The following is a 43,059-nucleotide window of genomic DNA, read 5'->3' on the forward strand; positions in this document are numbered from 1 at the left end:
CTGGCTCGCGCACGACAAACCGGCGGAAGTTTCTGCTCGCCTCATAGGCCATTTCGAAGCCAACCCCGCCTGATCCATCTCATGTGCGGAAGGTTCCCCCCTCTTTGACCTAAAGGAGAGGGGGTTCTAAGCCGCCATAAATTTCCGACTTTTTGTGCGATTCGCCGTATAATGCCGCCAATTTCATTTATAGGGAGTACCCCATGCAACGAATCGTCATAGTCGGCGGTGGCGCAGGTGGACTGGAACTGGCCACACAGCTCGGGCGTAAACTCGGTCGAAAGAGAAAAGCCGAGGTTGTGTTAATTGACGCCACACCAACTCATCTTTGGAAGCCATTACTGCACGAAGTCGCTACTGGCGCACTGGATTCGGGGATCGATGAACTGAACTACCGCGCCCACGGCAAAAAACACGGTTTCCATTTTCAGATAGGACGAATGAGCGGACTTAACCGTCAGAAAAAGTCGCTCGTCCTCGAAGCAATGCTTGATGAAGACGGGAAGGAAGTACTGCCTGAGCGTACCGTTGACTACGATACCCTGGTTATTGCATTAGGCAGCGTAACGAACGACTTTGGTACGCAGGGGGCGGCACAGAACTGCATATTCCTGGATAGCAGAGATCAGGCTGAACGATTCCATAAGTTGCTGCTGAACGAGTTCCTGCGCTGCAGCAATCTGGAGGAGCCACGTCCACTGGAAGTCGCTATCGTGGGGGCTGGCGCAACCGGCGTGGAACTATCAGCGGAGTTGTATAACACAGCTGAAGTAATGGCCTCATACGGCCTTAAAAACGTCTCTCCAGAGCAGCTTAAGGTTCGCTTAATAGAAGCCGGAGACCGTATTTTACCGGCTCTTCCGCCACGGTTATCTGCAGCAGCTACCCGGGAACTTGAGTCACTCGGTGTTGAAGTCATGACCTCAACCATGATCACTGAAGTCACTGATTCAGGGTTTGTGAATAAATCGGGCGAACATATTCCAGCCGTTATCCGTGTCTGGGCAGCAGGCGTAAAAGCCCCTGAGTTCATGAAAGAACTCGGTCTCGAAACAAATCGTGCAAACCAGTTAGTCGTGAATAATAGCCTGCAGACTGAAGACGAGAGCATTTTTGCACTTGGCGATTGCTGCAGTGTTATTGATAAAGCAACAGGTAAGCCTGTGCCTCCACGTGCGCAAGCTGCGCATCAACAGTCATCTCATCTGGTAAAAGCCCTGAGTGCGCGACACAAAGGCAAAGCGATGCCTGAGTTTGTATATAAAGACAAAGGCTCTCTGGTGTCCCTGAGCCGCTATAGCACAGTTGGAAGCCTGATGGGGAACCTGACCAAAGGTTCAATGATGATTGAGGGACGCTTAGCACGCCTGGTCTACGTGTCACTCTATCGACTGCACCAGGTAGCATTACACGGGTACTGGCATACCCTGCTGCTTACCCTGGTTGGACACATCAATAAAGTTATTCGTCCTCGGTTGAAATTGCATTAACCGTTGAGAGATACGCCTCGCGGTAATCGCCGGGCGTTGAACCTGTCCAGCGCCTGAAGGCTTTGTAAAAGGCGCTCGGCTCCGTATAACCCACTTTGTAGGCCACCTCATAGAGCGGCATATCGCCCTCGCAGATGAGCTTCATCGAAAGCCCCTGACGCGCCTCGTCTAATAAGTTCTGGTAAGTTGTACCCAAAGCGCGCAATCGGCGTTGGAGATTTCGCACACTGATACCCAACTGATCAGCGACCCCCTCCTGGGATACATTTCTCCGGATCAGGCACATTTCCAGAATATCTTTTAATTCAGAATAAAGCGCCAGATGCTCGCGGAACCTCTGATCCTGACGGATCAGCTCACGTTGAACACTTTTGAAAAGCACCGGCTGAGGATCTGGTCCATCACGATTCCAGGCGACCTGACTGATCTCAAGCATGTAGAAGCCTTCAGTCTCAGCAACCTGTATTCCGGTGATATCCGCTGCTTTCGCTGCATCGGCAATTTCGCTCTGCGGAAGATGCATACAGAGGTCTTCAGGTTCAAAACTATCGCCTAACGCATCCCGGCAGACACCGGCCATGATAACCACGGCAGCAGATAACTGCAGTGGCGACACATGCCTTTCAGGATGACGCTCTACTGAAATCAATACTATGTCACTTTGGGAGGAATCAATTTCATAGCGCAGACTTCCTGTCGACAGATACACGTACGGAATCAGCGCCTCGATACCTTTACGCAACGAAGGCGCACAACGAAGCAAGCGTTGCAGTGGCATCTCACGACGCGCCATATAGATACCGAGGTCAAACGCCAGCAACTCGTCATCAAGAAAACGCGCGACAAAGTCGTATGCATCTGCAACACGATCTGTATCAACCCACCTTGGAAGTGGTAATTCCGGGTCTATCCGCAGGATAGGCCATAGTTGATTCATATCCACGCCGCGGCCGTTCCAGTAATTCAGCAGGTGCTGTACCAGTACAATATCGACCTGAGCAGTCGGCGCCATATCCTTCCCCAACATTCGAATCCTATGAACAATCAGACAGTTAACATTTGTTCTTTTTCTGCCAGCCTTGAATGTTCCGTACCTGCGCCATGTGAGTCAATAGACTGAGGCGACACTGCCCGGTTAGGCACGAATTTACGCGTATAAACTTATTTACTCGGAGCTTTCGCGCAGTAAGGTATCGACTGCAGCACTGATCTGATCGCTGCTGAAGCCGCGATATGACATAAAGCGCCAGAGCTTCAGTTTGAAATCAGGGTGATCATAACCGATAGAGCGAGCCTTTCTCCGGGCCACTTCAAGCGCCTTTTCCTGCCAGTTTTCATCGGATTCTTCAAACACAGAACAGGCTGTTTCACTATCGACGCCCTTTTCTCGCAACTCCTGCTTGAGACGCACTGGCCCAACCCCACGTGATGCACGGGAGCGAACAAACATAGAGGCGAAACGCTCGTCAGACTGCCATTTCCGTTCGGCAAGCTCGTCTAATACCTGTTCAAGATCGTCGGCAGAGGCTGCCTTTGGAGAGAGCTTCCGCCACAGTTCGCGGCGGGAGTAATCACGGCGGGAGAGCAGATCTACCGCCGCGTGTTTCAGTCCAGCATAATCAAGCGGATCAGGCTTCGGCTTCTGCATCCTCAGACTCTGGTTGTTCTGAAGGTACATTCAAAAGCTGCGCACGGATCTGACCTTCGATATCAGCAGCCATTTCAGGATGATCCTCCAGATACTGTGACGCATTCGCTTTACCCTGGCCGATCTTATCGCCCTGATAGCTGTACCAGGCACCCGATTTCTCAACAATGCCACATTTCACACCCAGGTCGATCACTTCACCCATATGGTAAATACCTTTGCCATACATGATCTGGAATTCGGCCTGCTTAAACGGCGGCGATACCTTATTCTTAACAACTTTGACGCGGGTTTCGTTACCGACGATTTCATCGCCCTGTTTCACTGAACCCGTGCGACGGATGTCCAGGCGAACAGAAGAGTAGAATTTCAAAGCGTTACCGCCAGTCGTAGTCTCAGGGCTGCCGAACATTACACCGATTTTCATACGGATCTGGTTAATGAAGATCACCAGACAGTTAGCATTCTTAACATTACCCGTGATTTTACGCAGCGCCTGAGACATCAGACGTGCCTGCAGACCAACGTGGCTGTCGCCCATCTCACCTTCAATCTCGGCTTTTGGCGTCAGAGCGGCAACCGAGTCAACAACGATGACATCAACCGCGCCAGAGCGTACCAGACTATCCGTTATTTCCAATGCCTGCTCGCCAGTATCCGGCTGTGAGACCAGCAGGCTATCGAGGTCGATACCCAGCTTTTCGGCATACAGAGGGTCTAACGCGTGTTCGGCATCGATAATAGCGACGGTTTTACCTGCTTTTTGCGCCTGAGCCATGGCAGACAGACACATAGTGGTTTTACCGGAACTCTCCGGACCGTAGATTTCTACAATACGTCCCATTGGCAGGCCGCCAATGCCAAGCGCAATATCCAGACTCAAAGAACCTGTGGAGATTGCCGGAATCGCTTCACGAGGTTGCTCACCCATTTTCATGATGGCGCCTTTACCGAACTGGCGTTCTATCTGGCCCAGGGCTGCATCCAGAGCTTTCTGTTTGTTCTGATCCATGGTCGGTTCCTTGGTCGTATTCAGTCGTTAATCAGGAATATTGTTCAGCAATCTTTGATTACTGTAGATTTAACCAGTATTTAATCACAGCGTTTTTTAAAGTCAACAAAACACTGGTTATTTGTTCAGTACTTTTCAGTCATGTGAGTTTCACTGGTCGCAGTCATTCACGAAGCCCAATAACATCTCCAGCGCTTTGGCGACAGACTGCTGGCGGACAGCATCCCGATCACCATCAAACTGAAAGAGGTTTACCCTCTGAGCGGCCTCGCTGCCACAGCCAATCCATACTGTCCCGACGGGTTTACCCGCGACGGCTCCACCTGGCCCGGCAATGCCACTGACTGCAATACTGACGTCCCCAAAGCGGGCTGCACCTGCCACCATAGCTTTTACTGTCGCTTCGCTGACTGCACCGTGTGCATTCAATATCTCTGCTGGTACACCGAGGTCACGCTGTTTAGCAGTATTCGAGTAGGTAACAAAACCGCATTCAAACCACTGACTACTCCCGGCCAGATCGGTACACGCGGCAGCAATCATGCCACCCGTGCAGGATTCTGCCGTCACAAGTTTCAGGTTGCGAGCGAGCAATTCTGTAGCCAGAGTCTGAAGAAGATCGGATATGGCGGACATGATAGTTCCTGCGTCAAAGTCTGAGGCACAGAATATCAGATGAAGCGAGAGCGGACATGCCTTACTGGCATGTCCGTTCGCGTAAACTGAAGACTATTTAATCACCCGGATTTCTACCCGGCGATTCGCTGCACGGCCCTGTGCGGTGTCGTTACTGGCGATTGGATCTTCTTCACCGTAACCTCTGGCTTCTAAGCGCATGGGGTTGATTCCCATATCAATCAGATATTGCATCACTGCATTCGCTCTGCGCTCCGATAGCCGCTGATTGTTTGCAGCGGCCCCCAGTGAGTCCGTGTAAGCACCGATCTCGATACGGGCGTCCGGGTACTCCATCAGAGTGTCTGCGACCTGTTCGAGAGTACGCGTTGCGCCACGGGTCAGCTCGGCAGAACCACTAGCAAAATAGACACCATCAAGCCGGGCATCCAGAACCGAACATCCGCGGTGATTTACAGACATACCCGAAGGCGTACCCGGACAATCATCAATATCATCAACGATACCATCATCATCGCTGTCTGCCATGATGACCACCGGTGCTTTTACCGGTTCTGGCTTTGGCAGCGGACGCGGCTTAACCACCGGTCGGCGTTGCGGAACGGGTTCGGTGGTGCCAAAGCGTTTCATTATAGAAAGGCCGACAAAATGAGCATCCCGGGTGAAAGACTGACCAGAAATGCGCGCTGCCCAACTGTCTTTAAAGCTGTACTCAATCCCTATCCCCAGCCCCAGAGCCATTGAGGCTTCTTTGCTGTAATCAACGTCAGAATCGGTTGAAATCGACGCCAGCCCAGCTTCGAGATAGGCGTTCAGGGAATTTTTTCCGTTCCAGCTGGTTTGCCAAGGATACCAGTGTAGTGCAGCGCCCAGAGCACTGTAACCGAAGTCCGACTCTTCTCCTGTATCACCATCTTCAAGAACCGCGTTGCCGAGGTCGGTGTAGTGAAGCTCTACCGAGATGTCGTCTTTCAGACGATAACCACCGAAAAGTTGAAAACCAAAGCCTGACTCATCAACGTTATCGTATACGCTATCACTGGTTCCGGGCGTCAGGCGACTGAAGCCCAACCCCAGCCCAACATACGACTCTTCTGATTCGAAGGCCTGTGATACCAAGGGTGCAAACATCACGAGCACACCAACCAGCAGAGACACTGTGGGCTTTAAAAAAGCCCGTTTGTGCCGTTCTGCTCTGCGGCGCAGCACCACCAGCGGCAGGCCGAGCAGTACCCAGAGCAAGCTCTGACTACCAAGGCCTGGCAGTGATGCATTCACTTCACCTTTGCCCGGTACGATATTCTCCACCAGCTCAGGGGCCTGTTCGGCATCCGGTACCTGCATGTAATCTGGCGTACCATCGCCATCGGAGTCCGCACACACAGCGCCGGTACCACATTCCTGACGGTCACTGATCCCATCACCGTCCGAGTCGCCCGAACCATCCGGCATGCCAGCAGCATTGTTGCTGTCCGGATCACGGTAGTCAGGAATGCCATCGTCATCGACGTCGCCAGTGCCACCTTCTTCGACGGTGAGGATGCCATCGTTGTCGTCATCAGGGTCGAGGTAATCAGGAATACCGTCATTATCGGTATCGTCATTACGAGGATTACCGTCGCCGTCTGCATCTTCAAATGCCGTCGAAACGCCATCGCCATCATCGTCCGGGTCGCGGAAGTTCGGCAAATCATCACCATCGCTGTCCCAGCAGAGAATCAGCCCCGGACACTCAACAGCATCACTGATGCCATCACGGTCCGAGTCACCGCCTGACGGGTCCAGATAATCCGGAATACCATCAAAGTCGCTATCGCCTTCATTTTCTTCTGCGGTCGGAACACCATCGCCGTCGTCATCCGGATCACGGTAGTCCGGACGTCCGTCATTGTCGGTGTCGTCGTTCAACGGATCACCGTCGCCGTTACGGTCCTCATCTACCGTTGGGATACCGTCACCGTCGTCATCCTCGGACAGATAGTCCGGGGCACCGTTGCCATCACTATCCGGGCAAGGCAGACCTGTCGGACATTCGCGTGCATCACTGACGCCATCGCGGTCGCTGTCACCACTGCCGTCCGGGGTCATGGCTTCATTGCTGTCATCCGGATCAAGGTAGTCAGGAATACCATCATTATCAGCATCCAGACCCAACTCTTCATCCGTCGGTACACCGTCGTTGTCGTCATCGCGATCCAGGTAATCCGGTTGGCCATCACCATCGGTGTCATCATTGACCGGATTACCATCAGCACCCAGATCTTCCTCAATTGAAGGAATACCGTCGCCGTCGTCGTCCTCGTCGAGATAGTCCGGAATACCATCTGCGTCTGTATCACGACACGGAACACCGTCCGGACACTCGGCACCATCAGGCACCCCATCTTCGTCTGAGTCACCCGCGGATGGATCGAGATAATCCGGAATACCATCGCCGTCACTGTCGCCAGTGCCCTCGTCTATGGTGTTGAACCCGTCGTTATCGTCATCTTCATCGCGGTAATCCGGTATGCCATCACCGTCAGTATCGCGAACTGGCCCTTCTTCAATAGTTGGACGCCCGTCGTTGTCATCGTCGTCATCCGCGTAGTCAGGTGTGCCGTCACCATCAGTGTCACGACACGGGATACCAGTCGGACACTCCGTGATATCGTTGATACCATCGCCATCCGAGTCGCCACCGGTTCCTGACGCTGTGCTGCCATCCGGGTCGAGGTAGTCCGGAATACCATCGCTATCGGCATCACCGTTACCTTCTTCGTCGGATGGGATACCGTCGCCATCATCATCGCGATCCAGATAGTCCGGGGTGCCATCGCCGTCGGTGTCATCGTTCGCCGGGTTGCCATCCGCGTTTGGATCTTCGTCAACAGTCAGACGACCATCATTATCATCATCCGGGTCGTTATAGTCCGGCTGACCATCCTGATCAGAGTCTTCACATGGTGCTCCAGCCTGACACTCGGCCAGATCTGACAGGGTGTCATTATCGCTGTCGCCCGGACCGCTGGTGTCGCTGTCGTTCGGATCGAGATACGCGGGGATTGTATCCTCATCGAAGTCAGGGCCAGCCTGAGTCGATGGATTACCGTCGCCATCGGTGTCGTCGTCTTCGCTACGAGTGTTCACACCATCGCCGTCGTCATCCGCATCGCGGAAGTCCGCAATCCCATCGTTATCAGTATCGCGATCAGAACCTTCAATACTGCTTGGTACGCCATCGTTGTCGTCATCACTATCGAGGTAGTCAGGCAGACCATCACCGTCGGTATCACGACATGGGAACCCGGTGTCACACTCAATATCGTCAAAGATGCCGTCTTCGTCAGCGTCGCCCGGCGAACCGTTCAGTTCGTCGTTCGGGTCCAGATAGGCCGGAATGCCGTCACCATCAGCATCGTCATCACGAGGGTCGCCGTTACCGTTAAGATCTTCTTCCAGCGTCGTGCGACCATCACCATCGTCGTCAGGGTCGAGGTAATCAGGAACTCCGTCGCGATCGAGGTCATCGTTGTCCGGATTACCATCACCATTGGCGTCTTCTTCCAGATTGGTCAGGCCATCGCCGTCATCATCGGTACTGTCAGGGTCGAGATAATCAGGTACGCCATCGTCGTCACCATCAGGCCCAGGATTAGTTGCCGGGTTACCGTCACCATCCAGGTCCGCATCTTCGTCGGCCGTTGGTATGCCGTCGCCATCATCATCCCCATCCATGTAATCCGGGACGCCATCGAAGTCACGATCAACACATGGAATACCCGTCGGACACTCAATACCGTCTGGAATCCCGTCGCCATCGCCGTCACCCGGTGATGTGCTTACACCGTCATTGGCGTCGAGATAAGCTGGAATGCCATCACCGTCGGCATCGGGGCCAGCATTGGTCGCCGCATTATTATCGAGGTCGGTGTTCGCATCTTCCATCGGTGTTGGAATGCCATCGCCATCGTCATCCGCGTCGAGGTAATCCGGGATATTATTTCCGTCGGTATCACGCCCCGGCGCTTCCTGAGCAGTCGGGATGCTGTCCCCATCGTCGTCTTCATCGCGGAAATCTGGAATACCGTCGAAATCCGTATCCTGACACGGCAGAGCGGTGCCACACTCGGTGTTGTCCGGAATGCCATCGCCATCCGAATCACCTACTCCGGCTTCGCCGTCATTAGGATCGAGATACGCGGGAATGCCATCATTATCCGCATCCGGCCCGGGATTCGTTGCTGCATTACCATCAAGATCCGTATCCGCATCTTCATCGCGTGTGAGGATGCCATCACCATCATCGTCATTATCGAGATAGTCTTCGACACCATTGCCATCGGAGTCCGTTTCAGCGCCTTCGCTACGGGTAGGAATCCCGTCGTTGTCGTCGTCAGAATCCATATAGTCCGGACGGCCATCGTTATCACTGTCGCGACATGGCAGGCCAGAAGAACACTCACGATTGTCGGAAATACCGTCATCGTCGGCATCGCCCGGTGCTGCGGTCAGGCTATCGTTGGGATCAAGATACGCTGGGATACCATCGTTATCGGCATCCGGCCCCGCTGTCGTTGCTGGATTCGCATCGCCATCGGTGTTGTTATCTTCGTCAGCTGTAGCAATTCCGTCGCCATCATCATCACGATCCAGGTAATCCGGGGTTGCGTCGCCATCGGTATCACGATCTGAACCTTCGCTCAGAGTCGGAATACCATCGCCATCATCATCGGAGTCGGCGAAATCAGGGATACCATCGCTGTCAGTGTCAGTGCACGGGTAACCGGAAGCGCATTCGATATCATCTGGAATACCGTCATCGTCACTGTCACCTGCTGAGCTGTCATCTGCATCATTCGGATCAAGATAGGCTGGTATGCCATCCCCGTCCTGATCGTCGTTGATGAAGTCACCGTCGTCGTTCAGATCTTCGTCGCGTGTCAGGATGCCATCGTTGTCGTCGTCTTCATCACGGAAGTCCGGCACTCCATCTGCATCGGTATCACGATCGCCGCCTTCTTCAGCAGAAGAGATGCCATCGTTGTCGTCGTCCTCATCCATGTAGTCGGGAGTGCCGTCCGCATCGCTGTCCTGACAAGGAATTCCGTCCGGACATTCAACAGTATCCGGGATGCCATCGCCGTCACTGTCGTTGGTGCCATCAGTACTGTCGTCATCACGGTCGAGATAGTCAGGGATTCCATCGCCGTCGCTGTCATCATTCGTTGGGTCGCCATCACCGTTGACGTCTTCCTCTTCCGTCGTGCGGCCATCACCATCATCGTCGTCATCAAGGTAGTCTGGTGTGCCATCGCGGTCCAGATCGTCGTTGGTTGGATCGCCATCGCCATTCCTGTCTTCATCAAGGTCGGTCAGGCCATCGCCATCACCGTCGGCAGCAAAGAACTCGATCATGACTGGTGTCAGAGCTTCTCCTGCAGCAGTGATGGATACGGTCGCAGTGCCCACCTCGAACAGTGACGTCAGTTCGACGCTGTAAACGCCATTGCCCTGATCAGTGACGGCAGAGAGCGTCCCCAGGTCTGTAGAAAATTCCGCAGGCACTTCAGTAACGACATCGCCTGCTGTATCGCGGACAGTGACCGTGATTACTGATGCAGAAGAACCATCGGCAGCAACCGACAAAGGCGTTGCAGAGGTGGATGAATTGTCAGCGCTGACCAGCACTTCAATGGTGATTTCACCACTGATCTCGCGAGTATTCCCTGCCCCATCCTCAGAGACGACGGTCACTGGATAGCTTCCGTTATCCAACGCATCGGTAACAGTAAGACTCCAGCTACCCGCAGCATCCGCGGTAGTTTCATACTCGTTACCGTTCACAGACACTTTGATCAGCGTTCCGGCCTCGGCGTCACCGGAGAGTTCCGGTGTGTAATCCACAATGGTGGTGCCATCCTGAGTCAGCGAAAGCTCAGCCGGGTCAAGAGTATCAATAGTAATGCCGAACGACTCAGACACCCCAGATAAGTTTCCTGCGGTATCCGTCGCTGTGGCCGTCAATGAATACTCACCGTCGTCCAGCGTGGTCCGCCCGTAATCAAGGCTCCACTCGCCAGAGGCGTTTGCGATAACGTTGCCAATCAGACTCTCATCGCGGTAGATATTAATCTCTGCCCCCGCCTCACTTTCACCGCTGATTACTATGCGATTATCGGACGTCAGGCCGTCGGTGCTGTCGACACCTGTGTCGTCTGAAATTCCAGTGATGGAAGGCGCTTCTGGCGTGGTCGTATCGACCTCGATCGGAACAGGCGCTGAAACAACGCCGGTATTGCCCGCCAGGTCAGTGACCTGATTTGTGATTTGATATTCGCCATCCGTCAGGGCGACGTCGGTGTAATCCAGCTGCCACAGCCCTGTGTCGTCGGCTGACACGATCCCAGCCGGTATGCCATTGATAAAGACTTCAATCTCGCTGAATGGCTCCGAAGAACCGGAAATCACCAGCTCGTTATCCGCCGTAACACGATCATTCGGTGTCGCTGTATCTTCACTGATGCCTGTGACCGTCGCAGGCACTGGCGCCGTGGTATCAATCACCAATTGCAGCGGCTGACTGTCAGTTTCGTTCCCAGCGAGGTCACGGCTTCGGGCTATGACCTGGTAGGTACCATCGGCCAATTCCAGCGGCGCACTATCAAACTGCCATTGCCCGGATTCATCCGCTTGAGTCGAGCCGAGTGAACTGCCATCCAGCAGGATTTCAACATGGCTGCCCGCTTCGGCGGTGCCCACATAGACAACCACATTATCTGAAGTGACAGCGTCGGCGGCTGACGCACCGGTATCCTCAAGAATACCGCTCAGTATCGGGGTGTCAGGCGCCTCTGTATCAATGATCAGCGTCAGCTCAGAAGACTCAACACTCTGATTTCCAGCGGTGTCTGTTGCTATTGCCGTAACCTGATGCGTTCCATCCGCCAGAGCAACATCCGAATAATCAAGCGTCCATTCGCCAGTACCATTAGCCTTGACCATACCGACCAGAGCGCCATCAATACGAATATCGAGATCGGCCCCCGCTTCTGCCGTACCATTGAGTACCAGTGTCGCGTCTGAGGTCACCTGATCGCCTGCTACGCCCGTGTCTTCTGAAACAGAAGTCACAACCGGCGCATCCGGAGCGGTCTGGTCAATGATCAGCGGGTAAACCACAGACAGTGGGCTTGTGAGTCCTGCGAGACTTTCTGCCTGCGCCGTCAGCTGATAAGTGCCTTCAGCAAGCTCTACGTCGGAGTAATCAAACGTCCAGCTGCCAGCAGCAGTAGTATTCGTGGTTCCGATAGCAGCGCCATCAAGGAAGACCGTAATTCTGCTGTCAGCTCCGCCACTACCATTGATAAGCAGAGTCGCGTCAGCTGTTATGCCATCAGCAACACCAGTGTCGTTCGAGATGCCTGTGATGGCTGGGGTCGCCGGGCCTGACGTATCAATGGTGATGGAGTAATTGCCGGACACAGCAGACTCATTGCCTGCCGCATCCACCGCCACGGCGGTGACCACATAGTTGCCATCGTCCAGAGTAGTGGCGCGGTTGTCGTATACCCAATCGCCGTTACCATCCGCTTGAACAGTAACCACCTCGTTCCCATCGATTGAGACAACTACGCTATCAAGCGCTTCTGCCGTACCGAAAATACGCAGGGTATTGTCGCTGGTGATACCGTCGCCAGGCGCCCCCGTGTCATCGGATATCGCCGAGATTACAGGTGCTGCCGAGGCTTCGGTGTCGACAGTCACTGTGTAGGCTGACGCCGTAGAAGTATTGCCCGCGGCATCTGAGACGACGGCCGTGAAAACATGCTCACCGTCGCTCAGGCTGACGGATGTGTGGTCGTACGTCCATGCGCCAGCCGGGTCGGTATCCGCGAATCCTGTATAGTTTCCGTCCACGAACACAGATATGCGTTGATTCGCCTCAGCCTGCCCTGCCAGCACCAGCTCAGCATCTTTGGTCAGCGCATCACTGTTCGAACGCCCGGTATCCTCACTGATCCCCGTGATCACAGTAGGAGCGGGCGCTACGGTATCGACGACGACAGTCAGTGAATCAGATTCAACACTGGTATTGCCCGCATTGTCAGTAGCCGTCGCGGTGATTGAGTAAGAACCGTCGTCCAGGTCTGTACCCGAGTAGTCATACGACCAGTTGCCACTGGCGTCAGCAACCACGGTGGCGATCTCGTTACCGTCAATACGAACGGATACCGAGCTTCCCGCTTCTGCAATCCCTGAGAAAATCAGTGATGGGTCGTTAGTGATCTGGTCGCTACCGGACAGGCCGGTATCTGTCGAGATTGCAGACAGAACAGGGGCAGTCGGTGCAGACTGGTCAAGCGTGTAGGTTTCAGCGTCCGCAGGGAGTGTGACGGAAGCTGCATTGCCCTCAGCATCGACAATATTCTGAGCGTCTGAGAGGGAGAGAGCCAATGTACCGTTAGCTCCCGAAATACCCGACACAGTAACATCAAACACGGTCTCGGAAACTGATGTTACAGACGCGACCGTTCCGAACGACGCAACAAAATCAGTGGCGTCGATGTTCTCAATGTATTCAGAGAAGCTGACACGGAAGGTAACGGAGCTTGAATTAGTCAGCGACTGCGCAGGCTCCTGCCTGGCGATGGCTGTCACTGATGGTGCTAGGCCATCAGATATTACGATTCTGTAGTCTTCAACCTCACCCGTTGCCAATTGCCCGGCAGGCGTTGCAGCCGTCAGCCCGAGGTTTGCGATCCGTAAGCGCATATAAGTGCGGCCTGGAACAACATCTACTGATGACCTGAGACCAGACCAGGTCAGTGATGTCGCAACCTCGTAGGAGTTATTGGAAACACTTACAACGCCAGAAGCTTCATCAGGCTGGAATACACCATCACCATCGAAGTCAATCCAACCAATGACATTCGATGCAACCCCATTAATAGAAGTTGCAGGTACGGTGATATTGTACTGCGAACCTGTCGCCGGTACCGCAGTTACCGATGAGATTGCATTATCCGAGTCGTCCGAGGCTTCGCCAAGTGAATTATCTATCCCGTCGACAAAGCCGTCGCTTTCTCCAGAAACGCCTACCGAACCGAGTCTGACGCCCTCGACAATAACGTGAGACGCGCCATCAGATGACGCCAGTGTACCGTAGGAGTCAGGAGCATCGCCAAAATCGGTGGCAGGTTCAGAACGGACACTGCCGGCGCGGAAAAGAAGCCATGAGTCGTATCGTGCGTCGCCGCGGTCAGCAAGACCAGCCGTCACAACAACCTCCTGCCCCGGGGTCACTCCGACACGACAGGATAAGCGGCGGGTAAAGCCATCCATTTCAACATCGAACGCACCCCCGGTGTTATCCAGAAAGAGCCCAGAGTTAGATATTCCGTCGTTATTATTAGGGCGGTCACTGGAGTCTGGAGATGGCAGCTGATCAGAATGAATATTGTTAATGGATACTTCATCACCACCCGGTGTTAATGCACAGTTCGAACCGTCCACCAGAATCTTAGCGACATCGTTAAAGGCGCCGACATATTCCAGGTACTCTTCTGAACCAAAGATGAAGTCCAATACCAGTACATCTTCTTGCGGGACAACTGAAAACACAAACTTGACTGGATCATAGACACGGCCACCGAAGACAGAATCTTCAATGCTACGAGTATTAAACTGTGTTTCTGTATCTGCTGCTGAATTCGGACCCAGCACATCAACAACATCACCTGAGCTTAGAATCACCCCCTGCCCAAAGTCGTCGCCAAGAAGAAATTCATACCCGCTGAATTGACCAGCCTGAGACTGATTTGAGCCGCCAGTACGGATAATATAAGACGGATTACTGATCTGAACGCCCGGCCCTGAAAGCAACTCAGCCATCGTATCAACAGTTACTTGAGAATTGCTGAGAGGGAGAACTTCTTCAGCATGAAGCGACGAGGCATACGCCAGCGCGGCGATACAACCTGCCTTAAAAAAACGGGACATCTACGGGTCCTTTCGATTGCTCAATAATTAGAATACTGCCAACATCCCTGGAATTGACGAATGCACGTAAAAGCATCTGGTCGGCGGTATTATTTTGATTTCCATAATTGTAGCTTGTCATGGCAAAGCGATGATCCGTCTTCATCTTTACAAGCTGTCATTTCAGACCATCTGATTCCGTCGTAGTAAAACGTGTGTCATCCAGACTTAAAGTCCATAACAGGCACAGATTTCTGATGACTGTCTTTATACCTGAAAACGCATTTAGTTACATTCCCATTACATGCATTTACCGCTGATTTACAGTCAATCGGACGCAGTGTGCAACCAACGTATTTCAGAATCAAAAGGCTTTCCCGTACAATCCGCCTTCATCCTCAAGCCCAAGGAACAACAGGAATGAGCAAGGCGTCTTCACATACTCCGATGATGCAGCAGTACTTCAAGATTAAGTCTGAATTTCCGGACACCTTGCTGTTTTACCGTATGGGCGATTTCTACGAGCTATTCTACGATGACGCCAAGCGTGCCGCACAGATCCTCGATATTACGCTGACCGCTCGCGGGCAAAGCGGTGGGCAGCCCATTCCAATGGCCGGTGTGCCATTTCACGCAGCAGAAAACTACATCGCCAAATTGGTTAAAAACGGGGTCTCAGTTGCTATCGCCGAACAGGTAGGCGACCCGGCCACCAGCAAGGGCCCTGTAGAACGAAAAGTCGTGCGCATACTAACGCCCGGCACACTAACCGACGAAGCCCTGCTCGATGAGCACCAGGACAACCTGCTTGTATCTGTGTGCTCTCACCAGCAACGCCACGGGATCGCCGTTCTTGAGATTTCATCCGGCCGTTTCAGTGTCTTTGAGGTGGATGGGGAAGATGCTCTGCTGGCAGAAGTTGAGCGCCTTAGACCCGCAGAATTACTGTTGCCAGAAGATCAGATTTTTCCGGATGCGATTGCCAACCGTGCCGGTGCCACACAGCAAGCACCATGGCACTATGAGTCAGATACAGCATTGCGCCTGTTGACAACTCAGTTAAAAACCCGCGATCTGCGCGGCTTTGGCTGCGAAGGGATGAAAACAGCGATCCGTGCCGCAGGCGCCCTGCTCAACTATGCGCAGGAAACACAACGCAACAGCCTGCCCCACATTCGCTCCTTAACGGTAGAGCAACCTGACGACGCCATCATCATTGATCCTGCCAGCCGCCGTAATCTGGAAATCGACATCAACCAGAAAGGCGACGGCCTCTACACGCTCGCGTGGGTGCTCGACAAAACCGCGACAGCCATGGGCAGCCGTCTGTTACGCCGCTGGCTGAACCGCCCGCTGCGCGACCATTCTATTCTGAGGCTGCGCCAGAACCTGATCGCACAATGCCTGCAACAATACGCGCATGAAGACCTGCACCTGCATCTGAAGCAGGTCGGTGATATTGAGCGTATTCTCTCTCGTGTGGCTCTGGGCTCCGCCCGCCCCCGTGACCTTGCGCGGCTGCGTGATGCCCTTGCGGTTATTCCCGACATCCGCCAGCGCCTGTCCGAGCTGGAAGCTCCTCTGGGGGCAGATATCTGTGAGCGGGCGCCCGAATTTCCAGAATGGGTCAGCCGCTTACAAGCGGCGATTATCGACAACCCTCCGGTCGTCATTCGTGACGGGGGCGTGATCGCAGAAGGCTACGACGCCGAACTCAATGAGTTGCGTTCCCTCAGTGAAAACGCAGGCGACTACCTGGTAAAACTGGAAGAGCGTGAGCGTGAGCGGACGGGTATCAGTACCCTCAAGGTTGGCTACAATCGCGTACACGGTTACTACATTGAGATCAGCAAGGCTCAGTCCGAATCAGCACCAACTGAGTATATCCGCCGCCAGACACTCAAAAACGCCGAGCGGTTTATCACCCCAGAACTGAAAGAGTTCGAAGACAAAGCACTGAGCGCCAAAGCACGCGCACTGAGCAGAGAAAAAATGCTCTACGATGCCCTGCTGACGGATCTGGCCGAAGACCTGATTCCACTGCAAGTAGCGGCAGCAGCCTTGTCCGAACTGGATGTACTCACCTGCCTCGCTGAGCGTGCAGAAACGCTGCGCTTCAATGCACCTGAACTGGTTGATGAGAGTGTCGTCGATATCCGTCAGGGCCGTCATCCGGTGGTCGAATCACTGATCACCGACCCGTTTGTCGCCAACGATACCTGCCTGGATGTCGAACGCCGCATGCAAATCATTACCGGCCCGAACATGGGCGGTAAATCGACCTATATGCGCCAGGTGGCTCTCATCACTTTACTGGCACACATCGGCTCTTACGTACCGGCTGAGTTCTGCAAGCTCGGACCCATCGACCGTATTTTCACCCGTATGGGCTCGGCCGACGATGTCGCCGGTGGTCGCTCAACCTTTATGGTGGAAATGACTGAAACCGCCAACATCCTGCATAACGCGACGCGTGACAGTCTGGTATTGATGGATGAAGTCGGGCGCGGTACCTCAACCTTTGATGGCCTGTCGCTGGCCTGGGCGGCGGCTGCACACCTCGCCGAAAATACCGAAGCCTTTACGCTGTTCGCGACGCATTACTTCGAAATGACCGCTCTGCCAGAGCAATACAACAATGCGATTAATGTTCACCTGAAAGCCACCGAGCATGATGAGCGCATCATTTTTCTGCACAGCGTCGAAGAAGGCCCGGCCAACCAGAGTTACGGTTTGCAGGTTGCGCAGCTAGCGGGGGTTCCTCCCGCCGTGATCACCAATGCCCGTCACCAACTGTCGCAACTTGAGCAACAGACGAGTCCGGTTACGCCTGTCGCGACGTTAAAAACCGGGCGCAGTAGTGAACCAGCGCCGATGCAATCGGACCTGTTCGCAAGTGGGCCGGGACCAGCCGAAGAGGCACTCGCTAAGGTGAATCCAGATGACCTGACCCCACGCCAGGCACTGGAGCTGGTCTATTCACTCAAGGACCTGATATAGAGGATAAAGACGGAGCATTGTTCGGTATAACCGAACGGTGTCTCCCGAATTTTCCCCAACAAAAGAAGACCCGGTGCCTTGCCTGACCATCGCCGACTACCTAGAATACCCGCAACCGTGATAAGCAGGGCCGAAGAGCCCGATATTTAGCAGGGCCAGAGAGCCCCGAATAATGATTCAGGAGAAGATCAGATGACCTTCGTCGTAACCGATAACTGCGTTAAGTGTAAGTACACAGACTGTGTTGAAGTCTGCCCGGTAGACTGCTTCTACGAAGGCCCGAACTTCCTCGTAATCCACCCGGATGAGTGCATTGACTGCGCACTGTGTGAACCTGAGTGCCCGGCAGAGGCCATTTTCTCTGAAGATGAAGTGCCTGCAGGTCAGGAACAGTACATCGAGCTCAACGCTGAGCTGTCTGAAGAGTGGGCGGATAACAACATTACTGAGCAGAAAGATCCGCTGCCAGACGCAGAAGAATGGGACGGCGTACCAGACAAGATTCAGTATCTGGAACGCTGATACACCGGTCTGCCCTGACCATAAAAAAGCCCCGGTAACTCATGTTGCCGGGGCTTTTTGTTTTCTTCGCGCTCTATATCCGATGTCAGCTGAGCCATTGATCGAACATTTCGACCATCACGGTCTCACCCGGCTCAACATGGCCGCGCTCCTGCTCAAGCACAATAAAACAATTTGCCTTACTGACGGAGCTCAGAATTCCCGAGCCCTGCTGCCCTGTGCTACGCACCTGCCATTGGCCAGCCTCATGTAATTCAGCAATACCTCTCTGGTAATCCGCCCGGCCTGGACGCTTTTTCAAGCGCTCGCTGGCGATGGCAGGAATACGAATCGGTGGAGTAACCTTTTCACCAGATAGACTCCGTAGCACAGGCAGCCCAATCTGATGCAATGTCACCAGGGCCGATACCGGATTACCCGGTAAACCCAGAAAAAGCGTTTTGCCGATGCGCCCAAACGCCAGTGGCTTGCCCGGTTTCATCGCCAGCTTCCACAAATCAAGCTGCCCGAGCGCTTCGACCGCCGTACGGGTAAAGTCCGCTTCGCCGACGGAAACACCGCCACTGGTGATGATAATGTCGGAATCCGCTGCGGCTGTCTCCAGCGCTTCCTGAATGGCTTCAAGCGTATCGCTCACCGCGGTAACCAAGGTTACTTCAGCCCCCAGTCGCGTGAGAACCGGGCGCAATACATAGGAATTGCTCTCGTAAATCTTACCTGCAGGCAAGTCATTACCGGGGGCAATCAACTCATCGCCGGTCGTTAGCAGGCTGACCCGCAATGGCCGGACAACCAACACGTCAGCAATACCGATACTTGCCAGTAATCCACAATCTGCAGGCGTCAGGCGCCGCCCTGCTTTCAGCACGACGTCTCCATGGCGAATATCTTCGCCAGCACGACGAATATTATCGCCGTGGCGAAAAGACTCAGGATTGTCGACCCGCACCCCCGCATCCACAACCTCAGTATTTTCCTGCATCACCACCAGCTTCGCCCCGTCGGGAACAACGGCTCCGGTCATGATCCGGACACATTCACCAGCACTGAGCACGCCCTCGAAGATTTCACCAGCCAGGACAATACCACGCTGACGGAAAAGACCGATCGGTATGCGTCCGCTCTCAAGCGGGCCGGGGTTAACCGCATAGCCATCCATCGCAGAGTTATCCGCAGGGGGAACATTCAATGGGCTGATTACGTCCTCGGCCAGAACCCGTCCGCATGCGTGCTCCAACGGACAAAGCTCGCCTTCAGTCACCGGGGTCACCTGCGATAACAGATACTCAATTGCGTCATCAACCGGTGTTAAACCCGGTTTATCACAAGGGTTCATAGGCTCTTCTCCGAAGCTTGCGGGCTCACAACCTCAGTGGTTACTGCGATCCAATCCTCTAACGCCAGTTCGAGAGAATCCCCGACGTTTAGAGGCCCGACACCGGGAGGTGTGCCCGTCATGACCACGTCGCCCGGATTAAGGGTAAAAGATTGAGACATGTGAGCGATCAGAGACAGTACAGGGTTAAGCATATCGGCACTATTTCCTGACTGTTGCTGAGCTCCATTGCGGTGCAAAGAGAAATTCAGGTTCTGCCAGTCAGATACCCGCGCCGCAGATACAAATGGGCTCAGAGGGCACGAGCCGTCGAACGCTTTTGCGCGCTCCCATGGCAAGCCCTTCTCTTTTAAAACGGACTGAACATCCCGCAACGTCAAATCCAGGCCGAGACCGACACCGGCAAGAGCGCCGGACACTTCAGCTTCGCTGGCTTTCTGAAGACGTTTCCCAATCAGCACAGCCACTTCGAGTTCGTGATGAACATCACCCTGAGACAGAGGAATACTTAACGGAGCCTGCAGATCACAGGCCGCATCAGCAGGTTTAATAAATAAGACAGGGGTATCAGGAACGGGATTATTCAGCTCTGCGGCATGGGCCGCATAGTTACGACCGACGCACACGATCTTGCCGACCGGCGAAGAAAACAGCGCACCATCAAGGGAAGGGGTGAACATAATGAACCTGCTACAACGTAAAACCCCGACTATAACATGCCGGAGTTTACCGCGAATCAGGTCTGGTTGTCAGGCTTTACCGCCGGGGAATGAGATCAGTTCTGCCAGTTCTCGGTTCACCTGAGAAGGCACTTCGAGACTGCTTTCCAGCACTCCGCGCAGGGTTTCCTGACTCTCAAAATCCATTGAGTCACAGGCACAACCGACAACGTCGTCATCGATATGCACGAGGGAGCAATCCATGTCGATAATGCCGCCTGTGTCGAGCGTCAGGCTGATCTTCAGCGATTGCTCCAGCTGCCAGGTAACGTTCTCCGGAATAACCAGCAGAATGCCTCGCATACTGATATCCAGGCAGAAGGTTTCAAGCTTCTGATTTCCGTCGTCTACCTGAACCCGTTGAAACAGGTGAACGCGCTTTGCTTGTCGTTGTTCCATGGTTGTTTCCTGTTTGGGATACAACAGGTTTAGCCTGTTCTGGCGAAACCGCAAGCTCGCGAATGCGATTTATTCCAGTCAGGTCACTTTTCAGCGACCTGACCGAACTATCAGGCTAAACGTTTATATTTCATACGCTTAGGCTGAGCATCACTGCCCAGGCGCTTCTTCCGATCTTCTTCATATTCGGTGTAGTTACCGTCGAAGAAGGTCACCTTGGAGTCGCCCTCGTACGCGAGGATGTGCGTTGCAATACGGTCCAGGAACCAACGGTCGTGCGACACCACCATGACAGTCCCCGGGAAGGCATCAATGGCCTCCTCCAGTGCACGCAAGGTTTCGACATCAAGGTCGTTTGACGGTTCATCGAGTAACAGCACATTAGCACCCTGCTTCAGGGTATAGGCGAGCTGCAAACGACCACGTTCACCGCCTGACAGTTCTCCAACCCGTTTCTGCTGATCACCGCCCTTGAAGTTAAAGCGACCAATGTAGGCACGGCTCGGGTACTCTTTGCCGTTGATATCCAGCATGTCGAGGCCGTCAGAAATAGATTCCCACACGGTCTTACTGTCATCCAGTTCATCACGCAGCTGCTCAACAAACGCCAGCTTCACGGTATCACCAATAACCACTTCACCAGAGTCCGGTTGCTCAGTGCCAGCGATCATGCGGAACAAAGTCGACTTACCTGCACCGTTACCGCCGACGATGCCGACAATCGCACCCGGTGGTACAGTAAAATCGAGATTGTCGATTAATACACGATCACCAAAAGACTTGGTCACGTTATGGAACTCAATGACCTTATCGCCGAGACGCGGACCCGGTGGAATATAGATCTCGTTGGTTTCGTTACGGCTCTGAAACTCGCGTGAGTTCATTTCTTCGAAGCGTGCAAGGCGGGCTTTGCTCTTCGCCTGACGACCTTTGGCGCCTTTACGCACCCACTCCAGTTCGTGCTTGATCGCCTTAGTGTGTGCCTCTTCTTCTTTCTTCTCCTGCTCTAAGCGCTTTTCTTTCGCCTCAAGCCAGGTGGTGTAGTTACCCTGATACGGAATACCGTGACCACGGTCGAGCTCCAGAATCCATTCCGCACAGTTATCCAGGAAGTAACGGTCGTGGGTAATGGCTACAACAGTGCCTGGATACTCTTCGAGGAATTTCTCCAGCCAGCCAACCGATTCAGCATCCAGATGGTTAGTTGGCTCGTCCAGTAAGAGCATGTCTGGTTTGGACATCAGCAAGCGGCACAGAGCCACTCGACGACGCTCACCACCAGAAAGCTTGGTGACGTCGGCGTCCCAGGGCGGCAGACGAAGAGCATCGGCAGCAATTTCCATCTGACGGTCAACATCGTGGCCGTCCGACGCCTCAATGATGGCTTCCAGCTTGCCCTGCTTTTTTGCCAGCTCATCAAAATCAGCATCTGGCTCAGCATACGCTGCGTAGACCTGCTCCAGTTCGGCCTTGGCATTCATCAGCTCACTGAGACCGTCTTCAACGTTACCACGCACGTCTTTCGCAGGGTCAAGTTCCGGCTCCTGAGGAAGGTAGCCAATATTCAGGTCAGGCTGAGGACGAGCCTCACCAATGATATCGGTGTCGATGCCTGCCATGATCTTGAGCAGGGTCGACTTACCCGCGCCATTAAGGCCCAGAACACCAATTTTGGCGCCAGGAAAAAAGGATAATGAGATGTCACGCAGGATCTGTCGTTTAGGTGGAACAATCTTACCTAAACGGTTCATAGTGAATACGTACTGTGCCATGGGCATCGCCTCCGCAATGTATTTCGCCGCAACGCTACTGAAAAGCCCATAGAAAGGCAAATAAAGCCCATTATGAAGGGCCTCTGGTTGTTAAGGTGACAGACAATGACTAAGGTTAATAACCATAATCAGTCGTTAACGGACACCGCTTTACATGCTCCCGCATCATGGAGCCCCAGAGGCTAAATTTCACTCAGCCGCCACAAATCGGGCGAACACTCCCCTATTTGTGCTGAGTTTTATATTTCTGACCGTCGTTCTGAGTTTTCAGAGCTGGCAGCAATGGCAGAATGCACGGCACGCATACAACATTGACGTTGAACGGACGCTTGACCACTACAAACGTCAGTCTGAGCTGATCATCAAGGCCGGACTCCACGCAAACCAGATATTCACCCGCAGCTACGGTGATCAGCTTGAGGTCTACGCAAACCGCCCGGCAGACGCAGACACGGACGACCTCTGGGGACACGTAAGCGCCGCAATTTTTAACGCAACAGGCTTCTTCATCACCGATCAGAATGGCAAGGTGCTTAACCACTACGGCAGTCTGCTCAGCCCCACCGAGCCCGGCGATATTGAAAAAGAACTGCGTTCACAGGGCCTGGATAAGGCCATTTTCTCATTACGCTACAGCCATCTGGGTGGTTATTACGTTGGCACACGCTTCAACACCAGCAATGGCCCGATGATTATGGTGTCACGACGCGCCTACAGTCATCTCTCTGAGATTATTTTCAGAGGTGGCTTCAATGGTTTTGAAATGGTGCTTTTCGACCGTCGGGATAATACAGTATCCATCCGCGAGCAGTTTTACTCAGACACACTGCACCCGACTCTGTTAACCGAGGAAGAAACAAACAGCATTCTCTATCGTGACAGTATCCCCATGTCGCCATGGGACATTCTTGCTCTGCCTATTCAGGGGTACTGGAAAGAACAACTCATAGAAAGCATCCGGATTCCGGCCACTTTCCTTATCGTTTTTGCCATTCTTCTGATTGTTCTGCGTCGCTATCTCAGCCAACAGGGCGAGGCTGTTGTCGCTCTTCAGAAAGCCACAGAAGACACCGAACGCCGTGCCGACAGAGTGCTTCGTTCCATTGATGAAGCCTTTATATCTACGGATCATGAAGGGCACATCGATTACCTGAACCCCAAAGCATTGTCATTGCTTGGTCGTACAGAACCAGACCCGGTACTCGGCATGTCTCTTGAGGATATCTGGCCTTCACCCGATGCACTCTGGAACAGAGGGCTTGCACCAGAAGCCATAGAGAGCCTGAAACCTGATCAGCGCGTTATGCAGGTCCAGCATGCCGACGGAAAACATATTCTTGAGCAGAAAATGCAGATGCTGTATGACAACAAACAAGTCAGCGGCTACGTATGGTTACTTCGGGACATTACTGAGTCAGAGCAGGCCAAAGCCGCCCTCGAACACAGCAGAACCCGATACAAAGCTCTGTTCGAAGAGGCAGGTATCGCGCACGGCCTGCTTGATCTGAGTGAGTTCGACGGCACTGCCGATACCCTGAAAGTGGTCAGCGTGAACGAAGCTACACTGCAACTCGGCGACTTTGATACCTTGGAAGCGATGGGTGCTCACTATCAGCGCCATCCTGAATCCCTGACCCCACTTCTGAAGGCACTGACCAGCAGTAAATCTCTCCGACTGCAGCAGAACGAATGCGAACTCACCTTGCGTGACCGCAGTGGCCGCCCTATCGATATCTGGGCGAGCATCAGCTTCCGCACCAGTTCCAGCCATCAGGTATTACTGACCATGCTGGACATCACAGAGCGTAAGCAGGCAACTGAGAAGATCCGGGAGCGTGAAGCTTTCTGGATGCACGTGATGGAAGCGATGCCTGATGTAGTCTACGTTCTTGACGTCAATGACCGGCTTGAGCAAAAAACAATTTTCTCCAACCGTCACGTCGCTCAGCTCTTAGGTTTTCCGGACAGTCGTGAGTATATCGAGCGCAGCTGGATGGATTACGTGATTGAAGACGACCTCGCACGTTGCAGAGATGGCCTGAGGAATATCAGGAATTCCATCAATGGCCAGACCATTGAAACCACCGCCCGCTTCCTCAATGCCGACGGCGAAATCAGGGTGCTCAAATTCCGTGATACACCGTTCACCTACGACAGCGACGGAAAAGTAGAGCGCTATATCGGCACCGGCAGAGACGTTACCGCAGACATTGAGAAGCAGGAACAGATCGTCGAGAGTGAACGCCGCTATCGCCTGCTGGCGGAGAACATGAATGACATTGTCTGGGCCACTGACGCCCAGCTCAATTTCAACTTCGTAAGCACCTCAGTGCAACGCCTGTTGGGTTATCAACCCGAAGATCTGGTGAATGGTGGAGTTACACGAATTTTTTCACGGCCCGACCTCAAACGGTTAGGCAAAGCACTACAACACCAGATACAGATCGCCATCAACAGTCCGGAGACAGCCAAGCGCCGCAGTACCGTCATTCGGGAAGATTTCTATGCCTCGGCCAGCAATGGCAGTCGTGTACTTCTGGAACTACAAGCCAGCCTTCTGTGGAACGACAAAGGCGAACTTCAGGGGCTTCTGGGTATCTGCCGGGATGTCACCGAGTCCCGCAGTATTGAGCAGGAGCTGCAACTCGCAGCCGAAGTGTTCGAGAACAGTAACGAGGCCATTCTGATCACAGATCAGAAGCTTAAAATCGCCAATACCAACCGCGCCTTCCAGCACATCACCGGTTATGCTGCCGAAGATGTCACAGGTAAGACTCCCGACTTCCTGATTTCATCTGAGCAATACGAAGAAGACCTGATTGAGAAAATCGGCGAGCGGCTGATGGTCGATGGTTACTGGCAAGGCGAGATTTCGTATCGCCGCCGCCAGGGCGATATGCGTACCGGCTGGGCTGGGGTCAGCGCGATTCGGGATCAGAATCGCGAAGTTCAGAGCCTGATCATCATTATGTCCGACATCACTGAGCGCAAAGCCAGCGAAGAGCGTATCCACAAGCTTGCCTATTACGACCCACTGACCGCTCTGCCAAATCGCAGCCAGATGCACGAAACACTGGATGGCATGCTCAAGCGAGCGCGCAAGCAAGGTCTCTGGGTGGTGCTGCTCTTTATCGATCTCGACCGATTCAAACCAATCAACGATTCTATGGGCCACCCTGCCGGTGACGAAGTATTGAAACAGGTTGCCGGGCGCCTGCGTAATTGCGTTAAGCAACGCGATCTTGTCTGCCGCATGGGAGGCGACGAGTTCACCATTGCGATCGCAGATCAGCCAAGTCACACAGCAGCTTCAGATACCGCCATCATCGTTGCTGAACGTATTCTCGAGTCACTGCATCAATCGTTTAACCTGAATCAGCGCGAAGTCTTTATCAGCGCCAGTATCGGCATATCTGTATACCCCAACGACGGTAACAGTGTCATAGAACTGCTGAAAAATGCCGACATGGCCATGTACCACGCCAAAGACATGGGGCGTGACAACATGCAGTTCTTCACAGCCTCAATGAATCGTAAAGCAGTCCAGTTACTCGAGCTTGAAAACGACCTGCGCCATGCATTAGCACGGAACGAAATGCAGCTCTATTTCCAACCACAATATCGCACAGACAGTGAAGAAGCCGTCGGTGTTGAAGTCCTGCTACGCTGGATTCACCCGACTCGGGGCATGATCTCCCCCGGCACCTTCATTCCTATCATCGAAGATACGGGTCTTATTGTACCTATTGGCCAATGGGTACTCGAAGAGAGCTGCCGTTGCTTTGTTCGCTGGCAGGCAGAGGAACAGCTCGGGCTTGAGCGTATTGCAGTGAATGTATCTGCGCGCCAGTTCCGTTCTGAAGATTTCCTCAATATTGTTAAAGACATCATCATCCGGACCGGCATTCGCCCAGAACAGCTTGAGCTTGAGCTGACTGAAAGCATCCTGATGGAAGATGTAGAACTTGCCATGGAAACACTGCGGGGGTTACGCGCCGCTGGCGTCAAAACCGCCATTGATGATTTCGGTACCGGCTACTCATCACTGAACTACCTCAAGCAGTTCCCGGTAGACACCTTGAAAATCGATCGCAGCTTTATCCAGAACCTGCCGGAAAACGCCGATGACGCTCAGATATCGCGAACCATCATCGCCATGGGCCACAACCTGGGTATGGGTATCATCGCAGAGGGGGTCGAAACCGCCGAGCAACTGACCTTCCTGCAGATGGCAAGGTGCGAAGAGGTTCAAGGCTTCTATTTCAGCAAGCCCATTGATGAAGCTTCGCTGATCAGAGATCTTGGCAAAAACTGAACATCAGTCATGATGATATGACACCTTCTCAAGTGCGAGGCGCGCAACTTTGCGGTAGAATGTGCACCTTAAAAATTTTTGATTATCCTACTTGAGGAAGCCCTGATGTTTAGCCGTGATATGAACATAGCGGATTTCGACCCAGATCTGTGGTCAGCGATGCAGTCTGAGGATGCCCGTCAGGAGCATCATATTGAGCTGATCGCCTCTGAAAACTACACCAGCCCACGCGTAATGGAAGCACAGGGCTCTCAGCTGACCAACAAGTACGCTGAAGGTTACCCAGGCAAGCGTTACTACGGTGGCTGCGAGCACGTTGACGTGATTGAGCAACTGGCTATCGATCGCGCCAAAGAGCTGTTCGGTGCAGGTTATGCCAACGTTCAGCCGCACTCAGGTTCTCAGGCGAACGCTGCCGTTTACTTCGCACTTTGCCAGCCTGGTGACACCATTCTGGGCATGAGCCTGGCGCACGGTGGTCACCTGACTCACGGTGCAGCGGTATCTTTCTCTGGTCGCGTTTACAACGCAGTTCAGTACGGTCTGAACCCAGAAACGGGTGAAATCGATTACGAAGAAGTTGAACGTCTGGCTCGTGAGCACAAGCCTAAGATGATCGTTGCTGGTTTCTCTGCGTACTCTCGCGTTGTTGACTGGCAGAAATTCCGCGAAATTGCCGATGAAGTTGGCGCTTATCTGTTTGTCGATATGGCTCACATCGCTGGCCTGGTTGCTGCTGGCGTATACCCATCACCGGTCGGTATTGCAGACGTAGTGACCACCACAACACATAAAACTCTGCGTGGCCCGCGTGGTGGCCTGATTCTGGCCAACGACGACGAAGACCTGAACAAGAAGTTCAACTTCGCAGTATTCCCTGAGTCTCAGGGCGGCCCACTGATGCATGTAATCGCAGCAAAAGCCGTGTGCTTCAAAGAAGCAATGAGCGAGGAATACAAAGACTACCAGGCTCAGGTAGTTAAGAATTCGCAGGCAATGGCCAGCACGTTCATCGAGCGTGGCATTAACGTCGTTTCTGGCGGCACTGATGATCACCTGTTCCTGGTTGACCTGATCGGTAAAGAGTACACAGGTAAGGATGCTGATGCGGCACTTGGTCGCGCTAACATCACTGTGAACAAAAACTCTGTACCGAACGACCCTCGCTCGCCGTTCGTAACCTCTGGTCTGCGTATCGGTAGCCCTGCGATCACCAGCCGTGGCTTCAAAGAAGAGCAGGCTACGCAACTGGCAGGTTGGATCTGCGACATTCTTGATGGCCTTGAGAAAGGTGAATCTGAAGCCGTTGAAGCATCAGTAAAAGAAAAAGTTGTCGCCCTTTGCGAACAGTTCCCTGTGTACAAATAAACACTGGAACAACGAAAAACCGGCCTGATGGCCGGTTTTTTTATGCCTGAATATTGAGACAGATCACTTGGGTCGCCTGTCAGCGTCACACGTATGTCACAAAGTTTTCATAGAGTAGTCATGCTTGAAACCTGATCCAGAAACAGAGGATTCCCGCATGTCCGATTCATGGAAACCCGTCACCTATGTTCAGCTCATCAACCTGATGAGTCACAACGAAAGCCAGCTGGAAGAGAGTGTCCGCCCTTTCTGGAACGCGATCCGGCTCCCTGCCGCTGAATTATGGCAACAACACCCTTGGGGCAATGAAGGCTGCGGGTTCTGGGTTCTGGCGACCGCCGGGCGTCGCTGCATCTATTACAATGACCTCACCGAAGGTTTTTCTGTTGGCCAGTTCGAGCGCTGGGGCCACATCATCAATTACCAGAAGTCGAAGGCCGGTCTGCAGCATGCGATAGACAGCCTGTTACAACAGGAACCCCTGACTGAGACGGCATAGGGTCTGCCATGCCCTTCTAAACCTGTTTGAGCTGGCCAGAAATAACCTGTCTGGGCCGCGAGTATTTAATGATCCAGATCATATTTTGATTTCGCATCACTGGCCCAATCCTAAGAATGTCAGTTGATCACCCCTGAAACGTACGTCAGACACCCCCACACCCTGAGAATCTTGGCTGGCTTACCCCTTACTTTCGCGCATCAGACAGTTGTTCAATAGCCTCAGACAACTTACAACAACCTCACTACAACACAGGATTTTCAATATGACTGAGGCAGTTACTCCAACAACCACGACTCGCATGACGGCTGGCGAGCGTGCAGGGATCCCTCCGCGTCGTATGGACTTCAAGTTTGGTGACGATACCAAGCGCTACTGGTATGCAGACAACGCATTCCTGACCACCTTCTGGACCACACTGTCGGCACTGTTCCCTGCCGGAGAAACCTTCTTTATCGACTCAGTGAAAAACTATCGCCACGTGGTGACAGATCAGAAACTGAAAGACGAAATTTCCGGTTTTATCGGCCAGGAAGCTCTCCATACCAAAGAGCACCAAGCGTTTAATGACATGGCGGATCGCCACGGCCTGCCTAGCGGGCGTATCGACAAAGAACTCTGGGGCCTTCTGGATCTGGCGAAAAAAGTCTTCCCGAAAAAGCTACAACTTGCGACCACTGTGGCTCTGGAACACTACACCGCGATTCTGGCAGAGCAGCTTCTGCGTGACACCGACCACCAGGACAATATTCAGGATCGCGAAGCGCTGAAACTCTGGATGTGGCATGCGCTGGAAGAGAACGAGCACAAGTCTGTCGCCTACGATGTTTATGAACTGATTGGTGGCGGTTACTTCACACGTATCTTCGCCATGATTGTCGCAACCATTGGCTTTATTGTCTTCGTTGGCCAGGGGCACCTGCGCATGCTGTGGGCAAACGGCACCCTGTTTGATATCAAGGACAACGCCAAAGGCTTCTGGAAATTGCTGGGCTGGAAAGGGTTATTCCCACGTCTCTTCTTCAAGTACATGGATTTCTACCGTCCGGGCTTCCACCCCAACGATCACGATACAGTAAAACTGTTAGAGGACTGGCGCGAGCGTATGCTCAACGAAGGCGGCCTTTTAGCAGAGCAGACTTACAGCAAATCCAAAGCTGCCTGAAGCAGAAGTATTCTTTACTACCCAACAATGTATGGCCGGAATTACTCCGGCCATTTCTTATTTTGATCATAATTCACTGATTGTTGCCCCGTCGCCACGTTCTTGGACACGCAAACTTCTTCTAAATTGTAGGACATAGCGCGATGACAGAGATGCGCTCCCTACAAAATATAGAAAACAGAGGCAGGTTTTCGTATGGCTACTATGACACAAGCACAGGGAACTCCACGTATCACCGCAGGCGAGCGAGCAGGTATTCCGCCCCGCCGCATGGACTTCGAATTCCCGGATGAAACAACGAAATACTGGTACGGTGATAGCGCCTTCCTGACAACATTCTGGGTGACGCTTTCAGCCCTGTTCCCGGAAGGTGAAACCTTTTTCGTGGACAGCGTGAAGAACTACCGTAAAGACATCACGGACCAGAAGCTGAAAGACGAAGTCTCCGGCTTTATTGGCCAGGAAGCACTTCACAGCAAAGAACACGAAGCCTTTAACGACATGGCTGAAAAGCACGGTCTGCCAGCACTGAAGCTGGATAAAGAGCTCGGGGTTCTGTTTCGCCTGATCCGCAAATATGTACCGAAGAAAATGCAGCTCGCTCTGACCGTAGCGCTTGAGCATTACACCGCGATCATTGCTGAGCAGCTGCTGCGCGAAGATTTCCACCAGGAAATGTTCCGTGACCGCGAAGCCCTGAAGCTCTGGATGTGGCACGCACTGGAAGAGAACGAACATAAAACTGTGGCCTTCGACGTATACGAGCAAGTCGGTGGTGGCTACCTGACCCGCGTCAGTACGATGCTGATCGGGACTCTGGTCTTCGCCGTGGTGGTAGGCAGTGGACACATAAGATTACTGAAAGCCGATGGTCAGCTCACCAACTGGAAAGCCAACTGGCGCGGTCTGAAGTTTCTCTGGGGCTGGAAGGGCTTGTTCCCTCGCCTTGGCCGCCAGTATTTCGATTTCTATCGCCCGGGTTTTCACCCAAGTGACCACGACACGGTCGAATTGCTTGAAGAATGGCGTCAGCGCATGCTGAACGACGGCGGCCTGTTAGCAGAGCAGACCTACAGTAAGAGCCGCAAGGCCTGAGTCAGCTTGAGCACCGCTCATTGACACGCCGGAATCAGGAAGATCCACCTGATTCCGGCAGATTTTCAAATATTCTTCTATTTTCTGTAAATCCCGTTTGGCCGTAATTTACCCCCCTGGCAAAGAAAAACCCCCTATAAATCGTTACATTTTGACAGTTTTTCACCGACATCACGCTTTTTAGACACCTGTTTATCAGTTCGCTACGGTGATTTAAGCCACAACTTACTTAACCCTGTCTTTAAGACACCCCCGGCCACGCGTAAAATTTGGCATAGAGATACCTTCAACTGGAAAGTCTGGCCACGTCTAATAGACTCAACAAAACAACATCTACAACAAACATAAACCAACGCAGGTGTATCGTATGACTACTACAGCAACCGCTACTGCCCCAACTGGCAAGGTACGCATGACTGCAGGTGAGCGTGCAGGTATTCCGCCGCGCCGTATGGATTTCGAATTTTCTGAAGATTCCAAGCGCTACTGGTACGCGGACAACTCATTCCTGACGACTTTCTGGACAACACTGTCTTCACTGTTCCCGGAAGGCGAAACTTTCTTCGTTGATTCCGTGAAGAACTACCGTCACGAAATCAAAGACCAGCTTTTGAAAGACCAGGTGTCAGGCTTCATCGGTCAGGAAGCTATGCACTCGAAAGAGCACGCTGCTTTCAACGACATCGCTGAGCGCAATGGTCTGCCAGCTAACACGCTGGATAAAGAGCTGGGCATGCTGTTCAAGCTTGGTCGCAAAATTCTGCCTAAGAAGCTTCAGCTGGCTATCACGGTAGCGCTTGAACACTACACAGCAATTCTTGCTGAGCAGCTGCTGCGTGACGAGCGTCACCAGGAGAACATTCAGGATCCAGAAGCTCTGAAGCTGTGGATGTGGCACGCGCTGGAAGAAAACGAACACAAGATTGTTGCGTATGATGTATACGAGACAATCGGTGGCGGTTACTTCACCCGTGTATTCGCAATGCTGGTTTCAACCATCTTTTTCTTCACGATTGTTGGCCAGGGTCACATCCGCCTGATGTGGGCAGACCGCAGCCTGTTCAAACTGAAGGATAACCTGAAAGGCATCTGGTTCCTTTGGGGCTGGAAAGGTCTCTTCCCACAGTTGTTCTTCAAGTACATGGACTACTTCCGTCCGGGCTTCCACCCGAACGACCACGACACCGTTCAGCTGCTGGACGACTGGCGTGAAAAAATGCTGCAGGAGGGTGGTATTCTGGCTGACCAGATCAAAAACCCTTCTCACGTTCGCACAACGGCTGCTTAATCAGCCGACAGGCAACGGAACATTCCGTTCTTGTCAGAGGGCCGCATCAGCGGCCCTTTTTTATTGCCGCAAAGGTAGAACCTGAGTACCATTGCGGCCAGTTTTTATCCGCTTTTCTTTGAACGGACCGCTCTTTAATATGCATTGCCCTTTCTGCGCACATCCGGAAACCAAAGTCATAGACTCACGTCTCGTGGCTGACGGTGAACAAATCCGTCGGCGCCGGGAATGCATTCTCTGTGGTGAACGCTTCACCACCTTCGAAACTGCCGAGCTCGTTATGCCGCGAGTGATCAAGCAGGACGGAAAGCGTGAACCTTTTGACGAAGATAAGCTTCGTTCAGGCATCCAGCGCGCACTCGAAAAACGCCCTGTCAGCATCGAATCGATTGAGGCGGCCATCACTCATATCAAACAGAAACTCAGAGCCACTGGCGAACGCGAAGTCGCCAGCCGAGACGTAGGGGAATGGGTGATGGACGAGCTGCGCTCGCTGGATGAGGTCGCCTTCGTCCGTTTTGCATCGGTTTATCGCAGCTTCAAAGACCTGGAAGAGTTTCGTGCCGAAATCGAACGGATCAGTTTGAAAGCGGCTTCTCCTGCCGTCGTTAAGGCTGTCGGGAATTCAACGCTCGTCTCTTCAGAATCTTCAGAGACCGGAACTGATGACCCTGGTAGTGAGAAATCATCATGAGCCGCATTTTACCCAGTGATCTGGAATGGATGGCTGACGCCCTCCGACTCGCAAAGAAAGGTCTGTGCACGACCAGCCCTAACCCCCGAGTTGGCTGCGTTATTGTCAAAGACGGCGTCAAAGTCGGAGAAGGCTGGCACCAGAAAGCCGGCGAGCCGCACGCCGAAGTTCATGCACTGCGCGTTGCCGGTGATGAGGCACGCGGCGCTACGGCTTACGTTACGCTAGAGCCTTGCAGCCACTATGGCCGAACGCCTCCATGCGCAGAAGGACTGATTAAGGCCGGCGTTGCCAGAGTCGTTGGCGCAGTCCGGGACCCTAACCCGAGCGTTGCCGGGCGCGGATACGAGATGCTCAGACAAGCAGGCATTGAGGTTGTCGAGTCGTGTCTCGAAGCTGAAGCAACTGCGATCAATGCTGGATTTATGAAACGTATGCGCACAGGTTTGCCGTATGTGCGGATAAAGCTTGCGATGAGTCTCGACGGACGTACCGCGATGGCATCCGGTGAAAGCCAGTGGATTACAGGCAGTGCAGCCCGGCGGGATGTTCAGGCGCTCAGAGCCCAAAGCTGCGCAGTTATTACCGGGGCCGATAGCGTCATCATCGATAACCCGTCCATGACGGTGCGCCCTGATGAGGCGGGCCTGGATATCCCAGAAGATCTGCGCCGGCAACCTCTGCGAATCATCGTAGACGGTGCTCACCGTGTCAGTAACGAGGCTACGATCTTCGACAAGCCCGGAGAGATTCTGATTGCTGCCCGTACACCTCCAGCATCACCCATTCACCGCGATATTAGTCTTGGGGCGCTGAGTTATTGGGCTGGCGAACGTGATGATCACACTGACATCGACGCTCTGTTGCGTCACCTTGCGACTCAGGGCAACAATGAAGTACTGATCGAAAGCGGAGCGAAACTCGCGGGTGCCTTTGTCAGTGCAGGCCTCGTCGACGAACTTATCGTATACTGCGCGCCAACATTACTCGGAAGTGACGCGCGGCCACTGCTATCATTGCCACTCAGTGAGATGAATCAGCAGATCCGCTGGCAATGGCAGGACGTTCGCATGATCGGCAATGACCTGCGGCTGACTCTACACCCCGATACTTCTGAAGCAGCAAAGAAGGCCTGACGTGTTTACCGGTATTATTGAAGCAGTGGGCAAAATAGCCAGTACCCGATCTGAACAAGGCGACCTGCGCCTGCGGATCAATACGGGCAACCTCAACCTGAGCGACGTAAAGCTCGGCGACAGCATTGCAACCAATGGTGTCTGCCTGACCGTCGTTGCCGCCCATGCCGATGGCTTTGAAGCCGATGTATCACGGGAGTCTCTGGCTCACACACGTATAGCGCAATGGGCACCGGGCACACGCGTGAACCTTGAGAAAGCGATGCTGCCTACGACCCGTATGGGCGGCCATATTGTCAGCGGTCATGTCGACGGCGTTGGTGTTGTCCGCGGACGCAAAGCTGATGCGCGCTCAATCCGCTTTGACATTGAAGTGCCGGCCGACTTGCGTCGCTACATAGCCGCTAAAGGCTCAGTGACCGTGGATGGCGTCAGCCTGACGACCAACGCGCTGACTGCAACGGGGTTTGAATTAAACATTGTGCCGCATACGGCGCAGGAAACGACTCTGGCCGACCTGGAAGCCGGAGCAGAAGTGCACCTCGAGGTAGATGTAATTGCTCGATACCTCGAGCAGCTTCTGGGACAAAAAACACACGATGAAAGTCGCCTGACACCAGCGTTTCTCGCTGAGAATGGCTTCTGGAAATAACCGGGAAGTATTATGGCTCTGAACAGTATCGAAGAAATTATTGCCGATATCCGCGATGGTAAGATGGTTATCCTGATGGATGACGAAGATCGCGAAAACGAAGGCGATATCATTGTAGCGTCCGAGAAAGTCACCCCCGACATCATCAACTTTATGGCAACAGAGGCGCGTGGTCTGATCTGCCTGACTCTGACGGGTGAACGCTGTGACTATCTGGGTCTGCCATCGATGGTTGCGGGCAACGGTGCTAAGTTCTCTACCCCCTTCACCGTCTCTATCGAAGCGGCAGAAGGCGTTACCACTGGTATTTCAGCAGCAGACCGTGCAGCAACTATCCTCGCCGCTGTAAACCCGATGGGCAAGCCAGATGACATCGTCCAGCCAGGTCATATCTTCCCACTGCGAGCGCGCCCGGGCGGTGTACTGAGCCGTGCTGGTCATACCGAAGCAGGCTGCGACCTCGCTCGCCTGGCTGGCCTGATTCCATCGGCAGCCATTGTTGAAGTCATGAACGCCGATGGCACCATGGCCCGCCGCCCTGACCTCGAAGTCTTCGCAGAAAAACACGGCCTGAAAATCGGCACTATTGCTGACCTGATTCAGTACCGTATGGCCAACGAGAAAACCATTGAAGTCGTCTCTGAAGACAAAGCTCATACTGAGTTTGGTGACTTTAATCTCATTACCTTCCGCGACACGATTCAGAACGAAACGCATCTTGCCCTGACGATGGGTGATATCCAGCCGGAAGAGCCAACTCTGGTTCGCGTTCAGACCAATAATATGATCCGCGACGTACTGGGTCTGCGCTCCTGCGAATCTGGCAGCTGGTCTTCGACGGCAGCCCTGGAGCATATTGCGAGAGAAGGTAAAGGCGTACTGGTTCTGCTCTCAGCAGATCAGAAAGAAGACGTCAGCGCTTCTCTTGATAACTTTTTTGGCCGCGCCAAGCCTATGCGCAGCCCGAACACAGACAGCAGCGGTGCCTTCCTGACGATCGGCACTGGCTCTCAGATTCTGCGCGAACTGAACGTCCGTAAGATGAGACTGCTCAGCTCTGAAATGAAATACAGTGGCATCTCAGGTTTCGATCTCGAAATCACCGAATATCTGCCATTCAGCGAATAAATGACCGACAGGAAATCATTATGAAACACATCCGTACAATCGAAGGGAATCTGACCCCGAACGACGGCAAGTACGCCATCGTAGTTGGCCGCTGGAACGCCTTTGTTGTTGAAAGCCTGCTTGAAGGTGCTGTCGACTCTCTTACACGCCATGGCGTTGAAGCAGACAACATCACCATTATCCGTGCACCGGGCGCTGTAGAAATTCCGCTGGTCGTGAAAAAAGCAGCAGCGTCTGGCAAATACGATGCGGTCATCGCATTGGGTGCTGTTATTCGTGGTGGTACGCCGCACTTTGAGTTTGTTGCTGGCGAATGCTCGAAAGGCCTGGCGTCTGTCATGATGGAATACGATATCCCGGTTGCTTTCGGTGTTCTCACTGTCGACACCATTGAACAAGCCATCGAACGCTCTGGTACCAAGGCAGGTAACAAGGGTGAAGAAGCAGCAATGTCAGCCTTTGAAATGGTTGCACTGCTCAAAGCAATGGAGGCGTAAGGACAATGTCCCGAGCTTCTGGCCATCAGAAATCCAGCCCAGCTGCGCGCCGTAAGGCGCGCCGCTTTGCATTGCAGGCACTGTATCAATGGCAAGTGTCTGGTAGCGGTCTTGGCGACATCGAAGCCGAATTCCGCACTGACAACGACATGAGCAAAGTGGATGACGAGTATTTCCACGATATTCTTCATGGCGTGCCCAAAGAAAAGAGTGTACTGGACGAAAAAATTCAGCCGTTCCTGGATCGTCGCATCGATGAGCTGACTCCAGTAGAACTGGCGATTCTTCGCTTAGGCGCCTTTGAAATGTGCCACCGTATTGATGTGCCTTACAAGGTCGTCATTAACGAGGCCATTGAGCTGGCGAAGACCTTCGGCGCTACCGATGGTCACAAATACGTTAACGGTGTTCTGGATAAGCTGGCACAACGTGAGCGTATGGTGGAAATCCGCGGCGGCAAAGGCTGACTTTTGGCGCGGTCCTCAGAGTTTGACCTGATCCGCGACTGTTTTTCTACCGGTTACCCGGCAGCGAGCGACTTGCTGCTGGGTATTGGTGACGACTGCTCCCTGATCACCCCCCCTGCCGATATGGAACTCGCCCAGAGCATTGATACTCAGGTTGCGGGTGTGCATTTTCCTGCTGATGCTCCGCCTGGCCTGATTGCTGGCCGTGCACTGCGCTGCGCCACCAGCGACCTTGCTGCTATGGGCGCTGTACCGCAAGGCTTTCATCTCGCCCTGACACTGAACAACAGCGAAGACTGGTTTCTCCGTGACCTTGCTGCTGGCCTACGCCTCACAGCTAATACGTTAAATATGCCGTTGTTAGGCGGTGATACTACGTACGGTGAACACCTGACCATTACCATTGCTGTGCAAGGCTGGCTGCCACGAGGGCTGGGCTTAAGACGCGATGCTGCGCGTCCGGGCCAGGACATCTGGCTCACCGGCAAGGTCGGAGGAGCAGCACTGATACTCGACGACGTCCTCCGAGACCCGACAAGAGACGATCAGGACACAGCCCCCTACTATCACCCCAGAGTTCACCTGTCTTTCGGGCACCTGCTGCTGAGTCTGGCCACGACCGCCATCGATATCTCAGACGGACTGATTCAGGATACCCGCCACATAGCGAATGCTTCCGGTGTCGTGATGAATCTGGATGCCGAGAAGATACCTACTGCAGTCAATGGGGAACATCCGCGCTGGCATGAATGTCTGACCGGTGGTGACGATTACCAGCTACTGTTTACCGCACCCGCCGATGCCCGCGAGCGCATTGAAGCCTGCGCATTAACGGCAGGATTACGCGAGTGCCGGATCGTAGGTAACGTCACTGCCGGCGACGCAGATGTCTGCGTCCACAAAAATAATGAATTACTGGTATTCAGCAAAGAAGGGTACACCCACTTCCGAAGTTGATACTGCTCTGAGATTCACACAGGACGATTGCCATGAATACTCACAACAGATTCCTTGCCGTACTGGGCACATTTCTTTTTACCATCAGCATGAGCGCCCCGGCACTCAGTGACAGCGCTTATATTGACGTCAGCGGTCAGGGGGAACTGGATGTTTATCCGGATTTCCTGACGCTTTCCGTTGAACTCAGTGCGACAGAAAAAGACGTCGTACGCGCAAAAAACAAAGTCGATGATGCTTTCGCGCAACTATCGAAAGTCGCAGAGGAACACGGCATTGCCGAAGACGATATCGAATCAGTCCGCATCAGCAATTACCCTCAATGGGAATATCAGGGCAATGGCAAACGCGAACTGATCGGTCACCGTGTTATTCGCCCTGTTACCATTACCCTTCGTACGCTGGATAAATACGGCCCGTTTCTTGAAGAAGTCCTGATCGACGAGCGCTACCGTATTCAGAACACCAGCCTTGGTTTTGATAAGCCCGCAGAGCACGAGAGCAAAGCCCGCCGCCTGGCCCTGCTGGATGCCAAAGCTAAAGCGGAAGAAATGGCGGCCACTCTGGGGCAGAAAGTGACTGGCGTGCTCTGGATTCAGGAGCAGGCTGCACACTTCCCTCAGCCAGTTATGATGATGGAAAGCGCCCCGATGATGCGGTCTGCCAAAGCAGACAGCGGCAGCGGTATGAAAATTCAGGAGCAGACCATCAGCCAGCAGGTTCAGGTCCGTTTCGAGATGGAAGAAGACTGACAGAGCGAGCGAAATACCAGAGATGAACGAAGCACCCGAGATACAACCGGGTCGCTACCGCCACTACAAGGGTAGCGACTATGAAGTGTTTGGGCTGGTCCGACACAGTGAAACAGAAGAATGGCTGGTACATTACCGCACGCTGTACGGTGACTTCAGCCACTGGGTACGCCCCCTGACCATGTTCACAGAACAGGTGACGACGGCCGAAGGGTCACAACCGCGCTTTCGTTACATCGGCGTTTACAGCGGAGACGTCGAGTGACCCCTGCCGTAAACGCCGCGAAAAAAGGCGGCATAACATATGAGCTGCTTGAATACAGCCATGATGCTAACGCTGAAAGCTACGGTCTTGAAGCGGCTGAGAAACTCGGGCTGCCCCCAGACAGTGTTTTCAAAACATTGTTGGTCAGCCTGAGTGGCCATAAAAGCACGTTAGCTGTCGCAGTACTTCCCGTCTCAAACACCCTGAGTCTGAAATCCATCGCTAAAGCCGTGGGGGCAAAGAAAGCCGAAATGGCCGATCCTAAAGTCGCTGAGCGCACCACCGGATACGTCGTAGGAGGCATCAGCCCTCTCGGGCAAAAAAAAGCGCTTCCGACTGTGATTGACGCCTCAGCACAGGCTCTGCCACGCATTCATATCAGCGCAGGGCGCCGCGGGCTGGAAATTGCGTTACATGCAGACGATCTGGCGACATTGAGCAGAGGCATTTTCGCTAAAATTACGGCAGAATAGGCCTTTTACATCAAGGCACTCTAGGCTGTTCATGAACGCCCTGCGATTAATTCCGGTTTTACTTGTCCCCCTGCTGTTCACTCTGGCTGGCTGCGCGCCCCTGGACTATCAGGCCGTTCAGCTCGATTCACCCGAACAGCCTGCTCAGACCGATGGCTACATCAACAAAGAAGTCAGCGAAGGCGTGCATGTTATTGAAGTGCGCCACGAGAGCTTACCTGCCATGATGCTGACCAAAGAACGGACCCTGAGTAATCTTAAAGATATCTGGCACCGTCGGGCCTCAGAGCTCTGCAAGAAAGGTTACCAGGGAGAGCCAGAAATCATCCGCCCGGATGAAGCCAGAACAGACGAGTTCTATTGCACACTCAATGTCTGCCAGAAATACTTACTGGCCTCAGGCGTTGCCTATTGCAAAGCGACTTACGAACTCTGATCTGACTCAGTCAGTGCCTGAGGGTCCATCAGAGACTCTAACTCTTCGCGGCTCAGATCCGTCATCTCTGCCGCAACATCCAACACCGGACGCCCTTGTTGATACGCAGCCTTGGCTACCTCAGCCGCCTTCAGATAACCAATAACAGGATTAAGCGCTGTCACCAGTACCGGATTTTTTGCCAAAGGTTCAGTCACCGATGTTTCACGTACCGTAAAGCCAAGAATTGCATCGTCGGCCAGGCTGGTCGCAGAGCGACTCATTAGCTGCATGCTGTCGAGCAACCTGCTCGCAAACAAGGGCAGCATCACGTTCAGTTCAAAGTTACCGGACTGCCCAGCCACGGTAATTGTTGTATCGTTACCCATCACCTGAGCACAGGCCATCGCGACGGCTTCCGGAATCACCGGGTTCACCTTACCGGGCATAATGGATGAACCGGGTTGCAGAGCGGGCAGTTCAATCTCGCCCAACCCTGCAAGAGGCCCTGAGTTCATCCAGCGCAGATCATTCGCTATCTTCATCAAAGCGACGGCAAGAGTCTTCAGGGCGCCAGACACCGCCACCACAACATCCTGCGCTCCCATGCCCGCAAAGCGACTGTTCGCCGGATAGAAACCCTGCTCTGCCGAACTGCTGAAATCAGCGCTTATATCGCTGCTCAGATAAGCATTCAGATAACGACATACACTTTCAGCAAAATCATCATCGGCGTTCACGCCGGTACCAACAGCAGTACCACCAATCACCAGACTCTGTAATTTACTACCAGCGTCTTCAAGATTACGCATGGCGTGTTCGATCTGTGCCGACCATCCACCTAACACCTGATCGAAACGTACGGGCATCGCGTCCATCAGATGCGTACGCCCGGTTTTCGTAATATGAGCAAGCGATGCCGCCTTCTGTTCCAGAACTTCAACAAGATGAGAGAGCGCCGGCAACAGCTCTTCTGACAGTGCAATAAAGCCCGACACGTGCAAGGCGGAAGGAATCACATCATTACTGCTCTGGCTCGCGTTGACATGATCATTAGGCGAGACCTCAGAGCCAAGTGAACGCGACGCCAGTGCTGCGATCACCTCGTTCGCGTTCATATTTGAACTGGTGCCCGACCCCGTCTGGAAAATATCGACGGGGAAATGGCTTATTAATGCTGGATCACTCAGTAACTGATCGACGGCTTCGACAATGGCAGTAGCCCTATCGGAATCCAGCTTCTCCAAAGAGAGGTTCGCTTCTGCCGTTGCCCGCTTCAGCATAAGAAGTGCACGAATAAAACGTTCAGGCATTGGCAGGCCTGAAATAGAAAAGTTATCAATCGCTCTTTGAGTCTGCGCGCCGTACAAAGCATCGGCAGGCACCGGCACTTCGCCCATGCTGTCACGTTCGGTCCTGAATTGAGAGGCCATGTTACTGCTCCGTTTTAAATATAGAGTTTTGTCTGTCTACAGGCTGAGGAGTTCAATTGACGGAGTCGAGACTATCCCGGGCTTCGAGTACTCTGGCAAAGTTCTCTTCAATCCAGTCAGCGAGTGCCATCACTTTTTCGGAAACCTCTTCGCCCATTGGCGTCAGGCTGTACTCGACAAAAGGCGGAACGACCGGATGGGATACCCGGCTGACGAAGCCATCTTTAACAAGAGCCTGAAGTGTCTGAGCCAACATCTTCTCGCTGACGCCATCAATTTTTCGGCGCAGCTCGCTGAAACGGTGTGTGCCGGTACGCAAACCAATCAGCACCAGAACGCCCCAACGACTCGACACATGATTCAGAACATCCCTTGACGGACAGGGGGCTGCAAAGAGATCTCCGCGTTCGAAGCGTTCTGATAGCTTCGGCGACTTTTTTGTTTCTGAAGGTCCACTCATCATACTTACCTTTTGGTGCGTACTTACTAAAAGTAAGTATAGCGTCTAAAGTGGTTTCATCACACAACGAAAGCACATACGGAGTACATACAATGATTGCAATCACCGGAGCCTCAGGCCAACTCGGACGCCTTGTTATCGATGAACTGCTCACGACAACACCTGCATCAGAAATAACCGCACTGGTAAGAACCCCAGAAAGTATCAGTGATCTCGCTGAGCGCGGGATCACCGTCCGCCAGGCTGATTACAATGAACCAGGCACGTTGATCGAAGCCCTCAAAGGCATTAAAAAATTATTGCTGATTTCTTCAAGTGAGGTGGGACAACGTGCCCAGCAACATCAGAATGTCATTAACGCTGCGAAAGAAAATGGCATAGGGCTGATTGCCTACACCAGTATTCTGCACGCCGATACCTCGCCCCTCGGGCTTGCCGAAGAACACCGTGCCACCGAAGCCATACTATCGGAATCTGGCATTCCGTTCGCCCTGCTGCGCAATGGCTGGTACAGCGAAAACTACACAGCAGGCATTCCCGCAGCGCTTCAGCTGGGCACACTCTACGGCTGTGCGGGCGATGGTCTGATCGCGTCTGCAGCCCGAGCAGACTACGCCGCTGCTGCTGCGAAAGTAATTACCCTGAACAATCAGGGTGGCAAAATTTATGAACTGTCTGGCGATAAAGCCTACACACTCGCAGAGCTGGCGGCGGAGATCAGCCAACAAACCAGGAAAGAAATCGGTTACGTCAACCTTCCTGAAGCCGACTATGCATCAGCCCTTGAGCAAGCTGGCTTACCTGCACCACTGGCACATATGCTTGCTGATTCAGACACGGGGGCTTCACAGGGAGGTTTATACGATAAAAGCCAGACGCTGAGCGGACTCATTAGCCGACCAACGACCCCGATCGCAGAGTCAGTGAAAAAGGCTGTTTAACAGTGAATTAAAATACCTGATTGGCGCACTGCCTAAGAGTAGATTTCTATTCATACGATCTGCAAAAAATAAAAAAGCCGCTACACATATGTGCAGCGGCTTTTTAATATGCCTGCCTGTTAATTTATTAAGCAGTTTTATTCTTCTTACGGTTCTGGTTTGCCTGTAGCTTCATAACTGACACGATGACTTTCTGGTACCAGGAACCCATGGTACGAACCATCAGGTCAAACGCAACGGCATCAGGGCCAATCAGTACACGACGCTTATTTTTCTTAACGCCATTGATGATGGTTTTTGCTGCTTTGTCAGGCGTGGTAATGAACAGACGCTCGAATTCAGCTTTAGACGCATCCGCATCCGCACCAGTGATTTCAGACGACTTCTCGTTAAAACGAGTCGACTGAGCAATATTGGTTTTGATACCACCTGGGTGTACACAGGTAGTACTTACACAAGAACCTGCAATATCCAGATCCTGACGCAGAGATTCGGTCAGAGCGCGTACCGCGAACTTAGATGCGTTGTAGCCGCTCATCAGGGGCTGAGACGCCAGACCGAAGAT

Annotated in this window: 33 protein-coding genes; 21 read left to right on the top strand and 12 right to left on the bottom strand. The window is 53.2% G+C overall.

Features of this window, described 5'->3' with window-relative positions; all coding sequences use genetic code 11:
• The first annotated feature begins 203 nt into the window (after window positions 1–203).
• Window positions 204–1,490, top strand: coding sequence for an NAD(P)/FAD-dependent oxidoreductase (locus B2067_RS05625; RefSeq protein WP_301387745.1), 1,287 nt, complete (start codon window positions 204–206; stop codon window positions 1,488–1,490).
• Here the strand turns inward: B2067_RS05625 and B2067_RS05630 are convergent.
• From B2067_RS05630 to B2067_RS05650, 5 genes are all read right to left on the bottom strand, one after another.
• Window positions 1,462–2,502: an AraC family transcriptional regulator gene (locus tag B2067_RS05630; RefSeq protein WP_301387746.1), complete on the bottom strand. Its 1,041-nt coding sequence runs from the start codon at window positions 2,500–2,502 to the stop codon at window positions 1,462–1,464. The genes B2067_RS05625 and B2067_RS05630 overlap by 29 nt on opposite strands.
• A gap of 153 nt (window positions 2,503–2,655) precedes the next feature.
• Window positions 2,656–3,138 carry a regulatory protein RecX gene (locus B2067_RS05635; protein WP_273091624.1) on the bottom strand — a complete coding sequence of 161 codons (483 nt, stop codon included), beginning with the start codon at window positions 3,136–3,138 and terminating at the stop codon, window positions 2,656–2,658.
• Window positions 3,119–4,150, bottom strand: coding sequence for a recombinase RecA (gene recA, locus B2067_RS05640; protein WP_301387747.1), 1,032 nt, complete (start codon window positions 4,148–4,150; stop codon window positions 3,119–3,121). Before recA ends, B2067_RS05635 begins: the two co-directional genes overlap by 20 nt.
• 150 nt (window positions 4,151–4,300) lie before the next feature.
• The gene (locus tag B2067_RS05645) at window positions 4,301–4,786 is read right to left on the bottom strand and encodes a CinA family protein (protein WP_301387749.1); all 486 of its coding nucleotides are present in this window, start codon (window positions 4,784–4,786) and stop codon (window positions 4,301–4,303) included.
• 93 nt (window positions 4,787–4,879) lie between these two features.
• Complete coding sequence (locus B2067_RS05650; protein ID WP_301387750.1) at window positions 4,880–14,767, bottom strand: Ig-like domain-containing protein; 9,888 nt, start codon at window positions 14,765–14,767, stop codon at window positions 4,880–4,882.
• 399 nt (window positions 14,768–15,166) lie between these two features.
• Between B2067_RS05650 and mutS the strand changes: the two genes are divergently transcribed.
• Together mutS and fdxA are read left to right on the top strand one after the other, a co-directional pair.
• On the top strand, window positions 15,167–17,746 hold the full coding sequence (mutS, locus tag B2067_RS05655; protein WP_301387751.1) for a DNA mismatch repair protein MutS: 2,580 nt from the start codon (window positions 15,167–15,169) through the stop codon (window positions 17,744–17,746).
• 192 nt (window positions 17,747–17,938) lie between these two features.
• Complete coding sequence (gene fdxA / locus B2067_RS05660; protein ID WP_068442541.1) at window positions 17,939–18,268, top strand: ferredoxin FdxA; 330 nt, start codon at window positions 17,939–17,941, stop codon at window positions 18,266–18,268.
• A gap of 85 nt (window positions 18,269–18,353) precedes the next feature.
• On the opposite strand, the gene glp is transcribed toward fdxA, so the two are convergent.
• The 4 genes from glp to ettA all read right to left on the bottom strand — a co-directional run bounded on the left by glp (window position 18,354) and on the right by ettA (window position 22,494).
• The gene (glp, locus tag B2067_RS05665) at window positions 18,354–19,604 is read right to left on the bottom strand and encodes a gephyrin-like molybdotransferase Glp (protein ID WP_301387753.1); all 1,251 of its coding nucleotides are present in this window, start codon (window positions 19,602–19,604) and stop codon (window positions 18,354–18,356) included.
• The gene (locus B2067_RS05670) at window positions 19,601–20,284 is read right to left on the bottom strand and encodes a fumarylacetoacetate hydrolase family protein (RefSeq protein WP_301387756.1); all 684 of its coding nucleotides are present in this window, start codon (window positions 20,282–20,284) and stop codon (window positions 19,601–19,603) included. The genes glp and B2067_RS05670 overlap by 4 nt, the downstream gene beginning before the upstream one ends.
• Window positions 20,285–20,353: 69 nt before the next feature.
• Window positions 20,354–20,722, bottom strand: coding sequence for a PilZ domain-containing protein (locus B2067_RS05675; protein WP_301387758.1), 369 nt, complete (start codon window positions 20,720–20,722; stop codon window positions 20,354–20,356).
• Window positions 20,723–20,832: 110 nt separating this feature from the next.
• Complete coding sequence (gene ettA, locus B2067_RS05680) at window positions 20,833–22,494, bottom strand: energy-dependent translational throttle protein EttA (RefSeq protein ID WP_068442553.1); 1,662 nt, start codon at window positions 22,492–22,494, stop codon at window positions 20,833–20,835.
• A 229-nt stretch (window positions 22,495–22,723) separates the two neighbouring features.
• On the opposite strand from ettA, the gene B2067_RS05685 reads away from it, so the two are divergent.
• From B2067_RS05685 to B2067_RS05765, 17 genes are all read left to right on the top strand, one after another.
• Window positions 22,724–26,809 carry a sensor domain-containing protein gene (locus tag B2067_RS05685; protein WP_301387760.1) on the top strand — a complete coding sequence of 1,362 codons (4,086 nt, stop codon included), beginning with the start codon at window positions 22,724–22,726 and terminating at the stop codon, window positions 26,807–26,809.
• Window positions 26,810–26,914: 105 nt separating this feature from the next.
• Window positions 26,915–28,177, top strand: coding sequence for a serine hydroxymethyltransferase (gene glyA, locus B2067_RS05690; protein WP_297530980.1), 1,263 nt, complete (start codon window positions 26,915–26,917; stop codon window positions 28,175–28,177).
• Between the two features lie 157 nt (window positions 28,178–28,334).
• Window positions 28,335–28,676: a hypothetical protein gene (locus B2067_RS05695; protein WP_068443993.1), complete on the top strand. Its 342-nt coding sequence runs from the start codon at window positions 28,335–28,337 to the stop codon at window positions 28,674–28,676.
• A 265-nt stretch (window positions 28,677–28,941) separates the two neighbouring features.
• Entirely contained in the window at window positions 28,942–29,841 is a 900-nt protein-coding gene (locus tag B2067_RS05700) for a metal-dependent hydrolase (protein WP_068443994.1), read from the top strand.
• Window positions 29,842–30,036: 195 nt separating this feature from the next.
• On the top strand, window positions 30,037–30,936 hold the full coding sequence (locus B2067_RS05705) for a metal-dependent hydrolase (RefSeq protein WP_297530975.1): 900 nt from the start codon (window positions 30,037–30,039) through the stop codon (window positions 30,934–30,936).
• 367 nt (window positions 30,937–31,303) lie between these two features.
• A complete protein-coding gene (locus tag B2067_RS05710; protein ID WP_301387761.1) occupies window positions 31,304–32,224 on the top strand; it encodes a metal-dependent hydrolase in 921 nt (306 codons plus the stop codon).
• A gap of 139 nt (window positions 32,225–32,363) precedes the next feature.
• Window positions 32,364–32,918, top strand: a complete 555-nt coding sequence (gene nrdR / locus B2067_RS05715; protein WP_301387762.1) for a transcriptional regulator NrdR — start codon at window positions 32,364–32,366, stop codon at window positions 32,916–32,918.
• Window positions 32,915–34,054, top strand: coding sequence for a bifunctional diaminohydroxyphosphoribosylaminopyrimidine deaminase/5-amino-6-(5-phosphoribosylamino)uracil reductase RibD (ribD, locus tag B2067_RS05720; protein ID WP_301387763.1), 1,140 nt, complete (start codon window positions 32,915–32,917; stop codon window positions 34,052–34,054). The genes nrdR and ribD overlap by 4 nt, the downstream gene beginning before the upstream one ends.
• Window position 34,055: 1 nt before the next feature.
• A complete protein-coding gene (locus B2067_RS05725; protein WP_301387764.1) occupies window positions 34,056–34,706 on the top strand; it encodes a riboflavin synthase in 651 nt (216 codons plus the stop codon).
• 12 nt (window positions 34,707–34,718) lie between these two features.
• Entirely contained in the window at window positions 34,719–35,834 is a 1,116-nt protein-coding gene (gene ribBA, locus B2067_RS05730; RefSeq protein ID WP_297530965.1) for a bifunctional 3,4-dihydroxy-2-butanone-4-phosphate synthase/GTP cyclohydrolase II, read from the top strand.
• A gap of 20 nt (window positions 35,835–35,854) precedes the next feature.
• On the top strand, window positions 35,855–36,331 hold the full coding sequence (gene ribE / locus B2067_RS05735) for a 6,7-dimethyl-8-ribityllumazine synthase (protein WP_297530964.1): 477 nt from the start codon (window positions 35,855–35,857) through the stop codon (window positions 36,329–36,331).
• 5 nt (window positions 36,332–36,336) lie between these two features.
• The gene (gene nusB, locus B2067_RS05740) at window positions 36,337–36,798 is read left to right on the top strand and encodes a transcription antitermination factor NusB (RefSeq protein ID WP_068444007.1); all 462 of its coding nucleotides are present in this window, start codon (window positions 36,337–36,339) and stop codon (window positions 36,796–36,798) included.
• A gap of 3 nt (window positions 36,799–36,801) precedes the next feature.
• The gene (gene thiL / locus B2067_RS05745) at window positions 36,802–37,755 is read left to right on the top strand and encodes a thiamine-phosphate kinase (RefSeq protein ID WP_301387765.1); all 954 of its coding nucleotides are present in this window, start codon (window positions 36,802–36,804) and stop codon (window positions 37,753–37,755) included.
• Between the two features lie 32 nt (window positions 37,756–37,787).
• A complete protein-coding gene (locus tag B2067_RS05750) occupies window positions 37,788–38,507 on the top strand; it encodes an SIMPL domain-containing protein (RefSeq protein ID WP_076515627.1) in 720 nt (239 codons plus the stop codon).
• 22 nt (window positions 38,508–38,529) lie between these two features.
• The gene (locus B2067_RS05755) at window positions 38,530–38,772 is read left to right on the top strand and encodes a DUF1653 domain-containing protein (RefSeq protein WP_076515629.1); all 243 of its coding nucleotides are present in this window, start codon (window positions 38,530–38,532) and stop codon (window positions 38,770–38,772) included.
• Complete coding sequence (gene ybaK, locus B2067_RS05760; RefSeq protein ID WP_068441419.1) at window positions 38,769–39,245, top strand: Cys-tRNA(Pro) deacylase; 477 nt, start codon at window positions 38,769–38,771, stop codon at window positions 39,243–39,245. The genes B2067_RS05755 and ybaK overlap by 4 nt, the downstream gene beginning before the upstream one ends.
• Before the next feature lie 31 nt (window positions 39,246–39,276).
• Window positions 39,277–39,681, top strand: a complete 405-nt coding sequence (locus tag B2067_RS05765) for a hypothetical protein (RefSeq protein WP_076515631.1) — start codon at window positions 39,277–39,279, stop codon at window positions 39,679–39,681.
• On the opposite strand, the gene B2067_RS05770 is transcribed toward B2067_RS05765, so the two are convergent.
• Window positions 39,669–41,093 carry a class II fumarate hydratase gene (locus tag B2067_RS05770; protein ID WP_301387766.1) on the bottom strand — a complete coding sequence of 475 codons (1,425 nt, stop codon included), beginning with the start codon at window positions 41,091–41,093 and terminating at the stop codon, window positions 39,669–39,671. The genes B2067_RS05765 and B2067_RS05770 overlap by 13 nt on opposite strands.
• A gap of 52 nt (window positions 41,094–41,145) precedes the next feature.
• On the bottom strand, window positions 41,146–41,553 hold the full coding sequence (locus tag B2067_RS05775; RefSeq protein WP_076515635.1) for a winged helix-turn-helix transcriptional regulator: 408 nt from the start codon (window positions 41,551–41,553) through the stop codon (window positions 41,146–41,148).
• 92 nt (window positions 41,554–41,645) lie between these two features.
• On the opposite strand from B2067_RS05775, the gene B2067_RS05780 reads away from it, so the two are divergent.
• Window positions 41,646–42,494 (top strand): SDR family oxidoreductase, encoded by an 849-nt coding sequence (locus tag B2067_RS05780; RefSeq protein ID WP_301387767.1) that lies wholly within the window; start codon window positions 41,646–41,648, stop codon window positions 42,492–42,494.
• Between the two features lie 127 nt (window positions 42,495–42,621).
• On the opposite strand, the gene B2067_RS05785 is transcribed toward B2067_RS05780, so the two are convergent.
• Window positions 42,622–43,059, bottom strand: a 438-nt coding sequence (locus B2067_RS05785; protein ID WP_301387768.1) for an SDR family NAD(P)-dependent oxidoreductase, incomplete at its 5' end; no start/stop codon positions are given.

Source organism: Thalassolituus sp. UBA2590, from assembly GCF_002339775.1.
GTDB lineage: Bacteria > Pseudomonadota > Gammaproteobacteria > Pseudomonadales > Oceanobacteraceae > Thalassolituus.

Bases quoted from the DNA above. Each gene is read 5' to 3' on its own strand.
- B2067_RS05625 (WP_301387745.1), top strand. From the start codon at position 204: ATGCAACGAATCGTCATAGTCGGCGGTGGCGCAGGTGGACTGGAACTG.
- B2067_RS05630 (WP_301387746.1), bottom strand. From the start codon at position 2,502: ATGGCGCCGACTGCTCAGGTCGATATTGTACTGGTACAGCACCTGCTG.
- B2067_RS05635 (WP_273091624.1), bottom strand. From the start codon at position 3,138: ATGCAGAAGCCGAAGCCTGATCCGCTTGATTATGCTGGACTGAAACAC.
- recA (WP_301387747.1), bottom strand. From the start codon at position 4,150: ATGGATCAGAACAAACAGAAAGCTCTGGATGCAGCCCTGGGCCAGATA.
- B2067_RS05645 (WP_301387749.1), bottom strand. From the start codon at position 4,786: ATGTCCGCCATATCCGATCTTCTTCAGACTCTGGCTACAGAATTGCTC.
- B2067_RS05650 (WP_301387750.1), bottom strand. From the start codon at position 14,767: ATGTCCCGTTTTTTTAAGGCAGGTTGTATCGCCGCGCTGGCGTATGCC.
- mutS (WP_301387751.1), top strand. From the start codon at position 15,167: ATGAGCAAGGCGTCTTCACATACTCCGATGATGCAGCAGTACTTCAAG.
- fdxA (WP_068442541.1), top strand. From the start codon at position 17,939: ATGACCTTCGTCGTAACCGATAACTGCGTTAAGTGTAAGTACACAGAC.
- glp (WP_301387753.1), bottom strand. From the start codon at position 19,604: ATGAACCCTTGTGATAAACCGGGTTTAACACCGGTTGATGACGCAATT.
- B2067_RS05670 (WP_301387756.1), bottom strand. From the start codon at position 20,284: ATGTTCACCCCTTCCCTTGATGGTGCGCTGTTTTCTTCGCCGGTCGGC.
- B2067_RS05675 (WP_301387758.1), bottom strand. From the start codon at position 20,722: ATGGAACAACGACAAGCAAAGCGCGTTCACCTGTTTCAACGGGTTCAG.
- ettA (WP_068442553.1), bottom strand. From the start codon at position 22,494: ATGGCACAGTACGTATTCACTATGAACCGTTTAGGTAAGATTGTTCCA.
- glyA (WP_297530980.1), top strand. From the start codon at position 26,915: ATGTTTAGCCGTGATATGAACATAGCGGATTTCGACCCAGATCTGTGG.
- B2067_RS05695 (WP_068443993.1), top strand. From the start codon at position 28,335: ATGTCCGATTCATGGAAACCCGTCACCTATGTTCAGCTCATCAACCTG.
- B2067_RS05700 (WP_068443994.1), top strand. From the start codon at position 28,942: ATGACTGAGGCAGTTACTCCAACAACCACGACTCGCATGACGGCTGGC.
- B2067_RS05705 (WP_297530975.1), top strand. From the start codon at position 30,037: ATGGCTACTATGACACAAGCACAGGGAACTCCACGTATCACCGCAGGC.
- B2067_RS05710 (WP_301387761.1), top strand. From the start codon at position 31,304: ATGACTACTACAGCAACCGCTACTGCCCCAACTGGCAAGGTACGCATG.
- nrdR (WP_301387762.1), top strand. From the start codon at position 32,364: ATGCATTGCCCTTTCTGCGCACATCCGGAAACCAAAGTCATAGACTCA.
- ribD (WP_301387763.1), top strand. From the start codon at position 32,915: ATGAGCCGCATTTTACCCAGTGATCTGGAATGGATGGCTGACGCCCTC.
- ribBA (WP_297530965.1), top strand. From the start codon at position 34,719: ATGGCTCTGAACAGTATCGAAGAAATTATTGCCGATATCCGCGATGGT.
- ribE (WP_297530964.1), top strand. From the start codon at position 35,855: ATGAAACACATCCGTACAATCGAAGGGAATCTGACCCCGAACGACGGC.
- nusB (WP_068444007.1), top strand. From the start codon at position 36,337: ATGTCCCGAGCTTCTGGCCATCAGAAATCCAGCCCAGCTGCGCGCCGT.
- B2067_RS05750 (WP_076515627.1), top strand. From the start codon at position 37,788: ATGAATACTCACAACAGATTCCTTGCCGTACTGGGCACATTTCTTTTT.
- B2067_RS05755 (WP_076515629.1), top strand. From the start codon at position 38,530: ATGAACGAAGCACCCGAGATACAACCGGGTCGCTACCGCCACTACAAG.
- B2067_RS05765 (WP_076515631.1), top strand. From the start codon at position 39,277: ATGAACGCCCTGCGATTAATTCCGGTTTTACTTGTCCCCCTGCTGTTC.
- B2067_RS05770 (WP_301387766.1), bottom strand. From the start codon at position 41,093: ATGGCCTCTCAATTCAGGACCGAACGTGACAGCATGGGCGAAGTGCCG.
- B2067_RS05775 (WP_076515635.1), bottom strand. From the start codon at position 41,553: ATGAGTGGACCTTCAGAAACAAAAAAGTCGCCGAAGCTATCAGAACGC.
- B2067_RS05780 (WP_301387767.1), top strand. From the start codon at position 41,646: ATGATTGCAATCACCGGAGCCTCAGGCCAACTCGGACGCCTTGTTATC.